We start from the raw sequence: 41,709 nt of genomic DNA, 5'->3' as shown, positions 1-41,709 counted from the left end.
CAATTACGAAAGAAAGCAGTGGACCAGAAAAAAGATGACGCCTGTCGAATACAGAAATCATCTTTTAGCCCGGGTCGAGGGTTAGAGGGTTCCAATGTGTCTACTTTTTAGGGTACAGATCACCCAAAGAGACGCAACGTGGCTGAAGCTAAATTTAGACTTTGTGACAGGCTCATATTTTCAGGTTCGATAGGCATGCTTTCCAGTTTTACACCAGATTTGGACTTTTCCAGGATGAAGAACGGTTCCCTGGCTTCAATTATAAGTTTTTTGTCTTTCAAAATTAGGTTCGATCCAAAAGTTGCAAGCATCTGTTTTTTGGTCTTTATGTTTCCTTTGGCAAATCGTTCCTGTGCGGTGCAGGCAAATTCAAAGGTATGTTCGGAGAGTTTTAGTTGTTGCTCAATCCGCTTTCCTGCATCACGAAGCAATTCCTCCAAAGCAGCCTTTTCTTTGAGTAGCTTGCTACGCCTTTGACCGTACTCCTCATTTGATAACTGGCTCCCATCGGCGTTACTAGGCGAAGTCTTTAGCCCAACCAAACTGTCAATTTCCTGTATGCAATCCTGATATGCCTTCTGACGTTGCCATTGCCATCGCGGGTTGGGTAATACGTCCCGGCATACGCGCCAGAATGGAAGGTGGTCATTAGCAATCCACCCACACCTCCCGCCCCCTGCATCGAGCCGCTCAGGTCCGTGCCCCAAGTGTGGCTCCTCGTCAGGTTGTTGTTCTGATCATACTCGGCAGCCACGTTCCAACCATGATAGGCAAAACGCAGGCTGTAGGCTAGAGACCAGAGGCTGGCGGATGCATTCCAGTTGCTCACGGTTTTGCTTACCCGCCGGTGCTGCCAGTCATACACCGGCACAATGGTTTGTCTCGGCGCTCCGGAACTGGTAACGGTGCTTAAAGTTTCAATCTTTGTCAGCCGATTTTCCCCGTCCCAGGTAAAGTCAAACCGCCCGTCATAGCAATCTGGCTGACCGCGTTTGGAATCGAATTGCCAGTATGCGATCCAATGCGGTGGCGATGTTTATTGAGCCAGGCACCAATCTTATTCGTGGAGTCGTGCAGGTTCTGCATCCGGAATTAGCCCCAACAGACGCAGGGCAAAATTATAGCAACGACCCCATTTCGGCCTATTATTCAAATGACCCTTATGAAGGCGAGTTGATGGCCCTGTTTCTTGATCTGTTTGGAAATTGGCCAGTACCTACCGTGCGCGAGGCGCTTTGGCAAAAACAACGGATTGCAGCCAATTTCATGATTGAGGGAACCAACATTGGTGAACGATACGAAGCTAGCCTCAAAAGAACAACCCGAGTGCTCGCTTTAAAGTATCCATCATCCAGTATCGTTTCGCAGAACTGTTGTACTCATTTGCAGCACAACAGTTTTCTATATTAAAATGGAGATTAGATAGCACCCCTCTTTTGAAAATTACCGCAACTCCACCCCAAAAAATTTTATTGCTATGGCATGCGAGCCCAGGAGTTGGTGAGCCTTAATGTCAATCACCTGCGCTTCAAGCCACCCGTACTATGTGCGCATTCACGGGAAAGGCAACAAGGTGCGGACATGCCCTTATAGACACGCGAACCACCGCACTTAGTATTGACACAATTGAATTTATACTAGACAATTCACAAGATTTTGTGTTTAGAATCAAGACGTTGTGTAGTATCATTAATGTTTATAAAACGAGATACTCAATGAAGATGAGTCCTAAGGCCATTGCAGCCAAACACATCATAAAGCTGGGTCTGCCAGCCCCGGTGGGATTTGTAGTCAACAGATCGGATTTGTCCTCAATTTGCCAAAACTTGAATCGTCATCCTAAAATCGATTACTGGCATCTTCGATCCGATTGCATAACAGACTGCTTTTTACAAAAAAGGGTAAGCAATACTGCTGATCTGCCCGTCTTACTTTCAAAAATCTTCACCCGTGCCCCCAGTGTAAGCATCATTGTCCAACAGCGAATTGAATCTTTCGTGTCTGGTGTGATAGCAAAAACAGGATTCGGTTTTTACGTTGAATACATCGTTGGAGGCTTGAAAAGCCTTCTGAGGGATGGGGTTACACCATCACGATTGGCTTTAGAAAAAAACGGAACAATATTTGCCTGCCAATATAATACACAAGAGTTTTGGTACAAATGGGAAGGTGAAAAACTGATCAGGTTTCCACAAATAAAGACTCCGATACTCGGAAAACGAGAACTGAGAATTCTTTTAAACGCTGCATGTAAATTTAGAAAAAACGCAGTTTACGAATGGATTCAGGATTATCAAGGGCGCCTTCATTTTCTCGATTTTAAACAGATGCCAACCAATTTTCTGCGTAATAAACAAAGTTTATTAATCGGCATGGAAAATGGTACACTTTCAACACTTTCGACAACAATTCTGCAAGAGACGACGGACAACATTGGAATACATGATAAGGGAATTATTTTGCTTCCTAGGCCTCTTCATATGTTTATGGATATTGTTGTTCCCAATGCTACAGGGCTTATTTGTAGGAAAGGTGGTTTGCTTTCTCACTTAGTAGTTTACGCATCCTTGTCAAACATACCATGTATGATTTCTACAAAAAACTATTCAATTTTTCGAAAGTCTATACAACAACAAAACAAAAACTTGCTGATACCCACCTTTAAGGTATAATAAAAAAACCAATGCCAAAAGTCTATATCGCAGCTGCATTTCGTCGCTTCTCCAAACGCCCGAATAACGCAAGGGAGTATGGTGAAATCCTCGATCCTGCTTACGTTCAACTTCTGGAAAAGATCGAGGATGTTTTTCTCGCATTCGGATTTTCAACCTGCTTGCCACATCGAGATGAAGGAATGTGGGGAAAAATTTACTACGATCCTGGCGCAATTAGTGCCCTGTGCTTCCGACATGTCAATACCAGCGATTTCATTTTTGCTTTGGCTGAAGAAGGTCGCGGCGTTCATCTAGAGTTAGGTTACGCAGTTGGCTTAGGAAATAAGCAATTGATTCTCATGCACAGGAAAGATTCAGAACCAAGCACCCTACTACGAGGATTTTCCGAAGATTCAAGCCCGTGGACAGGAATTCACAAAGGCCTTTGTAAGGCTATCACATATCCTTATAATAACACAGATGATTTACTTGCAAAGCTAACGGAGATTCTTCGTTCTAAATATGCACCCTCCTCCCTCCAAACAAATAATGCAGACCGGACTCTGTTCGGATTAGTCGATGTTGGTTCGCACACGATCAAGCTAAAGGTTTTCCGCAGTCGAGTTGGTGCATATTCCATTCCAATCCATACTGATAAGAAATCCTTAGGTATAATGGGTGATGTCCTTCAGAATGGTGAGCTTTCTACGGAGTCTATCGACAAAATTGTGAATCTTTTGAAGACATGGAAAATGGACTGTAATCGTTTGGGTTGTAATAATTTTATTGTAACTGGCACAGCCGCATTAAGGAAAGCTAGGAATGCAAGTAATCTTGCATCTGCAATAGAGAAGGAACTCTCTTGGTCTCTTAAGATAATTATGCCTGAAGATGAGTTGGATTATGTCTTTCAGGGTGTTAAATCGACCTTTGAACCTGGATTACCTTTGGCTGTTCTGAATTTAGGAGGGGGATCCGTCCAAGTAGGGTTAGGAGATAAATATAAGCCTTCCAGTCGGTTTCTTATTGATTTTGGGACAAGACGGATAACGGATAAGTGGCCATGGCATAGTCCTATGACCGACGAAGTCTATTTGCAAATGCTTACGGAAGTACGGACTAATATATTGAATTTTATCAAACCCTGCAAAACCATAGCGGTTCGCAAATTAGTACACACCGGTGGGGAACTTGATTTCATGCTCCATTGCCGGTTACCGTTAAAACTTTCAAAATTCTCCTCCATACATGTTTCCGAAATACTTGTAAAAGATTTTGCGCGTTTTTCCATGGAGTTCTCGCGGCTTAGTCCAGACTACGTAGCTAAGGAATTCGGTCTCGATCCTTCCTGGGTAAGCGGGTCTGTTGCGTCAAATGTAATTGCCCTAGCTATAGCTGAAGCACTCGGGGTTAAAGCAATAGTTCCAAGCAACCTAAATGTATCTGATGGTCTTTTAAGTGAAGCTATGCAATCACCACCAATGTTCACATAATCCTGTATTGAAAGAGAGAATTCTAGAATGCAAGATCAGATTTTCCAAAGGTTTCAAGCGCTTCGATTATTGCGAAAAGGTGTGTCTGAGCTTTGTCAGCACCACCTTAATGCTTTGAATCTTTTTCATGCTGGTGATGACCTCACCAAACCTTTTAAAGCAAATACTAAACTGAGCGTTTTTGCACACTTAATGCCAGACTCGACTGAAAAATCAGAATTACAAAACAATGGTAAAATCAGCATTGCATGTACAGTTACTTGCATTAAATCCATCCTGAGGTGCATAGGGTTCCCATTGGAAATGAATCTAGATTACACGCAAATATTGACGCGCCTCGATCAATGTTTAAAGAATAAGGATTTGAATACTGGAGAATTGCTTTCCGGCAATCCATTTACAGTGGGACTGCTACTTCCCATTCTTAAATCTTTTCCATCGCTTACCACTTCAAATCTAATTGTTTCCTCTTGTATTGAATACGCACGAAAAAGTATCAAGAAGGGTGGTGCCCGAATAGCTACCTTTCCTGAGAGTGGCTACCATAAGGCATGCGAACCATGTCCTGCGGCCCTTGCATTTGGAGGGAACCGTTGTGAACTTATTACAAGAAGTCCAGAATACATTTCCGAATCCGATCTTATCCCGCGCAAGGACATGCCTGCTCGTTACGCGCAAGTGAGTGAGTTATTGGGTTCTTTGATTTTTCCTGATGCAGAAGCAACACAATTCTTCAACCGAGTACATGGACTCCTAGAATTGCCGAATCAATTACCAGTTTCATTCTTTGTCGAGGAGGACTGGGCAACCTTACCAGTTGAAGTAACACAGTTACCTGCGTCCAGACAACCCCTCTGCTGGGAGCAACCGTTGTGCCGATTAATAGTGGGTTCGACTCCGCGTTGCGCGTGGTCGGCCCCTAAGGATCGAGGTTTGCGGGTTCTCCTCATTTGTGCCAATGTGAGCGGATGTATTAGTTGCCAACTTGATGGTTGCCAAACCAACCAACCGGTAGTTTCTTCTTTAACTTCCTTGGAGGCCGAGATTGAATCTCTGAAAGACATGTTTGAAACATACAAACGCACATATCCAGCAAAGGTGTCCTGTGTTCACGTCGTGGAATCAGATCAGTGTAGCAAAGAAGTTATAGTCACCACGTTGCAGAATCACACATGGGACATTGTTCACTTTGCTGGGCACGGTCAAATGTGTTGGCGAGAAGGTATTCGTTGTGGCTGCCTTCTCGTAAAAGGCAATGAATCCCGTTTTCCGTTTGGCACTTCAACTGTTAACGTATTACCAACCGAAACGCTAGTTGCAAGTTTATCTGCAAAATCTTTTAACTCTCTTGTCTTCTTTAGTTGCTGCAAATCAGTTGATGCCGGAATGGCACACCTTGTTGCGGCGACAAAGGAATGCGAAGTCGTTGCTTTCCAGGGCTCCGTTGAAGATCAGGCCGCCGCTGAGTTCAGCCGTGCGTTCTACAAAGAACTGCTGTACAGCTTAGAAGGCAATGAATGTGACGTAAGAGCAATTGCATTAAAGGCGCGCTTGAAGATGTTGTCTATGGGTTTAGAATGTCAAATACTAAGTAGAATAGTGACAGTGTGCATGTCTGATCGTGAAATCGACGCTACAAACGTAATATGAATGATGTTATGTGTTATTTCTATGCTGGTCTAATAGGGGCCTTTGCTCCTGAATTGTTGCGTTGGAGGAAACTGCTTGAGTCTGGTCGGAAACGACCTAAGGCGAAACAAATCAAGCTTATGTTATTTTCAGTTGTTTATTCAGTCATTGGCGGTCTTCTGGCGACTTTGCTTGCAGATTCAGTTCCAGCGGCAGTTTATATTGGGTGTTCCTGGCCAGCATTTCTTTCTGTTTTTGCGGCAAACGCAAGACGGGGGCGTGGAACAGAAAAGTGCCATATGCGGTTTCGTGCAGTGAATGATGATTCTGTTGACAATAATAAGTCCGCTGGCAACTGTTGGTCGGACTTTGATGAGGCACTGCTATGAATTTGTTGACTGCAGAGCTACCAACAATGGTCCAGCCCTCATAATATATATTGCGGTATTGAAGAACTGCTGAAAAGAGAACAGCTTAGGTAATATAATTAAGATAGTATTCCTTTTCCGTTTTAATCCTGCCAGGGTCTCATGGGCAGTTAAAAACCTCTCTTGCAGAGAGGTTTGATTTCAATCACAAGTTATAGCTATGAAAGATTGAAGCTAATGTTAATATATCAGTTCCATATTGTCGCTCTAGTTCAGCTTTTGCCGATAGTCTTTGTAAATCTGGCTTAGTCTTTTGGGGGCAGCAAGGACAATGGACTACATTAACCACGCTCCGACCAAATTCCCAGCCGGAGTCTTGTAATTCGTCGCGATAGCTTGGAGCGAGTTTTTGAGAATTTGGCAGAGAATACCAAACTTCTATATCTGAAGCTGAAAGGTCAGTTTCGAATATTACTTCATGCTGAAGATAATCAACTTCCCACAACTCACCGCAAGTTGTACAATGTACATTCATAATAATCCTTAGTTTAATTTTACTGTGGGGAACATTACTCCCTGGCATAAGTCAGGATTCTAGTCCGATTATATCACACTAGAAATTATTCTGCACTGCCACAGCAGCATGACATCCAGACTATCGGCATAATCGCTTTCGACTTAAACGATATTGACCCTGTCTGGGGAGAAAATATTTACTGATAAAGTCTCATAATTAGAGCCACGCCCCGGCATGAAGTTTGGCGCTATGGCAAACTGTTCGTGACGACTGATTTTGGCACCGCTTTTTGTACCAAGGAGGAAGGCCCTTCATCTTGGGATAGAGCCAGGCGTTTGCGATTGGACCGCAGATTGTTGGGTATAAGGGTGAACGGGGAATTGCTCAAACGAGGATGAACTGTGCTGCGGTTTTGGGAGTGCCAACTGAAAGACGAAAGAAAAGTCTCAGCACATATAAAACGAATTGTCCGCTGAGTTTAAGCTGCAAGAGAGGCTAGTGCCTTGCGTAGGAGCACCGCAGGATTTTCCACAGGGCAAACCAGCACATTGGCCGAACCTGTGGCTCGCAACTCGACCGACCAGCGGCTGGTATTGTTTCCCCACGTACAAAAAATTGACTCGGCCTCAATGGTTCTATTTCCAAGAAGGGTTGGCAAAACTGCGCGGACAACGGATTCTTTTATCTTTGCTTGTATTTCCATGATTTAAGCTTAACTTATCAATCACTGGTTGTCGATCCCAAAAGAATGGGGCCAAATCTGAAAAACTGCCCTGTAAACTACACTTTTTTACAATATCCGATAATCGGTCCCCGGTTCCATATATTTGCCATTTGTGGCAAATTTACCCCTCTTTTGTCAGTTCTTCTCATCACCCATACTGTTCCAATGGTATAACAACCACCAATCACACAAGGCAAAGGAAGGGGATATGATGGCTCTTTGAAAGAACTGGTATATCGTGTTGACCAAATGTTTAGATTCGTGTCGTAATGTTCGAACATCGTCCCTTTCTCCCCGCAATTGTTTCTTTATCGGATGACCCCGAAGGCTCGATAGAACAGATATCGTTCAAATCCCGCAGAGGTCAATCATTTGCGGGGTTTTGACTTACTTGTGGTTCAAAAGACTTTTCTCCTTAATTTCTTTTATACCCTTTGGTAACAGGTGATAAAAACCGTCTTTAATGGCGATCAGTTTTTTGGAGACCATGGAAGCGACAGTCATATTAAATCGGGTCTTGTTGCCATCCTTTGTCTTGGAGAAAAGAAAGTCGAGGTCACGCTTTTCAGCTGATGAAAGCACCAGTATCTCTTGCCTCACACTGAGATCGTCTCTTGCGATGAATTCCTCACCTTCAATATCAAATATGACTGGATAGTTAGGGATAGCAATCTTGTCTATCATCTTTTGAGCGTCATCCATTGTGTAATTGCCGTAGACACGGATAAACTCGGCGAATATCCAATTTGCGCAAGAGAGAACAAAACTGGCATCAATTTTATTTGCATTGAAGTTGCCGAGATGTGCAACGTCACGATTGTTTCTAAAATCAAGGAGTAGCTTTGTTAGTGATACTACTTTCTGACGGATATGCTCGTCGATGTTGGCATCGTTTGTGACTTTGTTGATAATCGTCGTTTTGTCAGCCGCTTTGATGTCTTCACCGAAGGGTGTAATCGACATGCTCAGTAAATGTTGAAAGATACGCAGTACGGCTTCCGCGAATCTGCCACCATTCAATTGGGCTGGCCCACAATCATTCAATTGGAACCGACGCTTTATCTCGGTGTACTCCTCAAGAAGCTTATCTTCAAGGTTGTCAGGAATGGTTTTAAGAATTTTTGCCATTGTTGTTAAAGATATCCTTCCATGTCGGTCTAAGAGAATAGAGCGAGTTTTTCGGTGAACTGATCCAGTCGCTTTCTTTTGCTCGTACTGCGAAAGTGGTTGAAGGCTTGTGCTTAATGATCACTGTCATTTTTGACCACTCTTTCTGGATATCGCTATAGGAAACAGTGTCTACTTTGTTCTTGTTGACGAAATAAGCAATCATAAGAACGAAGACTTTTGTTCCTGACATGCCCTTGGCATATTTCTTGAAGAATGCGCGTGATTGCATCGAAAAATCTACGCCTTCAGTGGAAAGACTCACACTCTTTTCCATGACTCCGTCGTTTCCAGATACCTCATCTTCTTCGAGGGTATCAATAGAGAGCAGACACTGGTTAACCGCCTCTTTGATAAACCGCAGTTGTTTTTCTAGTTCTGGCTTATTCATTCTGTTCTTTGTTGATTTGGCTGATAAAATTCTCTCCTGAGAGGGTTAGATGCCACGCCTTCTTAGTATCTTTTTTCTCCGCCGCCTCCACGAGGTAGCCTTTATCAATATTTTTATTTATTTTATCGTTAAGGTTTCCAGGAATAACTTCCTTCGCAAGCTTGTACACCTTGCTTAGATCGTCGAGATTAAAAGGGGTAAGACTGAGAGTGTGTTCAAGGTAGTAACACAACAGAAGAGTTTTCTGGACTTCGCCAGAAGCTTTCTTCTCGAGGAGGAATTCTTTCGGAGAAAGCTGTTTCGAAGGGCGCACAGTCTCGGGCGACACGCTACTGTTCAGTATCTTCTCAAGCTTCAGGAGCCTTTCTTCGTGGTCATCGATTTTTTTTGTTATTGAGTCGTTATTCATATATTTTATTTTTTGTTATTGTATTTTCCGACTAATTCGTTGATTCGATAATTTGGAATGTAGTAACTCGCATCTCCTGTATTTTTCTTAATCTGCTTTGAATCGAAGAGCTTTTTTAATGTTCCTTTTACCGATCCTTCCGGCATAATACCCATTCCTGTGATTTGTACCTGGGTCAGTCCATCTTTATGACCGTCAACAAGTAAGGAAAGGGCTTTTGAGGCCATAAGAGCAATTTCTAATTTTTCAATATTGCCGCCTACTTTCTCAAAAGCTGGCAGGAATCTAATTTGATTGGAGGTTCTATCAAGAACCACGTATGGCTTAAGAAAATTCGCTACAGCTTGACGATCCATCGATTTGACGTCATCTGTGAAAAGTTCTGCGAGGGGATCTTTTTCGTTTGATTTCATGTGAATGTGGTTATTTATAATGATTGAGCTATCAGCTACAGAACCTAGTCTACACGATTTGTGAACTTCCTGTCAAATATTTCTCCGTCACCGTTTCTCATTTCACCGCACTTCCATTCTCTGGGATCGGGGGCGGGGCGGTTTTTTGTCTCTGTTACGGTACAAGGAGATTGCTTGAGACCAAAGATAACTGAGCCCCTCGATTCATGCCCTAATCTAAGGGAATAAAGGATATATTCGTGTAGATTATCGCAAGGAGCTAGATAATGGAGTGATCGCGAACAAATTCAGCCTAAAATTTTGGAAAAAATCAGCCACACTCTCGAATTAGCGGTATTTTTAGGCCTATTTTTTGGCTGCTAAAAACTGCATATATCTGTTTATATACACCAACTGATGCTCTAACCTATGATAGTGGCATAAATTATCACTTTATATACTAATAATACCTATATAATACAACGTATAAACTACATATATATAATTATATAAACTATAACTACTCTAACGCATATCTTCAATCTATGAACTTCCTGTCAAATATTTCTCCGTTACCGTTTCTCATTTCACCACACTTCCATTCTTGAAATGTACCCCATAAAGTGGACACATTTTGTGATAAAATTGCTTTATGAAAGAGACAAAGAATATCATCTTGTATGAGTCAGTAGATGGAGCGCTCAAATTAGATGTGCCTATTGATGGCAATACGGTCTGGCTCAATGCTCAACAAATGAGTGACCTTTTTGGTATTGATCGTAGTGGTATCGTCAAACATGTACAAAACGTTATAGAAACCAAGGAATTAGAGGCAGAGTCAACCTGTGCAAAAATTGCACAGGTTGCTAAAGACGGTAAGAAAAGGCTTATTGACCATTATATATAAGTTGTTTACGAATTTAATTAAAAAATCCCCACAAAGTTGTTACTTTGCAGGGATCTGGGTGGAAGACTAGCCTTCTAGTTTCCAATGAGAGTTAACACAGCACTACTTCTTGGTGATTCTTCTTCAACAGATATGATGTTGTGACTTATATCCTCAATATCTATTTGTAAGAGACCTCCTTTACCGGCGAATATTTTTATGCCGTTTAAGGTGTCGTTTGTGTTCGGGGCAACATCTACGGCGATAGTTACTGGTACGTAAGTATCTACAGGTAAGGGGATGGTAATATTACTGAATTGTATTTTCCACCCATAACCGTAAATTCCGGGAAATATTTCACTCCTCCCAGATGTACTTGCGACTTGTCCTAAATATGTCAAACTTCCTACCTTTAATTTTATTGAATTGAAGACGTAAGAAGTGTCATTTGTTGGTGATGTTGCAACTACTTCAATCAATACGTTTGTTATAGTTCCATTTGCAACATGTGATTTGAAACCATAGATTACTAACGGTACATTACTTGTGACATCGTTTGTTGTTACTTGTATATCGCTAGTCAAAGGGGAAGCAGGATCATTTGAGATACTTACATATTGTCCCTCTCCCAATTCTTCGAACCGAAAGAATTTATTTCCAGATGCCGTGAGTGGCATTGCTAGAGATAAATTTGTATCCATGGCAGTGATTGACGTAACCTCGTCAACCCATTGAGGTTGGTTCAAGTTTGTCGTTGATTGAATCTTGTAAGCATAATGACGAGCCACTTCAGCGGAGACGACAAAAGCTTCGTAGAAACCTTCTCCAACAAAGACGGTTTGTTTGTTTAAGGTGGTCTTTAGGACCACTCCCGAATAAGCACCCAACGCCACACTAATCGTACTCACTAATATTGATAGTGTGAGTATGAGGTTTTTTATTTTCATATTTTCCTTTATTTTGTTGTCAACTTTTCAGTTTTTTGGTTTTTCTGAAATTAACTAATTCTTTTACAATTATATCACATTTATTATAATATTGCAAGTTATTGTTTGACAAATAAAACTGTTATGTTATCCTCTATTTTGTAGTTGGTCATTGATAATAATCCAGGACAGTTGGCGTGACGCCTATTGTTCGTAACGCGGTGTGATACCGAAGGAGTAACAATGCAGATAGTAAACCATATTAGTGAAATGCCAGTAACAAAGGTTAAGGCGTTTTTTGAAGAGTTCCCATGGTTGGTACAGTATGCTAACCCGAAAATAGTTAAGTCGGTTTGTGCAAGAGAGATTGAGAAGGACATATTGTCGGGGTACCCTGAACAGATTGATGAGCGAGTCACTCGTACAGAGATAAGGACCAATCTTTTTACTAGAAAAGAAAGGGTCCATCAGTTTTTTGGGTATGTTAGACATCAAGCAACCGTTCGTATCTTGGATAGTGGAGGTAATAAACTAATCCATGTCGGCGGGTGGGAAGAAATAACGCCAGAAAGAAAAATTCCCGCAGTACCATCCAAGCCTGCCAGGTGGTGGAGGCCGTGGGTTGTGAAAGGTAAACCAGAAAGAATAATCCCTGAAAGTCGTGAGTGGAGGTGGGGTCAGGAAAATATTCAATCGGCTTTGCATCGTCTATCAGAGAGTGATCATGGGAATAAAGCCTACTTCATCCTTTCTATTGTTCATTTTGAACAACGTGGCATAGCAATAACCTTGTACAAATCCCCGGAAGGTTATGATTTGCTCAGGTGGTTTTTTAATGGAGAAGCAAAAAAACGGTATCAGTCTTTTCAAGAAAAATCTAAAAGAGACGAAGCCTTTGCCAGAAGAGTCTTGCCACCGCGAGCGCCTAGTGGTTTGATCGGCGCCTCATAAATACGATGTCGGTTTGTTGGTCAGTGAGTTTTTAATCTCAGCCCTGCAGTAATGTGGGGCTTTTTTGTACAGCATTTGTCCCTGCGACAAAACCTGTAGTCCAACATATCTGTAGGCTGTAACCGCCAGATGGTCGGTCTATATTTAATATATCGCCAACAAGAAAGATGTTTGGAGAAATCCTAGAACGCATTGTTTTGAAATCTACTTCTTCCAGAGAAACACCACCACTAGAAATGATGGCTTTCTCTACGCCAAGTAGTTTGTCTATATGCATTGGAATATCTTTGAGTAATGTTACGAGTCGTAGACGTTCTTCACGAGAGACGCTATTGCAGTTTATTTCAGAGTCAATTTTGGAAAGCTCTGTGATTACGGGAACCATTGCTGAAGGTATAAGTTTATCTAAACTATTTTTGAATTTCTTTTTATCATTTTCTTTGAATATTTCCTGCAGTTTTTCGTTGAGCTTGGCATAATCAAAATCAGGTAAAAGGTCTAGAGAAATGATAACTTCGCTATACTTCAAGAGTTCTCCTATATCTCTACTCATATTGAGTACCGTTGGTCCACTGATACCGACATGGGTGAATAGTATTTTTTGAGTTGATTTTGCCAGACCTTTTTTAGTTGCAGAAATTTTTGCACTTTGTTTTACGCCGTTTTGAAAAGGAGTAAGTCTGATATTGGTTAGACTGACGCCAGCCAATTTTTTGACCCAGGAATCCTTTACAGCAAGTGGCACGAGTGACGGTGTAGGCTCAATGATTTTGTGACCTATCTTTGCTAACCAAGCATAAGCGTCTCCAGTAGAACCTGTTTCTGGATGAGAAGTTCCGCCAGTGGCGATTATTACTGATTTTGCGCGAATTACGGAAGCCTCGCTTCCGGAGATGTTGATAATCCAGGGTTTTTCTGTTCCAGAGGCCTTTCCGGAGGCTTCACCTCTGGAAACACCAGTTACTGGAGAGTTGGAAAGTACGGTGACGCCGTTACTTTTTATATATTCAACCATAATGTTCCAAACGGATTCGGCTTTGTTACTGAGAGGGAAGACGCGTTGTTCGTTTTCTATTTTTGTCTCCATTTTATGGTTGTGAAAGAAATCCAAAGTTTCTTTGACGCTCCATTGAGAAAAAGCAGAGAAAAGGAATTTTCCATCATCTTTGAATCTTTCCAAGAGTTTTCTATTGTCGTATTCGGCGTTAGTAACATTACACCTACCGCCACCAGTAATGAGAAGTTTTTTGCCTAAAGTGTCGTTTTTTTCAATCAAAATAACCTTGGCTCCAAGTTCAGCCGATCTTCCCGCCGACATCATGCCGGCTGGTCCACCACCGATTACAGCTACATCCCAGATGGTTTCTTCGTTATCTTGCATAATTTCATATTAGCATAATTTTGTGATGTCATTCCCGCGAAGGCGGGAATGACACAGTGTAAAAAAAGACCCTCACATATTTTGTATGTGAGGGGTGTGAAGAGGCTTCAGGAATGCCTCATGCAAGCTGTTATGCTCATGCGTTACAATTCTACATGAATTGGTGGGTCATCGCAAATCACAGCGTGTTCGCCGTGTTCTCGGAGAGTTTTTCTGTTGAGAAGATCTCTAAGTGCAAAATCAGCGACGGTGTATAAATTGCCATCATCTCGAAATTGTTCGGGATATCTGAGTTTGGCCCACCAAATGTGAGCCAGTGAAATAGGTCCAGTACTAGTCTTTACTAATTCGGTATGTCCGCAACGTGGACATTTTCGAAAAGATAGACAAAGGACTCTTCTTATCCACCAGCGTAGTTTTCTGTTCGGACCAAAAAGAGAGAAAGTTTCTCCTTCGCCAAGGTAAATCTTGTGAACACTCTTGACGTGGATTGAACCGCACCCTTTTTTCCTACACCTCCGACCTACATTTTTGTATAGGCGATAGAGGAAACAGAAACCAACAAAGAAAACCGCGAATATTCCCAGAGACGGGAGATATTCTATGAGGTTGTTTATGTACATAAATCAAATCCAATTCTGATGCTATTATAACATTTTTGAGACTTTTTTCCAGTGCTTCTTTAAATCTTCTGCTAAGGCCATTATTTCTTTACTACTAGCCTTTTTTCCTTTGGTATATTGACTAGCTACAGAATCAATAATTTCTTGGTAAGCTGGTTCACTGACTACTTCACGGGCCATTTCTAGTTTTTCAATAACGTCACCTTTCATTTTTATAGCCCAAGCTTTGGTTTGTTTTTGATGTTTTCGTCCTTTTGGTCCAAGGAAAAAATATGCTGTTGCAGCTAGACCTGCGAGACTGGCACCGAGTACGGCCAATTTAACCGCGCCAACACTTTTTCCAGCGCCCTTTGTTGTTTTCTTTTTCATTTTTTATTTGATTAATTAGACTGTAGTAATACTATTTTTTAACGACAACCTCCTTTGCTGAAGCTTGTCTTTTTCTCCTTGCTGGAGGAAAGAAAAGTCGGAAGACCATATTATCTTCTAGACGTTCTTTGAGTTCAATGACATATTCTTCTGATCCTTTGAAATTTTCTTTGAGGGCTTCTGAAATAGCATAGAGATTTTTCCCAGCTTTTATAAGGTAAAACAAGAGTACGGAGATTAGGATAGCTAGTATGACTATTGCTATAGAAGATATGAAAAAGAAAATGTCTGCTTTAATGAGTGATTCCATGAATTCACTATAGCACACATTACAAATCTAATTTTTGCAAGAATGTTTCTAGCTCTTGACCTTCGATTTTTCTGTAAGAACCTTCAGGTAAACTGCCGAGTTGAATATTGATGATCCGAGTGCGTTTCAAATCTTCTACTTCTTGAAAAAGAGCAGAACACATGGCGCCGATCTGATGTTTTCCGCTTTCAGTCATGATTGCTTGGAAGGTATTTTCGTTGATGATTTGAATCTTGCAAGGAGCGGTCATTTCTCCATCTATCATCACACCTTCTTCCATTTTTTGTTTGAAATTATTGCGAAGCTTGTTGATGGTTTTTATGACGTATTCTTTTTCATAAAAATGATTTGGACCAGTGAGTCTCTCGGTAATACGTCCGTCATTGGTGAGGATGAGTAGCCCGTGTGAACTTCTGTCCAATCGTCCGACAGGGAAGACATCACGCAAAGCTACTGCATGTTTGATACCCGTTTCACCTCTTTGAGAAGAATCGGTGGAGATACCTTTTGGTTTGTTGTAGGCAATGTAGACGAGGGGCTTTTGTTTACCTCGAAAGCGGACTTCAACGTTGTCATTTTCGTTGACCTTATCTCCTAGGACAGCCAATCTTCCGTTGATGAAGACTTGTTTCTTTTCAATTATTTCGTCAGCACCTCTGCGCGTTGAGTATTTATGTTGAGCGAGGTATTTGTTGATACGCATAGGGTACACAGGCTTTTCTGAGTTTTCCATATCGTTGCTACGTTTCTCGTTTCGTCCGTTGTTCATTCAAAAATTCTAGCATATTTTACCGAGGTGTCAAGGTTTTTGGTGGGCTGGATTCAGTTTTCTTTTTGCGTTTGAATTTAGATTGAATTGAGGTTGAGATTGAATTTTTCAAATAATTTTGAAGGCGGGGCGCGCGCGAGAGCGGAGAGATATTAAAGACGGATATGATTTGTCCCCCTCCCCCCGGAGGGGGAGTGAGTCCTCTTTCTTCACAAATAAAATGTGACGGATTTTCCGTCACATTTTATTTGTTGGAAAAAGAGATGTGTAGGACGGCGTCATTTTTGTTACATCATAAAAATGTCGAAAAGTTTGACGTTTTTCATTTGAATACCCCCTGGGGGTATTAAAAATATGTATGTGTAATGGTCGGTTCCTCCATCGTCTGAGTAATTAAAAAATTCCAATTAAAAAAGTGGGCAAAAAGAAAAGCCTTCCTATGTCACTGGAAGTGACACGGAAGGACTTTGTTTTTTACTGATGCGGTTGCGGGGAATTTCGCGAAAATACCCCTTTTTACCAAACCGGCTCTTATATCGGGCCGGAATGATTTGCGGCAACCAATTATGCGCAAGACTTATTTTAACCGTATCGTCCCCTATCAAACATGTCGAAAGGTGGGGATGAGGAAGTTGAATCTTAAATGAACCAAATGACGACATATCTTCCATTTGTCGTACATAATCTGTAGGCTCATTTAGTCCCCGTAAGCGACGTAGCCGCAGCTGGTGGACCCTTGCTTGTAGAGGAGTTAAGAGAACGGAAACCCGATAGACAATCCGCCAATCTCATCTCCTTACACTTTCAACGAACTCTATAGTAGTACCACTTGGTACGCCAGAGACTTGTTATAAACTCATCCTGGCACTAGTAGTATAGCATACCCACAATATTTGTCAAGTATTTTTGCATTTAATTTACATAATTGATAAAAAATGGCTACATTAAGCCGTAAATATAAATGTAGACTTTACGATATGTAGCCAATGTCAAGAGGTGTGACTTTATGGTTCATGTTAATATATAAACCCATGAAGAAACACCAAGCCTATTTTGATAATGCCTCCACAACACCCCTAGATAAGCGTGTTTTAAAAGAGATGATGCCATATCTCACGGATGATTATGGTAATGCTTCCAACCTTTACGAAACTGGCCGTTGTGCTAGAAAAGCGATCGTTCAAGCTTCGGAGCAAATAGCAAAAGCTTTGCATTGTCGTACAGATGAATTTGTTTTTACAGGATCGGCTACAGAAGCAGACAATCTGGCGGTTATTGGGACAGCTCGCGCCCACGGTTCTATCGGTGGAGAAAAAAACGTAGAGAAAAAAAGAATTATTATTTCAGCTTTGGAACATAAAGGCATAATGGCAGTTTGTGATGCTTTGGAAAAAGAAGGTTTTGAAATCATTAAACTTCCAGTTGGTAAAGATGGCATGGTCAGTCCAGAAGATGTAAAGAAAAATTTGAATAACAAAACAATCATAGTTTCTATAACTATGGCTGATAGTGAAACTGGAACGATGCAACCGATAAAAGAGATTGCGGAGGTTATAAAAGAGTTTAAAATTAAAAATAACCAAACATCAAACACCAATAACCAACAAGCGATACCTTATTTTCATACCGATGCAAGTCAGGCGGCCGCTTATGCAGATATAAATGTTGAAAAACTCGGGGTTGACCTCATGACACTTTCGGCTCACAAACTTCGTGGTCCAAAAGGTATTGGTGGTCTTTATGTCAGACGAGGCCTCAAGTTGAATCCGATAATATATGGGGGTGGTCATCAAGGTAAACTTCGTTCTGGTACAGAAAATGTTCCAGCTATTGTTGGCTTTGGTAAAGCTGTTGAGCTCAATGAAATTTACAAAAAGAAAGGTATGGCTAGCACAAAAAAGCTTAGAGATGCTTTGCAGAAAGGTATATTTGGTTCAGTTAAGAAAGTCGTTTTGAATGGTCATCCTACAAAACGTTTGCCGAATTTTCTTAATATTTCTATTTTGGACATAGAAGGAGAGTCGCTTCTTTTGGAATTGGACGAACATGGAATAATGATAAATACAGGCTCAGCTTGTAATTCTGAAAGTTTGGAACCTTCTTATGTTCTCACTGCTTTGGGTAATCCTTATGAATTCGTCCATGGTAGTATCAGATTTACGTTAGGTCCAGAGACGACAATGTCTGACGTGAAGTATGTCTTGAAATTTTTACCAAAGATTGTTGAAAGGTTGAGGAGGATTTCCCCTTTGGATCTTTCTGAAGATGAAAAGAAGGTAATGTCTGATCCGCGAGCTTTTGTTGGGAATAAGACACCGCACTTTCTGAGAAAGGCAAAGAAGGGATTAGGAAGTTAGAGATTAGAGACTAGGGAAATCGCCGTATGATTCCCTAACCCCTAATCCCTATCCTCTAAATACTAATTAATATGAAAAAAATAAAAAAAGTAACCAAATCTAATTTAAAGAAACCTGATGTTGTTAACAGACACACTGGTGGTTCGTGGGCTTATTCTAAAGAAGTACGTGATCATTTCTTTTCTCCTCAAAACTTACTCTGGGAAAATCCAAAGGAAGCAGAATATGATGCTGAAGGAGTAGTTGGTTCACCAGCTTGTGGGGATGTTATGCGAATCTGGCTAAACATAGATCCAAAAAGGGATACGATTACCGCTTTCAAGTGGAGAACATTCGGCTGTGCTAGTGCCATCGCCGCTACTTCCATGCTTTCGGTTATGGTCACAGAAAAGAAAGGTATGAAGATAGAGAAGGCTTTAAAAATAACACCACAAGACATCATTGCTCGTCTGGGTGGTTTACCAGATCGTAAAATACATTGCTCGGTTCTTGGAGACAAAGCCTTACGAGCGGCTATAAATCATTGGTTCAAAAAGACGGGTCAACTTGATAGGATTTTGATAGAAGGTGAAAAAGTGGTTGACCCAAATACCAAGGTTACAGAAGCTGATATAGAAGAAGCTGTTTTGGAAGGGGCGACGACTTTGGAAGCTGTTCAAAAGCGTACGAAGGTCGGTATTGGTTATCCAGAATGTATACCAGCAGTGGAGGAATTGATAAGGTTTTATAAAGAGAAATACTTCGGGTAAAAAAGAGAATTTCTAATTTTTAATTACTAATTTCTAACCCGTGACAAAATGTTATGAAAGCAAAACTTGATAAAAATAAAGATATACAAAAGATAGAAGAGATTCTCGCCAAAGTTCGTCCTTATATCAGAATGCATGGAGGAGATGTGGATTTTATAAGTCATAAAGACGGAGTCGTCACTTTGAACATAAGTGGAACTTGTTCACATTGTTCATTGGCTGATATGACGTATAATATGCTTATTGCTGGAATTATGAAAGAAGAAATTCCAGGGTTTAAAGAAGTATTTATTAAAAAGTAATTAATGTTGTCATTCCCGCGAAAGCGATTTAGCAAAATCGTGTCAAATGGACCGGGAATCCAGGATACAACCACTGAATTTATTGGTAATATCCTGGATCCCCGCTTTCGCGGGGATGACGCAAAGAAAACATGGCAAATACAAAAGAATATCCACGTAATAGAGCAGATTCAAAGATTGGAAAGATAGTGATAGACCGTGATTTATGTATTGGTGCAGCATCATGTTTGGCTGTTTCTGGTTCTACTTATGAGCTTGATGGAGAAAATAAAGCCGTCGTCACAGCTGCCGATAGTGCTGACGACGCAACTCTTATGATGTCAGCAGAGTCTTGCCCTACAAAAGCTATTTTATTGTTTGACAAAGAAGGTAAGCAAGTTTTTCCTAAGTAATCACTGTTGTCATGTCCGACTACAAGTATCTAATAATCGGTGGCGGTGTCGCTGGGGTGACAGCTGCTGAGACTATTCGTCAAAATGACCCTGTAGGTTCTATTGCTATCGTTTCAGACGAGCCTTATTTGTTGTATTCCAGAGTAATGCTTTCCAAACCAAATTTCTTTTTGGAAAAGATTCCTTTTGATCAGATTTGGCTCAAAGGGGAAGCTTGGTATAAAGAAAAGAATATTATTTTTCTTGGAGGTAAAGCTGTCAATAGTTTGGATTATAAAAATAAAAAAGTCGGACTTGTAGACGGTGATTCTATTTCTTACGAAAAATTACTTATAGCCATAGGTACAGCTACACGCAAAGCCGTCATGCCTGGTGCGGACAAGAAAGGCGTGCATTATTTGCGTTCTTTGGAAGATGGTAAGGGAATTATGGAGAATATAAAAACTGCCAAGAGAGCGGTCACTGTCGGCGGAGGCTTTATTGGTTTTGAGATGGCAGACCTTATGCAATTGGCGGGAATGAAGACCACAGTAGTTCTTCGTGAGCCATATTTTTGGGATCCTACTTTGGATGAATCTTCAGGTTTTATTATTGAGAAGGCTATGAAGAAAGTTGGGATTGAGATTTTACATTTAAATGAAATTAAAGAAATAACTGGTGATGGTTCGACAGGCTCACCACAAGATGGTTCGAGGACACCACAGGGTGGAAAAGTGGAAGGTGTGATCCTCAAAGATGGTACGAAGATAGAATGTGAAGTTGTGATTTTTGGTATTGGTACTACTAGCAATCTAGAATGGGTCAAGTCCGCCGGTTTGGAAGTGAAGCGCGGTATCATCGCAAATGAATTTATGGAGACTAGTGCTGATGATGTTTGGACAGCTGGTGATATTACAGAATACAAAGATTTGATTTTAGAGGAAAATGTTCAAATGGGGAATTGGGTTTCTGCTCATGAGCAAGGACGTATCGCTGGTTTGGGAATGGTAAACAAACCCGAGCCTTTCAAATTTGTTTCTTTTTATACTACTCAAGGTTTTGGTATCTCAATCGCTTTTGTCGGTGATACTGCTCCGGGTTCAGATAGAGTGATAATTTCTAGAGGGGATGCAAAAAGTGGTTCACTCGGGCGCATCTTTATTGTCGGTAAAGAACTTATTGGTGCTACCCTCATAAATCGTACCAATGAAATGGGTACTATTTCCAAGCTTATAGAAAAGAATATTGATGTTTCCAAATATCACCGCGAGCTTGGTGATGCTAGTTTTGATCTAAAAAAGTTGCTGGTTTAGCGGAAGCGAGGCTTCCGGGAGGACTTGTCCACATTTTTTCTCTGTTTTGTGAGTAATTTAAGGTAAAATATAGTTATATGAGAAAAACTATTGGAATAGGGTTGTTTTTGTTTAGTGTATGTTTTTTAAATAACGTAGTTTTGGCACAAACAACCCAGAGTAAACCACATACTCTTGCGGATTATGGTTTGACAGAAGAGAGTGTAAGATATCTTTCCCCTGAAAGAATAAAGAGGATTTTGGATTCTAAGACACCAAAAGAAATAGAAGCCGAGTCTTCTTCCCTCGCTTCAACTTCTGTATATCAAGAAGCTGTAATTGTCCCTAAAGATTCTGTCAATTGTTTTGACTATTACCGTTTTGGAAGTGTCCAAACCGATATTGTAGCTAGTAGTCCTAATGCTGTTTCAGGTATGATTATGCAGTTTTCTGGTGCTATAAGAAATAACAATGATTATCCTGTTGTTGGTGGAACATTGTACGTAAAGATTTTTAAAGTAAAGGGAGTAGAAAAAGATGTCAACGGTCCAGACGTTATAGATCAGTTTGTGGCTATGGACAATATTGTTATCCCTGCAAAATCATCAATTCAAACTTCTTTTTCTTGGCCAGTACCTCTGTATGTTCGTGGTGGAGACTATCGTATAGCTAGTTTCTTTGTTACGGATAAAAAGTTCAATCTTTTAGGGTTGAGTTTTACAGATGATGTAGTAGGTAATTCTTATGATTTCAAGATTAGTAATGTGGATTCTTCCGTATATTTTGATAAGTCTGCGGTATTTATAAATGATAGAGCTTTTGCTTTTGCCGCTTTTCCTCCACGTATAGAAGATAAAGATTCTGCTAATGTTTCTGTAGTAGTAGCCAATACTACCAATAAAGATGAGACTGTTGAAGTCAAGTGGAATTTGTATCGCTGGGATGCTATGAGTTCAGATAATTTCATAAGAGCAACTTCTACCAAGGTGTTCGTAAAAGCCAAATCTTTTACCAAGACATCATTGGTGGTGCCGGATAAAGAATTTCCTGTTTACTATCTTGTAACAGAATTAAAATATAGAGATACCAGGTCAATCCTGAATATCCGCTTTGTAAGATCGGGAGTTGATAGAATAAGACTCAATTTCCCTTCAGTTATGCAGTTTCCGATAATAAAGGGAGCAACATCCACAATGTTTTCATGTTTACATAATAGTGGTACTGCTCATGTTGTACAAAATGGCAAATTGACTCTTGAAGTTAAAGATAAAGAAGGAAAAATAGTTGATATTTATACTTACGAAGGTGGAGTTACAGGGTCTATGATGGCTTTGAAAAAAGATTTTATATCAAAAGATAATTTGGATAAGTTTTCTCTTACAGCCACACTCTGGCAGGCTGGGAAGTTGGTGGATAAGTCAACTATTGTTTATGATTGTAATATTATAGATCCTACGAAATGTAATAAAAATAATACTGGTCTCGTCGTTACAGTTATAGCTTTTATCCTTCTTGTTCTGATAGCTATTGGTTATGTGATACATAGAAGGAGGGTGGCTATTAGTAAGTCAATATTTATCTTGCTGTTGCTTCCTTTAGGGTTTATGTTTACACCTTCGGTTACAGAAGCGAAAGAGACTATGTGGACTGATACTAAGACAGATGTTATATCAAATATGCTTTATTATTATTGGGATAGATTTGGAGGTTCTCATGGTTGGGGTGAATCTGTAAAAGGTAGAACGGTTCAAATTAAATATAGAGCTAAAATATTTACAATAGATACCAATGGAAATGTTATTAATGAAATTTCTGATAGAGCGTCAATACCAGCGGGAACGAAATTAAGGTTAAGGTTTTCTCCGCATCTTCCAACCGATATTTTTTGGTTTGGAATGGGATACACAATGGATTCTCCTTATGGAGAATGGAATACCAATGCCGACCCTGGTGTGTCGGATAATAATGTAGAAGTCCTTGGCAACTCTCCTCAAGGCGCTGTAGATGATTGGGATACCACTGGAAGATATAATTATTCAGATGGTGCAGTTTTACCCACTAGGACTTTAGGAGGTTGTTCTGCTAAAGATTATGTTGAACAGAGTATAGATCCATATGGAAGAGATTGGGATGCGTATATCCCTCTAGTGATAGCTCCTCCAACAAATAAAACAGTTACAATAAATGGTACATCTTATCCATTACTTTCTGATGCGGGAGGATATTATGCAGATTACACGATAACTAATGGCAATGTTGGTACTGGTGGAGTATGGGGAACTTGGGGTGAACCATATGGCTATGGTTGGCCTAATTATGGTGTAAGTTATGCCGGTGGACTTGATATAAAATTTAATTTCGGTTCAACAATAGGTAAGTTCTATTATCGTTATTATGATTTTAGAAATGGTGGTGGATCTTACAATAAAGGCTGCTATGGGAATAATATTCCATTATCGTTTGGTGGTTCTTTTGTAAAAACCCCGTATGTCTTAGAGGTTCCTAGTGTAACGGTTAGATATATGTTGGATGTTGGTTCAGCTCCAGTAACCAACAACCCCCCTACGATCCCTACTATAGTAGGTCCAACAACAGGTTTTAAAGGAATTACATATACCTTCTTTGCTTCTTCTACGGATCCTGACGGAGATCAGGTTAGATATAAAATTGATTGGGATAGTGACGGTAATGTGGATCAGATATTACCAAGCTCAGGTAATACAAATTCTGGCACGACTCTTTGGGGTACAAAAGCATGGTCAACGAATGTAGCGACCGGAAATCATTCATTTAAGGTTATGGCCTACGATGAACATGATATGCCTTCAGTTGATTGGGGGACGTATACTATTAATTTAAGCGATCCACCACTTCCACCCGTTCCAGAAGTCTCCCTAACAGCCAACGATCTTTATGTTCTGAAGGATAGTTTCAAGAGAAGCCTTCCTCTGCAATTGACTTGGTTAGTCATGAATAAAGATGTATCTTTGCCTACTTCTTGCGAAGCTACTGCCTGGCCAAATACGACAAAGACTGGTTTGAGTATATCTGGCAATGTAGATGTTGGTGATTTAACTAATGAAGAGACTACATATAGTATGACCTGTGTTGGTCCGGGTGGAACAAGTGCACCAGCTACGGTAACTATCTATGCTTATGGTAGCGATATCAGCGTTAGTCTATCAGCTAATCCAACTAAAGTCACATTAGGAACTACTCCGGGGAATAAAACAAAGCTTACATGGTCATCAGAAAACACTACATCGTGTTTGACCACTTATCCATGGCCTGCGGTATATACGGCTGTAAGCGGTTCGGTTGATTCTAACGCACTACTATCAACAACAACATTCTCAATAAAGTGCGGAAACCCAGTGGCGAAAAAAGAGACTAGTGTAGAAGTTGGGGTCATAATACCTCCGTCAGTTTTTTCTCTCAAAATAGGTACCACAGGTCCTAATGCTGACAAAACATCATTTACAGTAAAGAAGGGTTATCCATTTGGTTTGAAATGGAAAAACACATTAGATCCAAAGTTTGATGCTGATACAAGTAAAGGTTATAAGTGTGTAGCTTCAATACCTTCTGTTAATGGTTCCAATTGGGATGATTTTGGAGGTAAGAGCTTTAGCGACCTTAGTTCAAATGGTGATATCTCAGGAATGAACACTCCTATCGTTGGAACATTTGATTTCAAAATCACCTGTACTTATGCAGATAATGGGAACAACGATATACAAACTTCCTTAGTCAAACTCAATGTAACCAGTTCTTCTGGAGGGGAGAGGTAATTCAATTTTACGGAGGTTACACCTCCGGAAATTTTAGTTATTCACCATAACTCTTGCGTCAACGATTTCAGCTTCATTGGAACGAACCATGACTGGGTTTAGATCTATTTCTATTATCTCTGGATGTTCCATAGCTAGTTTTGATATTTTGACGATAACATCGGCAATACTTTCAAAATCAATAGGTTTTTCACCGCGAAGTCCTGTTAGAATATTGATGCCGTGTATTTCATGGATCATTTTTTGAGCAACTTCTTTTGAAATAGGTGCTATACGTATAGAAGTATCTTTTAGAGCTTCGGTGAATATTCCACCCAAACCAAAAAGTACGGTTGGACCAAAAATTGGATCTTTTTTCATACCAATAATAATCTCTTTCCCCAAAGCCTTTTTTTGTACCAACACACCGTCTATGACCGCGTCTGGTTTTTTGTCTTTGATACTTACCAACATCTCATCCCAAGCTTTTTCGGCTTCCTCAAATGATTTTATATTCAATTTAACCGCACCCATTTCGGTTTTATGAACAACGTCTGGTGACATTGTTTTTAAGATGAATCTATCACCACCCAATTTATTTATCGTATCTTTTAATTCACTTTTTTCTTTGATAAAAATTCCAGATATAGACAAATCAAATTCACTGAATAATTTCCTAGTATCACCAAAAGACATCATCTTCTCTATCTCCAAGCTCCCAGCTCCCAGCTTCCTTGCGACCTTCGGTCTCTCTATTTTCAAAGCATTACAAGCCATATCATCTAGTGCTTCAACAGCATCTTTTGGAAAAGTGAAGTTAACCAGATTGTTTTCTTGTAGAATTTTTAGACCAGCATCTAGGTTTGCTCCGCCGATGAATACGGGAATAATAGTTTTCTGTGCATTGTATTTAACGATGAGCTCAGCGGTTTTTTCTGCTTCAGTCATCATTTGTGGTGTGACTATGACAATGATAGCGTCAGCTTCTCTTTCTTCTATTAGAATTTTCAAAGCAATTTCGTATCTACTACTTAGGGCATCACCGATGATGTCTACGGGATTATTGAAAGCCGCCATAGGTGGCAAAGATTTTTTGAGTTTACCTATTGTTTCTTCGGAGAATTCTATCAAAGACAATGAATGAGATGATTCTATGAGATCTGAGGCAACAACGGCTGGACCGCCAGCGTTGGTAAGGACAATCATTTTTTGGAGAGGCTTGAATATTTTGAGTTCCAAAAGTTTTGCCATATTGAAGAATTCTCGGATTGATTGGACGACGATGATACCAGATTGTTTGCAAGCGGCAGAGAAGACGGCATCTTCTGGAGCCAATGAGCCAGTATGAGACATGACAGCTTGTTGACCACGTTCTCCTTTGCCAGCTTTTATGAGAATGATAGGTTTCTTTTTTGTTATTTCTTCTGCCAATTCCATGAATCTATGACCGTTGGTCAATTGTTCAACGTACATCAAGATGGCCGAGGTATCTTCGTCGTCACGTAGAAATTCCATGAATTCAATCTCGGTCAGAACGGCTTCATTGCCAAGACTGATGAATTTGGAGAAACCGATACCTTCGGCTAGAGCTTTGTCCAGTACGGCCGTCCCTAGAGCTCCAGATTGCGACAGGAAAGCGATATTGCCCTTTTTGGGATGACTGGAAGCAAACGAAGCATTCATGTTTGTGTGGACGTCTATAACCCCAAGACAGTTTGGACCGAGCATAGTGATACCATTTTTCTTGGCTATTTCTGCAACTTTCTTTTCAATTTCAAGACCCTCATGTCCAATCTCCTTGAATCCTGCTGAGATGATAATGACAGTTTTTATATTTTTTGAGGCGCATTCCTCTAATATAGAAGGTACTACGTCAGAGCGTACAGCTATAACTGCTAAGTCTATTTCGGCAGGAATTTCTTTTATGGAATTGTAAGTCTTTAATCCGAGAATTTCTTTTTCAGAAATACTTATAGGGTATATAACCCTCTTTTTATTGGATGTAAGGGATTTGATTATGTTGGCAAATTTGGAAGCAGGTTTTTCTTCTGCACCTTCGTAAAGTAAATTGGACATCAATGCATAACCTACTTTATTCTTGTCAGATGATGCTCCGATGACAGCGACAGAACGAGGGTTGAATAGGTTATTTAGTTGCATGATAGTTAGGAGAATTTCTAATTACTAATTTTTAATTTCTTGTGTTGTCATTCCCGCGAAGGCGGGAATCCATGAATACTGGCGACAAATTTTATTGGTTACATCCTGGATTCCCGCCTTCGCGGGAATGACACAAAGACTAATTTCTGATGAAGACTTATATATCTTAAGGAATTCAGTCATTGGAATTTGGAAATTATTTAGAAATTAGGAATTAAAAATTAGAAATTCCCAAGTAGTTGCTCCTCAAACGTTGGTCTTTCCACGTTATAGAAGATGCCCAGTGGTACCCGCTCTCCTTCTTTTCTAGAAAGCTTGATCGCCGTATCAATATTGTCGGCAGGACCGCCTTCGCGCAAGAAGACCCTTTCTTTGAAGTAATCTCTTGTGTCAAAGAAGGTAATACAAGGTTGGATGATTTCAACGAAAGAAAAACCTTTGTGTTTGATAGCTTCTTCAACGATTTTCTTTGTACCAGCAATATCTCCGGCATATGTTCTGGCTACGAATGAAGCACCAGCTGAAAGTAATACAGAGAAAGGTTCAAATGGTTCATCAATACTACCGTAAGGGGTAGTTTTACTCTTGAAACCTTTTGGACTCATAGCAGAAGTTTGACCAGTGGTGAGGGCAAAGACTTGGTTATCGTGAATAAATATTTTTATATCAGAATTGCGCCTTGCAGCGTGGATGAGATGTTCTAAACCTTCTGAATATGAATCACCGTCTCCACTCATACCTATAACGGTTAGATTCGGATTGGCACATTTGATACCGGTCATGGCTGGAATGACTCTACCGTGTAGAGCGGTGAAGCTATTTACGTTTAAATAATTAGAAATCTTGCCGTGGCAACCGATACCTGCACAAGCTACCAAGTTTTCTATTTTGAGTGAACCAGAATTGACCAAACTTTCTATAGCCTGTCTGTAAGCAACTAAAATCTGTGAGTTTGGACAACCCGGGCACCAAGTGATCTTTGAAGTTGTTGATAAGTTTAGAGGCATAATGTTGTTTTGTTTTTTGTGTCATTCCCGCGAAGGCGGGAATCCATGAATACTGGCGATAAATTTTATTGGTTACATCCTGGATTCCCGCCTTCGCGGGAATGACATAATGAATTGATCTTTTCTGCCAACTCAACTGGTTCAAAAGGTCTTGAATCGTATTTCAGAATCTTGTCTGTGACTTCTATGCCAGTTTTTTCGCGGATTAAAGCAGATAATTGACCATCATGATTACATTCAACGTCAATAATCTTTTTGGCTCCAGATAATTCTTGTTTTACTTTTTTAACATCAAAAGGTTCTAACCAAACAATTTGTACAAACTTGACTGGTTTTTTCAAATATCTGGCTGACTCCAAAGCGGGACCTTTGGTTGAACCCCAGAAAACAACTATATTGTCACTGGAGTGATCGCCGTAGACTTTGACGGTCTCGTGGTGATTTAAAGATTTTTTTAAGGTTTCTGATTTAGCAAACCTTTTATCTAACATTTTTTCGGCTAACTCTGGTTCATCTACGGTGATACCTGCATGGTCATGTTCATAGCTAGTAACTTTTACTGTAGTATTGGCTGTGCCAGGAAAAGCCATAGGAGATATACCGTCTTTTGTTATTTCATATCTACCATATTTTTCATCTGTATTTTTTGCGACGTTTCCTTTTTCTATTTTAATATTCTCAGCTTTCAAAAGACTCGTAGCAGAATGTTCGGAAATGATTTTATCCATAAGGACTATGACTGGTAGTTGGTATTCCCAAGCCAGATTCAAGGCTTGTGCACCAAGGTAGAAGGATTCTTCTGGATCTCCGGGGGCGATGACTATTCTCGGGAATTCTCCATGTCCAGCATGTATGGCAAATCGCAAATCTGTTTGACTAGAATAAGTAGGAAGTCCTGTGGCAGGTCCTTGTCTTTGGGAGACAGCTACTACCAAAGGTAATTCGGCTATACCAGCGAAACTAAAAGCTTCTTGCATCAAGGCGAAACCTCCAGTAGCAGAACCAACTGCTACGCGTTTGCCGGCGTAAGACATGCCTAGTGCCATATTGATAACCGAGAGCTCACTCTCTGGTTGAATGACACGCATCTTTTGATTGTGTCCAATATTGTCGTGTTGGTGTGTAGCTAAATATTGCAAGATACTTGTAGCTGGTGTCATTGGGTAACCAATGTAGAAATCTAAACCAGCTGTTAGAAGGCCTTTTGCTAGGGCACTATTACCATCTATGAATTCTTTTTTACCTTCACTAGGGTGAATCTTTTTGGAATGTCGGAAATTTTTGCTTTTGAGTAATTCGTAACCTATATCAGCAAGTTTGATGTTTATTTCTGGTTTTTTGTTTTTGAAGACATCACCTAAGACTTTTTCCATGAGCTTGAAATCCAAGTCTAGTAGGTAACAAAGCGCTCCCAAAGCCATTGAGTTTCTGGTAATAGGAGAAACATTCATCTCTTTGACTGTAATGTCCATCGGTATAACTACGGCATTGTCTTTGAGTATGTCCAAATCATCTTTTTCAAAAGAATCAGCCAAAACAACCGAATTGTCTGCCATTTCTTTGCGATGAAGCACGATGCTTTCTTCGTTGAGAGCGATGAGAACATCCAAAGCTTCGTGGTCAGAGTATATTTTTTCCTTACTGAATGAAAGACGGGCAAAATTGTGCCCTCCACGGATAAGTGAAGGGTAAGTGTATGATAAATATGATTCGTAACCAAGTTCGGCCAAGATAGCACCTAGTGTGATGCCTGATTCATGGATACCGTCACCAGCCGCTCCGCCGATGCCAATAGTAAAAACACTGTCGTGGGATTTCTTCACCTATAAATTATAGCATATTATGTTTTTTCATTATTTGTTTTGAAAATAGAGTTATAGATAATCTACGTTGTAAATATTGACTATTTGTTTATCTGTAGTATTGTAAAATTAGTTAAAAGAAAGGAATTTTGTTCTATGAAAACTAAAATAGTTATGAAAAATATTGATGAGGGCGACAGTATCTTTCGCAGCTTATCAATCTGTTTGACTGATAAATGCAACATGAGTTGTTCTTATTGTTTACGTGAATGCGATGTTGCTAAACGTAAAATGTTACCGTTAGAGTCTATCAAAAAGGCCATAGATTTTTTTGTATCTATGGAACCAGAAAAAACAAAGTATATTCAATTGACTGGTGGTGAGGTATTTCTTTATCCAGATATATATTCTCTCATTGAATATATATTAGCAAAAGGTTGTATTTGTCGATTGCAGACTAACGGTCTTCTTTTACGTCACGCAACGTTAACTCGTCCTGATCTTATTGGACATCCGTCGGTTGTTATCAAAGCGTCCCTTGATGGTTGGAACGAGAGGATTAATTCTAAGTATAGAGGAGTTGGAACGTTTAGACCTATTGTAATCGGTATTGAATCTACTCTAACTTTAAATAAAAAAGTGGCTATAAAAACAGTTATTCATGAAGGTAACTTCGATGGTTTAAATCGTATGTTAGACTTCTGTATGAGATTGGGTGTTGCTGGGTGGTCTTATAATACACTTATGCAAAAAGGCAGATCAAATCTGGCTACGAGCGTATCTCAACTTGATGTGGTTAAAAAATTGATTCCACTTTTCAACACGTCAAGATATTGCAGGATGTTAAATGGAACGGATATACAGATTATGTTTTGGATGTTTAGTAATGGCATTTCAACTCGTCCTAAGTATTTCTTTATCAATTATGATGGAGGAATCTATATTACAGATCGTACGGAATCATCGAGACATACCGGCTCTATCTTCAATGATGATTTAAAGAGTCAGTTTGTACTTAAAAACATTGATTTGACTGTTCCTTGGGAACTGTTAAGCTTTGTAGGAACTCATCTTAATGTTGAGATTGAGAAAAAGAAGGTGGTGGCTTATGAAAAATAAGCATAAAAACAAAACCAGTAAGCGAAGAATCAAAGTGATTGTTGTCGGGTCTAGTATATCGTGGCTCGGTGGCGACGCGAATGATTGATGTTCTCGTGTATAACTGGTTTGGGTAGCTTATTCTATAGGCTACCCTTTTTTGCTAAAAATACCATTCTTTTGCTAGTTTCTGGATTAAATTCTTTAGCTAACGTGGTATCACCAAAAACTTTGATTAATTTGAAGCCATTTTTTTCTAGCATAGCCTTTATTTGTTCTAGACTATAGAGCTTCAAAATGAAAGATGTTTTTTCAACTACGTTGCTACCTTTCTGAATTATAGTTATGTTCATAACAGCTAAATTTGTTTTTTCATCAAAACTTGAATTATATAACCTAAATGAGTCATTTTTTTCTTCCCACGTCTTTTGAGTGGAGTATTTTAATGTAAGATTTTTATTTCTTATATCAAATAGAAATAGACCACCTGGTTTTAGGGATTTGTTTACTGATTTCATAACTTTTTCATTTTCTTCATCATCGCTAAAATATCCGAATGATGAATACATCATAATAACAGCTTCAAACTCGTTAATATTTGGAATTATTCGCATATCAGAGCATATTGTTTTGATACGAACCTTTTCTTTTGTAGCGGTGTCGGATAACATATTCAATGCATTTTGATCTAGATCTTGTCCAGTAACATCAAAATCATTTGCTAACAAAACTGCGTGTCTCCCGTGACCGCAACACAAATCTAGAATTTTTGATCCTTTCTTTAAGTTAAGGACAGATTTTATAAAATCCGTCTCTTTTTTAGTTTGTTCAGCACCTATTCTTTTGTCATCTAAAGTTAGGTGTAGATACCATTTTTTGAAATATTCATTGTTATCTTTCATATGTATGATTGTAGCTAATTGTTAGAATTAATCAAATACAGATAACCCGAGTTCAACAATTAATTGCAACACTCATATCTAATAAAAATGCTATAATATGACAACAATTTCATGACAGATTTACCAAAGATCAAAGTTGGCTGGTTTTCTTTCTCTTGTTGCGAGGATAATACTATTGTCATGACCGAAGTTATGAACGACCATTGGCAAGAATGGAAGCAACTTTTTGATTTTCGTCATGCACGAGTCATGAAGTCCAACAATATTATGGATAGTTTTGATATCGCTTTTATAGAAGGTGCTATGGCTGGTCCAGAACATATAGAAAAACTCAAAGACATCCGTAGTCGTTCCAAAAAGTTGGTCGCTGTTGGTTCTTGTGCAATCGTTGGCTTACCAGCTGGTCAGCGTAATACTTTTACAGAAGAACAAAAAGCTAGTATAGATTATTTGGTGACTAGGTTTGGTGCTTTGCCGGAAGTAAAGAAAGTTTCTGATGTTGTCAAAGTTGATGCGGAGATACCAGGGTGTCCGATGGATCCGAAGGTGTTTTTGGAAAAGGTGAATTCGCTGGTGGTGGAGTTGAGGAGTTAGTAGTTGTGTCATTCCCGCGAAGGCGGGAATCCATGAAGGCAACTAACAGAATTTTTTGGTAATATCCTGGATTCCCGCCTTCGCGGGAATGACAACGCAAGAAATTAAAAATTAGTAATTAGAAATTTTCATAACTATCATGCACCGCATAGACCTACGCTTGGATCATATAACAAAAATAGAAGGCGACGCCTCCATGGACGTTGTGGTTGAAGATGGAAAAGTGACAAATGTGAAGTTTGCTATTGTTGAATACAAGAGATTTTTCACTACAGCTATGAAAGGAAAGAGTATTGTAGCTATTCCAGCTCACCTAGCTCGTATTTGTGGCACATGCTCCAACGCTCACGTCATGGCCGCTATTATGGCCTGTGAGAATGCTTTGGGTATAGAAGTCACTCCGCAAACAAAACTTTTACGTAAGCTTACTATGCACGGTCTTATGATTCGTGACCATGCTTTGCATTTATATTTATTTGTAATGCCAGATATGTATAGTAAAGATGCATTTCTGGATTTTGATGATACGGATCCAGTCCAACATCAGTTATTACACGATGGTTTTGATATCAAAGCTTCGGGCAATCATTTGGCTCAGATCATTGCTGGGCGTAGCGTTCATGCAACTTTTCCAGTTATGGGAGGATTTTTACAATTTCCTTCAGCTGAAGCAGGGGCACAGTCTATTGCAGAATTGGAAGCTGTTCGTCCAGCCGTCTTGCGTCTCATAGAAATATTCAAGAACGCACCTTTTCATCTAGATAGAAAAACAAAATACATGGCTTTGGTGCCAGATGATACTTTTGGCTACATTGGTGGAAAAATCATTACAGACAAAGGTGAAGTCTACGAGCAAAAAGATTTTCGTTCACATTTGGAGCATGTGGTTTTACCATATTCACAGGCTTCTGCATATACATACAAAGGTGAGAGCTATATGGTTGGTGCATTGGCCAGAATAAACTTGGCAAAAGATAAGTTACATCCAAATACCAAGGAGTCTGCTGTGGAAGCTTTGAAATTATTCCCATCAACGGATATTTATCATAACAATCTTGCGCAGGCTATAGAAATACTCCACGGTATAGATGAGTCTATAGATATACTTTCAAATAATGTTTTCAAACCAGAGCCGATAGTGAAAGTCCCTATGAAAGCTGGTGTTGGTATAGGTGTCATAGAAGCACCTCGAGGAACGCTTTATCATAAGGTTGTAATAGATGACAAGGGAATTGTGTTAGATGGTGAAGTCATAGTTCCTACTGGTCAAAATCAAGTCAATATTGAACGTGATGTCGGTGTTTTGGTAGAAGAGTTGATTGGCAAAATGCCAGAGGACAAAATCAATCCTGAAATTGAAAAATTGATTCGTGCTTACGATCCTTGTATGAGTTGCGGCGCACACTTTTTGAAGGTTAATTGGAAAGGGAAGAAGTAAAGACGGGTTGGTAGATTCACATGACATTTTATGTTTGATACCCCCTCCCCCCTAGGGGGTATCAAGTTAGGAAAGATACGATGACCTCCTCCTCGGGCTCTCGCCGTCGCTTCGTTCGAGGTTTCCTGGGTAAGAAAACCACCCCCTCCCCCCTAGGGGGGAGGAGTCAATCTGGAAATAGAAGAGGAACATCTAAATTCCTTGCAAAAACACTCTTTTTGGTTAATATGAGCTTAGATAATAGTAGTAAGCAGAAAAACAAATAGATAACGTAAACATGTTATCAGTACGTTATCGGAAAGGAAGATTGAATAAAATCAATATTTCAGGTGAAAGATTGTTTCTGTTGTATGCATTTCCGTGTTTAGAAGGTAAAGTGGCTGCAAATGTTGTGAAGTCTATTTATGCCGCAGAATTGAATAATGTATTAAATAGTTGTCGAGAACCGTCCCACTTGTTGTTGAGGGAATGTTTTCAAAACGCTGCTGATTCATTTATAAGTTTTGCGAATATAACTTCTTTGTCAACTCCTTGGCCAGTAGAAAAAGTCAGGGAATTCTGGCGTAACCATAAGGGGAAGAGTCCTCAATGTGCCGTAATGCATGAGGTAGTGGAAGAAGTCAATCAATTTGTTAAGGTTCGCCACGCTAAAAGGATAAAGTTTTTAGTAAATAGGTACAATCTGCCAGTAGAGAAAGGTGATACTGTCTATTTTCACTACAACTTTATTGCAGAGGTAGTCAAATCATAAAAGGTGATCATAATTTGGTCACCTTTTCTTTTAAGTTGTTATGGGGAGCGATTTTAGTGCGGGCGTTATTTTAATAGTATTTTTTTAATCTCCTCAACCGCTTTTTCTTCACTAATATCCGGTGGCACCCCAATAATCATTATTTTTTTGAGCCTACCGAGTTTTTTCATATAACGAAGATTGGTTAGGGCGTCAAAGTCATGCATTGAAAGTTGAGGGGTCTTATCAAATGATTCAAGATCATCAAAAATCGTCACCTCGTCAACTCCAACAGCTGTATCTATAATAGTCATCTCTTCCGGAATATCCCATTCCTCATTAGGGTCTTTTATTTGAAACGAAACCTCAGGAAAGATTTTTTGAAGCCTAGGAACCAGTCTAATAGGTAACGAATCCATCTCCAAATCGGGGTTACCAAATATAAATACAGTTTTGATTTTCATTGCTGTAAGTATATACGAGGTCCATCTTTGAGGGTAGACCTTGAATAAAAATAGTTAATACCAATTTAATCTTTTTGATTGCGTATATAATCCTATAAAGCTATTAATGGATATAATGTTAATAAACTGTTAATAAATGGACTTGCAAAATTATTTTGTAGGGTGTATAAATACGCACTATGATAATACTAATAATTGAAGACGAGAAGAAATTAGCAGATGTTTTGAAAAGAGCTCTGAAGACTGAGAATTATTCTACAGATTGTGCTTTTGATGGAGAAGAAGGTTTACAGAAGGCTGTAAAAAATAATTATGACCTTATCATCTTGGATATAATGCTTCCAAAGAAAGATGGTGTAGAAATTTGTAGGGAATTGCGTGTAAATCATATTCATACTCCTATAATAATGCTTACTGCAAAAGGTACTCATGAAGATAGGGTGATAGGTCTTAACGCTGGTGCAGATGATTATTTGCTTAAACCTTTCGGTATGAATGAACTTTTTGCTCGTATCAGAGCAGTTTTGCGTAGAAGAAAAACTACTGATTCAGATATTTTAACTATTTCAGATTTGATTGTAGACAGGGTTAGACATGAGGTTACAAGAGCTGGGAGGATTATCAGGCTTACTCCAAAAGAGTACAAACTACTTGGAGTTTTACTCAACCATCGCGGTGAAGCCATCAGTAGGAAGAGGCTTATAGATAGTATTTGGAAACCAGATCATTCTGAAAATAATAATGAGCTCAATGTTCATGTAAGATATTTGCGCAGGAAGATTGACGGCAAAGGTCAAAAACCACTTATTCACACAATACGCGGAGTTGGTTTTGTGGTTAAGGAGTAAAAAACTTTTATATACGCATTTTATCTTATTTGATTAGGTCAATTATTTTTATCATGAAATTATCAATTTCAAAAAAGATAGCGTTACTCAACCAAACTACATTGGAGTCTTTTGCGGATACTTATCCTGAGGAGATAATCAAACGTTTTACAGAAACTGGCCTAAAGATTTTAGGTGCCGACTTTAGTTTTACTTGGTGGAAAGATTTGAAGACGTTGAAGTATCACTTGATTTATAAAAGTCCAAATACACCATATGAACCGAAGTTACCAAAGAGGAATGGTGGCAAGACCAAGAAAGATAAACCTGGAAAACCGTTGTTTGTTGAACGTATTGTAAAAGAAAATTATGAAAAAGAATTTCATATAAGACCATATATGAAGAGTTACGTTATCATACCGGTTATTTATAAGGAAAATTTATATGGCAATGTGATCATGTGTTTCAAAAAAGAGCATATTTTTCTTGAAGAAGAGAAGGAATTGGCAGTCTCTTTGGGTAATGCGACAGCCAAAGCTGTCACTATACATCGTCTAAAAGAAAAAGAACAAGAAGTCTTACTTGCTTCTGCTAAACAGGAAGTTCAGTTGAAAGAAGAACGATTGAAGAATGAATTTATAGCAAATGCCACTCATGAAATACGTACCCCGCTCGCTATCATAAGGGGTAATGCTGACCTTGCCTTGCTTCGATGTAAAGAAGTTCCAGCTTGTACGGCAAAAGCCCTAAAAGCTATCAATCATGAGGTAGAACATCTTTCTGAAATCATTTCCAATTTAACGCTTATGATCTCAAGTGATACGTCCCTTAAAGAGAATACTGCTTTTACAGAGGTGGATTTGTTAAAAATTATCAAAAATACTATAAAGAGGTGTAAGACTCTGGCTGATAAGAAAAATATATCTGTGAAAATGGTAAACACAGATGACGCTGTTATTTCTGGTGATGAAGCCAATCTCAGGAAACTCTTTTTGAACCTTATTAGAAATGGTATCAACTATGGCAAAGTCGGGGGATGGATCAAAGTGGATATCAAAAGGGAAGGGAATTTTGTAAAAATAAAAGTTGAAGATAATGGTATCGGTATAAGTAAAGATGACCTACCTTATATATTCAATCGTTTCTATAGAGTAGATAGGTCTCACAGTCCTGACGGAAACAGCGTTGGATTGGGTCTGCCTATAGTCAAATGGATAGTGGAAGCTCATTCTGGATCAATAGAAGTAGAGAGTATTTTGGGAAAAGGAACTATCTTCATTGTAACATTGCCTACATTAAAAATACATTAAACAATCCACAGGTTGTTAACAGGTTTATGTACATATATTGATTGACGTTTGGAAAAAACGGGAATACAATATTAAAACTAGATTAAATATTATATCAATTTGATCTAGACATTAATATTAATCACAAAAAATATATGCTAGTAAAATTCAAATCTCTAGATAACTGGGGTATGGGTAGCAAGAAAAAGTTTTCAAAGAGTCGCAAGTTCGGTGCACTCACTATGTGCAAGAAGTGCTATACGTTTTATTACAAGCATTCCTGGCATTTTTATAAGCCAGAACAGTTGGAGAAGAATACGGATTCTATCGTTTCTGTACGCTTCACGCAGTGTCCAGCTTGTTTAGAAGAAGAAGTAGCTGAAGAGAATTTTGTAAATGGGGTGAATCAGGGCGGGTTAACAGAGTTAAATCAAGCCTTTCAATCGTAAGGGTGTACGGGGAGCACTTTGAGATTTTAGGTGAGATATTAATGTTTCTGTTGATACTTTTGAAGACAAGATCTGCTCTGTGGGGTAGGTCTTGTGTTCTTTATTAGGATTAAAGGTGGAAGTGTGTCGTAATACAATATAATAGCTATTTGTCAATATTGAGTATATACTATAAATATGGTGAAAAATATAAATATCTCTGGTAACCCTTTTAAATTAGTTTTAATACTGTCTCTATTAATGTTGTGGACTCCTACTACTTTTGCACATAGAAGTCCTCTCGGTTGTTCTGGTAGTGCTTTGTCTATCAATCTCTATACAAGTAGTCCAGAAGTTCGTATTGGGGATAGTGTTTCTTTTAGTATAGATATTTTCAATGGTACTGGTGCCGGACTTGCTTGTGACGCTACCAATATCCAAGCTTCTATCGTCACTCCAGATGGTCAGACTCATCCAGTTACACTTTCGCGTACAGCACTTTCTAGTGGTCAAATAGATGTTTATTCAAGTGTCGTGACTTATACGGCACGAGGTCAAGATATCAAGACAGACGGTTCTCTAAAAGCTACTGCTAATGTTATAGGAGATATCCATCAGAATGATACGAATAGCCAAGGTGGAGGTAGTCAGGGTGTGAATATAACAATTGTTGTTACTCCACCTCCGCCTCCTCCGCCACCACCTGTTGTCGTCACACCGCCACCTCCTATTGGTGGTGGAGGTGGAGGGGGAGGTGGTTATACTCCTGTAGTGTTGTCACCGCCAGTGATCTCTTTGAAGAAGACTCCTAGTGTGCTTACTTTGCCTGCTATTGGAGGAAAAGTTATCTATACCTATCTTGTAACTAATCCCGGCACGACTACTTTGAGTAATGTAACTGTTGTTGATGATAAATGTAATCCATCGGTTTATGTTTCTGGCGATGCAAATATCAATCAAATGCTCGAGACTTCAGAAACGTGGACATATACTTGCGAAGTAGACCTTAAACAGACGACTACAAATATTGCTACCGCTGAAGGTCATGCGAATAATTTAACTGCTACGGCCACCTCGTCTGCAATTGTTACTTTATCTTTCCCCAAGCTTCCTAATACCGGTTTTGCTCCAGAAGGTGGATCTTTGTGGGATATGATTGTGAATTTGTTCTGGTTTTTGTAATGAGAATTTCATTAAAAAGTTTTTTTGTTATTGTTGCAGTAGTAGCTTTTCTATTGCTATTAGTATTTTTTGTGATGAATGTTAAAGAAGATCGGTATTCACAAGGTCTTAATAATAAAAAGTTGGTTGAAATCGGTGGCATTGCCACTTCAACTACGGTCGTTCCAGTAGATCTTGAAGTATCAGTCTCAGGGATTCCTACTCGCATCAAAATCCCAACGATAGGCGTTGATACTCTTATTGAATCCGTAGGTCTCACATCAAAAGGTGCTGTGGCTGTACCAAAGGGTCCAGTGAATGCGGGGTGGTTCAATCTCGGTCCACGTCCGGGAGAAAAAGGTAATGCAGTTATCGTTGGTCATTATGGTTGGAAAGATGGGGTATCGGCGGTTTTTGATAATTTAGATAAGTTGAGGGGGGGAGATAGGGTTTATGTTGAAGATGAAAATGGGGTAGTCGTTACTTTTGTTGTACGTAAATCACGAGTCTATGGTGAGAATGAAGATGTGCCAGAAGCTTTTGGTCTTGGTGATGGAAAAGTGCATTTGAATCTCATAACTTGTGGTGGTGTTTGGAATAAAGCTGAAAAAAGTTATTCTACGAGGTTGGTGGTTTTTATGGATAGGGAGAGTGGTAACGATTCTTTGAAGATTAGTGATTGACCCCCTCCCCCTGGGGGAGGGGGTGCATTACATTTCTTTGGTCTTGATACCCCCTAGGGGGGAGGGGGTATTGTGTTCGTGTTTATCTAATTGAGCGGGTGGCGAAGTAAAAGTATTTTTATTGGTTAGTTCCTTTCAACTGTAATATAACTATAAAAAAGTGACGAAAAATCCGTCACTTTTTTAGTATCTTTAATACGCAGGAAACCCTGTCCGTTGTGACCTATCTGTCGGACGGAGATAAATTGTGTAATCTTCCCGCGAAAGTGCCCTCTTACTGAGTAAAAAACCTTCTTAATAGTGTTTTGCGATTTTTGTGATGCATAATTTTACAATGACATCAATAACACCAGTTAGTAATATTGACAAGATACCCCTAGGGGGTATACCATGTATTCATTATGAACCCATCAAAACAGAAATTGATAGATAGATTGAAAGTCATTGAAGGACAAGTACATGGTCTTAGGAACATGTTAGTAAAAGATACGTATTGTATTGATGTTATAAGTCAGACCTCTGCAGTAAAGAGAGCTCTCTCTAGTGTAGAAGATTCTCTCATGGAAAATCACTTGAATACTTGTGTTGTAAAACAGATCAAAGGAGGAAAACAAAGTATTGCAGTTGATGAAATTCTCAAAGTTTATCGCCTCAAGCGCAAATAATCAGATTATACCTCGTCATTTAATAGTCATTTGTTCTTACCATAAAAATACATGCAAAATAAAACATATAAAGTAAAAGGAATGCACTGCGCTTCTTGTGCAAGTATTATAGAAAAGACTTTCAAAAAGACTGATGGGGTAGAATCTGTCTCTGTAAATTATGGTACAGAAACAGTTAAACTGGCTTTTGATAATTCAAAAACTAATCCAGAAAGCCTTTCTCAAAAGATAGAAAAATTGGGTTATTCCTTGGAGATTCCTATGGTAACAAAAAGTGGTATGACAACAAAAAATGATTCTGGCCATTCTTCTATGGGTGCAAAAGAAATGGGTATGTCAGAGGACGAGCATGCTGAGCATTTGGGCTTAAACCAATCAAAGAAAGAAAAATTAGCAGAGATCAGAGATATGAAGACGAAAGTCATATCAGCCATTCCTTTGGCCGTTATCAGTGTATTCATAATGACTTGGGATATTCTTGCACAATCCAGTTTGGCTCCGGAGATGACTTTTACTGTCAAAGAATTTTTCCATCATCTTTTGCCAGTTATGGCGACTTATATACTTTTTGTAGTTGGTAAGCCATACCTTCTTGGTTTTTATCGTTTTCTACGCTACGGCAAAGCCAATATGGACACTCTGATCGGTATTGGAACAGTTTCTGCATTCTCATATAGTTTTATAGTTACTTCTTTTGAAGAAGCTTTGAGACCTTTCTTGAATGTTGATAATACCTATTACGATGTCGCCATTGTTGTCATCACTTTTATCGCCCTTGGTAAATATTTAGAGGCTCGCTCAAAAATCAAAACTGGTGATGCTATAGAAAAACTTCTCAATCTTCAAGCAAAAACAGCTTTGGTTATCCGTGATGGTAAAGAAATAGAGATTTCAGTGAATGATGTGAAGCACGGGGATTCTATTATTGTTAAGCCGGGGACAAAGATTCCTGTGGACGGGATTATCACAGATGGTTCATCATTCGTAGATGAATCTATGGTTACTGGTGAACCCATGCCAGCCCAAAAGAAGATTGGTGACAATGTCACTGCTGGAACAATGAATACAAGTGGCTCATTTACATTCAAAGCCACCAAAGTTGGTTCAGAAACACTCCTTGCACAAATTATTAAAATGGTTGAAGAAGCTCAGGGTAGCAAAGCACCTATTCAAGCTCTTGCCGATAAAATCTCTAGTGTTTTCGTACCGATTGTACTTGTAATAGCTTTTCTTACTCTAGGAACATGGCTACTCCTTGGAACTGGTCCACTCGGATTTTCGCAAGCCTTATCTTTTGGCCTCGTCTCATTCGTAGGAGTTCTTGTCATTGCTTGTCCTTGTGCTCTTGGACTTGCTACACCGACAGCTATTATTGTGGGTGTTGGAAAAGGTGCTAGAGAAGGTATTTTGATAAAAGACGCTGCAACATTAGAAAAACTTCATAAAGTTGATACGGTCATTGTAGATAAGACGGGTACTATCACTATTGGTAAGCCCACTCTTGTTGATATCGCAAATTTTTCTGATTTGAAAGATGAAGAGTTTGTTTCCATCCTTGCTTCACTTGAAAATAAATCTGAACATCCTATTGCACACGCGATTGTAAATTATTCAAAAGAAAAAAATATAAAGATTAGCGAAGTTTCAAATTTTGAAGGTAT

41 protein-coding genes (1 of these 41 running past the window's edge) are annotated in these 41,709 nt (G+C 39.3%); 24 read left to right on the top strand and 17 right to left on the bottom strand.

What is annotated here, in order from left to right; genetic code table 11:
- Positions 1-119 precede the first annotated feature (119 nt).
- Entirely contained in the window at positions 120-542 is a 423-nt protein-coding gene (locus tag WCS89_02455) for a hypothetical protein (protein ID MFA6554348.1), read from the bottom strand.
- Between the two features lie 469 nt (positions 543-1,011).
- Between WCS89_02455 and WCS89_02450 the strand changes: the two genes are divergently transcribed.
- The 5 genes from WCS89_02450 (at position 1,012) to WCS89_02430 (ending at position 6,165) form a co-directional block, all read left to right on the top strand.
- Complete coding sequence (locus WCS89_02450; protein MFA6554347.1) at positions 1,012-1,410, top strand: hypothetical protein; 399 nt, start codon at positions 1,012-1,014, stop codon at positions 1,408-1,410.
- Positions 1,411-1,715: 305 nt separating this feature from the next.
- Positions 1,716-2,672 carry a hypothetical protein gene (locus tag WCS89_02445; protein MFA6554346.1) on the top strand — a complete coding sequence of 319 codons (957 nt, stop codon included), beginning with the start codon at positions 1,716-1,718 and terminating at the stop codon, positions 2,670-2,672.
- Positions 2,673-2,683: 11 nt separating this feature from the next.
- Positions 2,684-4,147: a hypothetical protein gene (locus WCS89_02440; GenBank protein MFA6554345.1), complete on the top strand. Its 1,464-nt coding sequence runs from the start codon at positions 2,684-2,686 to the stop codon at positions 4,145-4,147.
- A gap of 27 nt (positions 4,148-4,174) precedes the next feature.
- The gene (locus tag WCS89_02435) at positions 4,175-5,797 is read left to right on the top strand and encodes a CHAT domain-containing protein (GenBank protein ID MFA6554344.1); all 1,623 of its coding nucleotides are present in this window, start codon (positions 4,175-4,177) and stop codon (positions 5,795-5,797) included.
- On the top strand, positions 5,794-6,165 hold the full coding sequence (locus WCS89_02430) for a hypothetical protein (GenBank protein ID MFA6554343.1): 372 nt from the start codon (positions 5,794-5,796) through the stop codon (positions 6,163-6,165). Before WCS89_02435 ends, WCS89_02430 begins: the two co-directional genes overlap by 4 nt.
- 184 nt (positions 6,166-6,349) lie before the next feature.
- Here WCS89_02430 and WCS89_02425 read toward each other — a convergent pair whose 3' ends face one another.
- The 6 genes from WCS89_02425 to WCS89_02400 all read right to left on the bottom strand — a co-directional run bounded on the left by WCS89_02425 (position 6,350) and on the right by WCS89_02400 (position 9,765).
- On the bottom strand, positions 6,350-6,679 hold the full coding sequence (locus tag WCS89_02425; protein MFA6554342.1) for a hypothetical protein: 330 nt from the start codon (positions 6,677-6,679) through the stop codon (positions 6,350-6,352).
- A gap of 460 nt (positions 6,680-7,139) precedes the next feature.
- Positions 7,140-7,364 (bottom strand): hypothetical protein, encoded by a 225-nt coding sequence (locus WCS89_02420; protein MFA6554341.1) that lies wholly within the window; start codon positions 7,362-7,364, stop codon positions 7,140-7,142.
- A gap of 408 nt (positions 7,365-7,772) precedes the next feature.
- Positions 7,773-8,513, bottom strand: coding sequence for a hypothetical protein (locus WCS89_02415; GenBank protein MFA6554340.1), 741 nt, complete (start codon positions 8,511-8,513; stop codon positions 7,773-7,775).
- Positions 8,497-8,943 carry a hypothetical protein gene (locus tag WCS89_02410; protein MFA6554339.1) on the bottom strand — a complete coding sequence of 149 codons (447 nt, stop codon included), beginning with the start codon at positions 8,941-8,943 and terminating at the stop codon, positions 8,497-8,499. The genes WCS89_02415 and WCS89_02410 overlap by 17 nt, the downstream gene beginning before the upstream one ends.
- Positions 8,936-9,352 (bottom strand): hypothetical protein, encoded by a 417-nt coding sequence (locus tag WCS89_02405; protein MFA6554338.1) that lies wholly within the window; start codon positions 9,350-9,352, stop codon positions 8,936-8,938. The genes WCS89_02410 and WCS89_02405 overlap by 8 nt, the downstream gene beginning before the upstream one ends.
- Before the next feature lie 5 nt (positions 9,353-9,357).
- Complete coding sequence (locus WCS89_02400; protein MFA6554337.1) at positions 9,358-9,765, bottom strand: hypothetical protein; 408 nt, start codon at positions 9,763-9,765, stop codon at positions 9,358-9,360.
- A 631-nt stretch (positions 9,766-10,396) separates the two neighbouring features.
- Between WCS89_02400 and WCS89_02395 the strand changes: the two genes are divergently transcribed.
- Positions 10,397-10,651, top strand: coding sequence for a hypothetical protein (locus WCS89_02395; GenBank protein MFA6554336.1), 255 nt, complete (start codon positions 10,397-10,399; stop codon positions 10,649-10,651).
- 74 nt (positions 10,652-10,725) lie between these two features.
- Here WCS89_02395 and WCS89_02390 read toward each other — a convergent pair whose 3' ends face one another.
- Positions 10,726-11,577 (bottom strand): hypothetical protein, encoded by an 852-nt coding sequence (locus WCS89_02390; protein ID MFA6554335.1) that lies wholly within the window; start codon positions 11,575-11,577, stop codon positions 10,726-10,728.
- A 222-nt stretch (positions 11,578-11,799) separates the two neighbouring features.
- Here WCS89_02390 and WCS89_02385 point away from each other — a divergent pair, with 222 nt between their 5' ends.
- Positions 11,800-12,507: a hypothetical protein gene (locus WCS89_02385; GenBank protein ID MFA6554334.1), complete on the top strand. Its 708-nt coding sequence runs from the start codon at positions 11,800-11,802 to the stop codon at positions 12,505-12,507.
- 37 nt (positions 12,508-12,544) lie between these two features.
- On the opposite strand, the gene WCS89_02380 is transcribed toward WCS89_02385, so the two are convergent.
- The 4 genes from WCS89_02380 to WCS89_02365 all read right to left on the bottom strand — a co-directional run bounded on the left by WCS89_02380 (position 12,545) and on the right by WCS89_02365 (position 15,959).
- The gene (locus WCS89_02380; protein ID MFA6554333.1) at positions 12,545-13,888 is read right to left on the bottom strand and encodes an NAD(P)/FAD-dependent oxidoreductase; all 1,344 of its coding nucleotides are present in this window, start codon (positions 13,886-13,888) and stop codon (positions 12,545-12,547) included.
- Between the two features lie 647 nt (positions 13,889-14,535).
- The gene (locus WCS89_02375; GenBank protein MFA6554332.1) at positions 14,536-14,880 is read right to left on the bottom strand and encodes a hypothetical protein; all 345 of its coding nucleotides are present in this window, start codon (positions 14,878-14,880) and stop codon (positions 14,536-14,538) included.
- Positions 14,881-14,911: 31 nt separating this feature from the next.
- Positions 14,912-15,190, bottom strand: a complete 279-nt coding sequence (locus tag WCS89_02370) for a hypothetical protein (protein MFA6554331.1) — start codon at positions 15,188-15,190, stop codon at positions 14,912-14,914.
- Between the two features lie 19 nt (positions 15,191-15,209).
- Positions 15,210-15,959 (bottom strand): pseudouridine synthase, encoded by a 750-nt coding sequence (locus WCS89_02365; GenBank protein MFA6554330.1) that lies wholly within the window; start codon positions 15,957-15,959, stop codon positions 15,210-15,212.
- 1,031 nt (positions 15,960-16,990) lie between these two features.
- On the opposite strand from WCS89_02365, the gene WCS89_02360 reads away from it, so the two are divergent.
- From WCS89_02360 to WCS89_02335, 6 genes are all read left to right on the top strand, one after another.
- Complete coding sequence (locus WCS89_02360; protein ID MFA6554329.1) at positions 16,991-18,316, top strand: cysteine desulfurase family protein; 1,326 nt, start codon at positions 16,991-16,993, stop codon at positions 18,314-18,316.
- A 71-nt stretch (positions 18,317-18,387) separates the two neighbouring features.
- Positions 18,388-19,065 (top strand): iron-sulfur cluster assembly scaffold protein, encoded by a 678-nt coding sequence (locus WCS89_02355; GenBank protein ID MFA6554328.1) that lies wholly within the window; start codon positions 18,388-18,390, stop codon positions 19,063-19,065.
- Positions 19,066-19,118: 53 nt separating this feature from the next.
- Positions 19,119-19,367 carry a NifU family protein gene (locus WCS89_02350; protein MFA6554327.1) on the top strand — a complete coding sequence of 83 codons (249 nt, stop codon included), beginning with the start codon at positions 19,119-19,121 and terminating at the stop codon, positions 19,365-19,367.
- Between the two features lie 131 nt (positions 19,368-19,498).
- Positions 19,499-19,759 (top strand): ferredoxin, encoded by a 261-nt coding sequence (locus tag WCS89_02345; protein MFA6554326.1) that lies wholly within the window; start codon positions 19,499-19,501, stop codon positions 19,757-19,759.
- 11 nt (positions 19,760-19,770) lie between these two features.
- Positions 19,771-21,051 carry an FAD-dependent oxidoreductase gene (locus WCS89_02340; GenBank protein MFA6554325.1) on the top strand — a complete coding sequence of 427 codons (1,281 nt, stop codon included), beginning with the start codon at positions 19,771-19,773 and terminating at the stop codon, positions 21,049-21,051.
- Between the two features lie 77 nt (positions 21,052-21,128).
- Positions 21,129-24,821, top strand: a complete 3,693-nt coding sequence (locus WCS89_02335; GenBank protein ID MFA6554324.1) for a hypothetical protein — start codon at positions 21,129-21,131, stop codon at positions 24,819-24,821.
- A 33-nt stretch (positions 24,822-24,854) separates the two neighbouring features.
- Here WCS89_02335 and WCS89_02330 read toward each other — a convergent pair whose 3' ends face one another.
- From WCS89_02330 to WCS89_02320, 3 genes are all read right to left on the bottom strand, one after another.
- A complete protein-coding gene (locus tag WCS89_02330; GenBank protein ID MFA6554323.1) occupies positions 24,855-26,960 on the bottom strand; it encodes an acetate--CoA ligase family protein in 2,106 nt (701 codons plus the stop codon).
- A 221-nt stretch (positions 26,961-27,181) separates the two neighbouring features.
- A complete protein-coding gene (locus WCS89_02325) occupies positions 27,182-27,967 on the bottom strand; it encodes a thiamine pyrophosphate-dependent enzyme (GenBank protein ID MFA6554322.1) in 786 nt (261 codons plus the stop codon).
- Between the two features lie 65 nt (positions 27,968-28,032).
- Positions 28,033-29,790 carry a 2-oxoacid:acceptor oxidoreductase subunit alpha gene (locus tag WCS89_02320; protein ID MFA6554321.1) on the bottom strand — a complete coding sequence of 586 codons (1,758 nt, stop codon included), beginning with the start codon at positions 29,788-29,790 and terminating at the stop codon, positions 28,033-28,035.
- 135 nt (positions 29,791-29,925) lie between these two features.
- On the opposite strand from WCS89_02320, the gene WCS89_02315 reads away from it, so the two are divergent.
- Positions 29,926-30,888, top strand: coding sequence for a radical SAM protein (locus WCS89_02315; GenBank protein MFA6554320.1), 963 nt, complete (start codon positions 29,926-29,928; stop codon positions 30,886-30,888).
- Positions 30,889-31,010: 122 nt separating this feature from the next.
- Here the strand turns inward: WCS89_02315 and WCS89_02310 are convergent, their stop codons facing one another.
- On the bottom strand, positions 31,011-31,769 hold the full coding sequence (locus WCS89_02310) for a class I SAM-dependent methyltransferase (GenBank protein MFA6554319.1): 759 nt from the start codon (positions 31,767-31,769) through the stop codon (positions 31,011-31,013).
- A 111-nt stretch (positions 31,770-31,880) separates the two neighbouring features.
- Between WCS89_02310 and WCS89_02305 the strand changes: the two genes are divergently transcribed.
- The 3 genes from WCS89_02305 (at position 31,881) to WCS89_02295 (ending at position 34,552) form a co-directional block, all read left to right on the top strand.
- On the top strand, positions 31,881-32,363 hold the full coding sequence (locus tag WCS89_02305) for a hypothetical protein (protein MFA6554318.1): 483 nt from the start codon (positions 31,881-31,883) through the stop codon (positions 32,361-32,363).
- A gap of 139 nt (positions 32,364-32,502) precedes the next feature.
- Positions 32,503-33,801: a nickel-dependent hydrogenase large subunit gene (locus WCS89_02300; GenBank protein MFA6554317.1), complete on the top strand. Its 1,299-nt coding sequence runs from the start codon at positions 32,503-32,505 to the stop codon at positions 33,799-33,801.
- Between the two features lie 277 nt (positions 33,802-34,078).
- The gene (locus tag WCS89_02295) at positions 34,079-34,552 is read left to right on the top strand and encodes a hypothetical protein (GenBank protein MFA6554316.1); all 474 of its coding nucleotides are present in this window, start codon (positions 34,079-34,081) and stop codon (positions 34,550-34,552) included.
- Between the two features lie 65 nt (positions 34,553-34,617).
- Here the strand turns inward: WCS89_02295 and WCS89_02290 are convergent, their stop codons facing one another.
- The gene (locus WCS89_02290) at positions 34,618-34,995 is read right to left on the bottom strand and encodes a hypothetical protein (protein ID MFA6554315.1); all 378 of its coding nucleotides are present in this window, start codon (positions 34,993-34,995) and stop codon (positions 34,618-34,620) included.
- Between the two features lie 179 nt (positions 34,996-35,174).
- On the opposite strand from WCS89_02290, the gene WCS89_02285 reads away from it, so the two are divergent.
- The 7 genes from WCS89_02285 to WCS89_02255 form a co-directional block, all read left to right on the top strand.
- The gene (locus tag WCS89_02285) at positions 35,175-35,843 is read left to right on the top strand and encodes a response regulator transcription factor (GenBank protein MFA6554314.1); all 669 of its coding nucleotides are present in this window, start codon (positions 35,175-35,177) and stop codon (positions 35,841-35,843) included.
- Between the two features lie 53 nt (positions 35,844-35,896).
- Positions 35,897-37,132, top strand: a complete 1,236-nt coding sequence (locus tag WCS89_02280; protein ID MFA6554313.1) for a GAF domain-containing sensor histidine kinase — start codon at positions 35,897-35,899, stop codon at positions 37,130-37,132.
- A gap of 134 nt (positions 37,133-37,266) precedes the next feature.
- Positions 37,267-37,560: a hypothetical protein gene (locus WCS89_02275; GenBank protein ID MFA6554312.1), complete on the top strand. Its 294-nt coding sequence runs from the start codon at positions 37,267-37,269 to the stop codon at positions 37,558-37,560.
- A 177-nt stretch (positions 37,561-37,737) separates the two neighbouring features.
- Positions 37,738-38,721, top strand: a complete 984-nt coding sequence (locus tag WCS89_02270; GenBank protein ID MFA6554311.1) for a hypothetical protein — start codon at positions 37,738-37,740, stop codon at positions 38,719-38,721.
- A gap of 74 nt (positions 38,722-38,795) precedes the next feature.
- Positions 38,796-39,383, top strand: coding sequence for a class F sortase (locus tag WCS89_02265; GenBank protein MFA6554310.1), 588 nt, complete (start codon positions 38,796-38,798; stop codon positions 39,381-39,383).
- Between the two features lie 401 nt (positions 39,384-39,784).
- Positions 39,785-40,048 carry a metal-sensitive transcriptional regulator gene (locus tag WCS89_02260; GenBank protein ID MFA6554309.1) on the top strand — a complete coding sequence of 88 codons (264 nt, stop codon included), beginning with the start codon at positions 39,785-39,787 and terminating at the stop codon, positions 40,046-40,048.
- Positions 40,049-40,099: 51 nt separating this feature from the next.
- Positions 40,100-41,709 carry the 5' portion of a heavy metal translocating P-type ATPase gene (locus WCS89_02255; protein ID MFA6554308.1) on the top strand. It continues 736 nt past the right edge of the window, so 1,610 of the gene's 2,346 nt are visible here — the first part of the coding sequence; its start codon is at positions 40,100-40,102; its stop codon lies off the right edge, out of view.

The sequence above is a fragment of the Candidatus Paceibacterota bacterium genome (assembly GCA_041666915.1).
GTDB lineage: Bacteria > Patescibacteriota > Minisyncoccia > Phycocordibacterales > PALSA-1337 > C7867-002.
The sequence above is the reverse complement of the archived record's forward strand: the minus strand, read 5'-3'. Positions and strand labels throughout refer to the sequence as shown.

Excerpts from the sequence above, each read along its gene's own strand:
- WCS89_02450 (MFA6554347.1), top strand. The coding sequence starts at position 1,012 with ATGCGATCCAATGCGGTGGCGATGTTTATTGAGCCAGGCACCAATCTT.
- WCS89_02445 (MFA6554346.1), top strand. The coding sequence starts at position 1,716 with ATGAAGATGAGTCCTAAGGCCATTGCAGCCAAACACATCATAAAGCTG.
- WCS89_02440 (MFA6554345.1), top strand. The coding sequence starts at position 2,684 with ATGCCAAAAGTCTATATCGCAGCTGCATTTCGTCGCTTCTCCAAACGC.
- WCS89_02435 (MFA6554344.1), top strand. The coding sequence starts at position 4,175 with ATGCAAGATCAGATTTTCCAAAGGTTTCAAGCGCTTCGATTATTGCGA.
- WCS89_02430 (MFA6554343.1), top strand. The coding sequence starts at position 5,794 with ATGAATGATGTTATGTGTTATTTCTATGCTGGTCTAATAGGGGCCTTT.
- WCS89_02425 (MFA6554342.1), bottom strand. The coding sequence starts at position 6,679 with ATGAATGTACATTGTACAACTTGCGGTGAGTTGTGGGAAGTTGATTAT.
- WCS89_02420 (MFA6554341.1), bottom strand. The coding sequence starts at position 7,364 with ATGGAAATACAAGCAAAGATAAAAGAATCCGTTGTCCGCGCAGTTTTG.
- WCS89_02415 (MFA6554340.1), bottom strand. The coding sequence starts at position 8,513 with ATGGCAAAAATTCTTAAAACCATTCCTGACAACCTTGAAGATAAGCTT.
- WCS89_02410 (MFA6554339.1), bottom strand. The coding sequence starts at position 8,943 with ATGAATAAGCCAGAACTAGAAAAACAACTGCGGTTTATCAAAGAGGCG.
- WCS89_02405 (MFA6554338.1), bottom strand. The coding sequence starts at position 9,352 with ATGAATAACGACTCAATAACAAAAAAAATCGATGACCACGAAGAAAGG.
- WCS89_02400 (MFA6554337.1), bottom strand. The coding sequence starts at position 9,765 with ATGAAATCAAACGAAAAAGATCCCCTCGCAGAACTTTTCACAGATGAC.
- WCS89_02395 (MFA6554336.1), top strand. The coding sequence starts at position 10,397 with ATGAAAGAGACAAAGAATATCATCTTGTATGAGTCAGTAGATGGAGCG.
- WCS89_02390 (MFA6554335.1), bottom strand. The coding sequence starts at position 11,577 with ATGAAAATAAAAAACCTCATACTCACACTATCAATATTAGTGAGTACG.
- WCS89_02385 (MFA6554334.1), top strand. The coding sequence starts at position 11,800 with ATGCAGATAGTAAACCATATTAGTGAAATGCCAGTAACAAAGGTTAAG.
- WCS89_02380 (MFA6554333.1), bottom strand. The coding sequence starts at position 13,888 with ATGCAAGATAACGAAGAAACCATCTGGGATGTAGCTGTAATCGGTGGT.
- WCS89_02375 (MFA6554332.1), bottom strand. The coding sequence starts at position 14,880 with ATGAAAAAGAAAACAACAAAGGGCGCTGGAAAAAGTGTTGGCGCGGTT.
- WCS89_02370 (MFA6554331.1), bottom strand. The coding sequence starts at position 15,190 with ATGGAATCACTCATTAAAGCAGACATTTTCTTTTTCATATCTTCTATA.
- WCS89_02365 (MFA6554330.1), bottom strand. The coding sequence starts at position 15,959 with ATGAACAACGGACGAAACGAGAAACGTAGCAACGATATGGAAAACTCA.
- WCS89_02360 (MFA6554329.1), top strand. The coding sequence starts at position 16,991 with ATGAAGAAACACCAAGCCTATTTTGATAATGCCTCCACAACACCCCTA.
- WCS89_02355 (MFA6554328.1), top strand. The coding sequence starts at position 18,388 with ATGAAAAAAATAAAAAAAGTAACCAAATCTAATTTAAAGAAACCTGAT.
- WCS89_02350 (MFA6554327.1), top strand. The coding sequence starts at position 19,119 with ATGAAAGCAAAACTTGATAAAAATAAAGATATACAAAAGATAGAAGAG.
- WCS89_02345 (MFA6554326.1), top strand. The coding sequence starts at position 19,499 with ATGGCAAATACAAAAGAATATCCACGTAATAGAGCAGATTCAAAGATT.
- WCS89_02340 (MFA6554325.1), top strand. The coding sequence starts at position 19,771 with ATGTCCGACTACAAGTATCTAATAATCGGTGGCGGTGTCGCTGGGGTG.
- WCS89_02335 (MFA6554324.1), top strand. The coding sequence starts at position 21,129 with ATGAGAAAAACTATTGGAATAGGGTTGTTTTTGTTTAGTGTATGTTTT.
- WCS89_02330 (MFA6554323.1), bottom strand. The coding sequence starts at position 26,960 with ATGCAACTAAATAACCTATTCAACCCTCGTTCTGTCGCTGTCATCGGA.
- WCS89_02325 (MFA6554322.1), bottom strand. The coding sequence starts at position 27,967 with ATGCCTCTAAACTTATCAACAACTTCAAAGATCACTTGGTGCCCGGGT.
- WCS89_02315 (MFA6554320.1), top strand. The coding sequence starts at position 29,926 with ATGAAAACTAAAATAGTTATGAAAAATATTGATGAGGGCGACAGTATC.
- WCS89_02310 (MFA6554319.1), bottom strand. The coding sequence starts at position 31,769 with ATGAAAGATAACAATGAATATTTCAAAAAATGGTATCTACACCTAACT.
- WCS89_02305 (MFA6554318.1), top strand. The coding sequence starts at position 31,881 with ATGACAGATTTACCAAAGATCAAAGTTGGCTGGTTTTCTTTCTCTTGT.
- WCS89_02300 (MFA6554317.1), top strand. The coding sequence starts at position 32,503 with ATGCACCGCATAGACCTACGCTTGGATCATATAACAAAAATAGAAGGC.
- WCS89_02295 (MFA6554316.1), top strand. The coding sequence starts at position 34,079 with ATGTTATCAGTACGTTATCGGAAAGGAAGATTGAATAAAATCAATATT.
- WCS89_02290 (MFA6554315.1), bottom strand. The coding sequence starts at position 34,995 with ATGAAAATCAAAACTGTATTTATATTTGGTAACCCCGATTTGGAGATG.
- WCS89_02285 (MFA6554314.1), top strand. The coding sequence starts at position 35,175 with ATGATAATACTAATAATTGAAGACGAGAAGAAATTAGCAGATGTTTTG.
- WCS89_02280 (MFA6554313.1), top strand. The coding sequence starts at position 35,897 with ATGAAATTATCAATTTCAAAAAAGATAGCGTTACTCAACCAAACTACA.
- WCS89_02275 (MFA6554312.1), top strand. The coding sequence starts at position 37,267 with ATGCTAGTAAAATTCAAATCTCTAGATAACTGGGGTATGGGTAGCAAG.
- WCS89_02270 (MFA6554311.1), top strand. The coding sequence starts at position 37,738 with ATGGTGAAAAATATAAATATCTCTGGTAACCCTTTTAAATTAGTTTTA.
- WCS89_02265 (MFA6554310.1), top strand. The coding sequence starts at position 38,796 with ATGAATGTTAAAGAAGATCGGTATTCACAAGGTCTTAATAATAAAAAG.
- WCS89_02260 (MFA6554309.1), top strand. The coding sequence starts at position 39,785 with ATGAACCCATCAAAACAGAAATTGATAGATAGATTGAAAGTCATTGAA.